Raw genomic sequence first — 57,671 nt, forward strand, 5'->3', positions numbered from 1 at the left:
CCTTGATCTCTACCGGGACATCGAGAACCTCCGTCAGTCTCTGACCCGACGCCATGGCGCGCTGCATGACGGAATATTGCAGCGTCAGCGAGCGGATCGGATCGAAGAAACGCTGGATGTAGAAGAGGAAGGCAACGAGCACCCCGACATCGAGAGCCTGGTTCAGGACGCGCGCCCCGCCGACGACGATAACGAGAGCCATTGCTACGCCGGTCAAAGAATCAACGATCGGTACCATCACCTGTGCATAGCGGGCGGCCGTCAGATGCGTCTTGAGGTTCGCGTGCGCCTTGTCGTCATAGAGCGTGAAATTGACGCCCTGGCGATCCATGCTCTGCACGGCGCGGACGCCATGGATTGCCTCGGCAAGCGCACCAGCCGCAACCGAGTTCGTCTCGTGCGCCGCCATGAAGGATTTGCGCGCCAGCGGCAGCCAGAAGAGACGGACGATGAAGAGGACAGGCAAGACGGAGAGCGTCAGCAGGCCAAGCCTGAAGTCGAGATAGAGCATCACGAAAACGATGCCGAAGAGTAGGGCGATATCGCCGACGGAAAGCACTGACGTCTCGAGAAACTCCTGCATGGAGTTCACGTCGCCTTGAAGACGCGACATCAGCCGTCCGACCTCCGTCTTGTCCATGAAGGAAAGCGAGACCCGCTGGAGATGGGAGAACATTGCCTTGCGGATGTCGAAGAGCACCTCCTCGGCGACGTTGCCGACCAGCGTCTCCTGGGCGTAGCTCGCCGCATAATTGATCAGGATCACGATCACAAACGCGATGATCGAATAGAGGAGGGCGGAACGATCCCCGCCCGGCTGCATGCCGTGGTCGATCGCGTAGCGGATGATCAGGGGGATCAACAGCTGCATCGCCGTGAAGGTGAGCACGGCTACGACCGACCACATGACTTGCGTGCGATATGGCTCGACAAAAGCCCAGATGCGCTTGACGATGTTGCCGTCGAAGGCCTTTCCGAACATTTCCTCTTCAATGCGATGCGAGCCGACGACCGCCCGCGGCGGACGGCGTCCGTCCTCGCGAACGTCGGAACGTTCGGTTTCCAGTTCCTCGGCCATGAAGTCCTCCCTGCGCCGGTTTCTTACGCGCTCAAAGCGTCGTCGCCCGGCCGCACCTGCAAGTCGTAAAGTGCCTTGTACCGGCCGCCGGCGGCCAGCAACTCCTCATGCGTGCCGCGCTCGACGATGCAGCCGTCCTCGACGAAGAGGATCTGGTCGGCATGCATCAGCGAACTCAGCCGGTGGGCGACGATGATCGTCACGCGGTCGGCGGCGTATTTGCGCATGGCGGCGCGGATGCGCTGTTCGGTGGCAGCGTCGATCGCCGCCGTCGAGTCGTCAAATACCATCACTGCCGGCCTCAGCATCAGCGCGCGCGCGATCGAAAGGCGCTGGCGCTGGCCGCCGGATAGCGAAATGCCGCGTTCGCCGACCACCGTGCCGTAGCCTGTCGGCAAGCCGAGGACATAGTTGTGCAGCTGCGCGCTTTCGCTCGCGCGCTCGATCCGCGGCTCCTTGGCCCACGGGTCGCCATAGGCGATATTGTTTTCGATGGTTGTCGTGAACAGGAAGGAATCCTGCTGCACGACGGCAACTGCGCGGCGGAGCGATTGCAGTGTCACCTTGCGGATATCCTGCCCGTCGATCGTGATCCTTCCCTTCGTCACGTCATAAAAGCGCGGGATCAAATGGGCAATCGTCGATTTGCCGCTGCCCGGCGGGCCGACGATGCCAACCGTTTCACCACGCCGCGCTTCGAAGGAAACGCCGTGAAGCACCTGATGCATGTCCGAGCTTGGATAAGCGAAGGCGACATTCTCGAAACGAAGCGTGCCTTCTGACACCTTCAATTCCTTTGCATCCGGGGCATTGCGTATGGCGATCTCCAGGTCGAGCAGATTGAAGAGGCGCGTGCCGCATGTCGATGCCCGGGCAAAGGCGTTGACCATCAGGCCGAGTTGACGCACCGGCATTTGCAGGATGGTCATGAACGTCAAGAACGAGGCGAGCGTGCCGACGGTGATGTCGCCGGCCATTACCTTTTCTCCGCCGACCCAGAGCACGAGGCCCATCGCAGCGAAGAAGGAAAAGGTCATGGCGCTGGTATTAGCAACACGGATACCGACACGCTGGTGGGCAAGCGTCAGCGCATTCTTCGATGCCTTTTCGAATTTGGAGAGCTCGTGGTCTTGCGCTGCGAAGGCACGGACGACACGGATGCCGCCGAGATTCTCCTCCATGATACGGGTCAGCACCGAAAGCCGCTCCTGCAGGTCGAGCCACGTGGCACGCAGCCGCAGCTGCGTCACTGAGGAACGCCAGCCGACGAAAGGCACGAAACTCAGCGCCAGGAGGCCAAGAACCACATCGGTCGAAATCAGCATGTACGCACCGATCCCGATCAGCGTCGAAAGCAGGAAGACACGCACAAGCGCTGTCGAAAAATACATTCGCACGCCTTCGAGATCGAGCAGTCCGACAGTGATCAGATCGCCCGAATGAACCGTGTCGTGAAAGCTGAAGGAGAGCCGCTGGATCTTCTCGTAACAGGCAAGCCGCAGCTCGTAGCCCATGTGGTGGCCGACGCTTTCGCTGTAATAGTTCTGAACCATCGTGAAGACGCCGCGGAGCACGCTGGCACCGAGTAAAAGCAGCGCCGTCGTCAGCAGCGCCTCCTGCGCCAGCTGGCCGGCCGCTCCGCCGGTCAATGCAACCTGCGTATGGTCGACCGCCTGGCCGAGCAGGCGCGGAATCAGAAGCTGGAACGCGGATGCTATGAGGGTTGCGCCAATGGCGAAACCCGCTTGCCAAGGGTGACGAAAGGCCATGACGGTGATGCGGACCAGCGTATAAAGGCCCTTGCCCCAGCCTGCCGCATTCACAAGCGCAAGCGAAGCTGAAGGCTTCGTCGCGCGTATCGACGCATCGCTGCTCACGGTATTGATTCCAAATAGATGTATGGTTCGGACGCTGGCCCGAAAAGACGGCAATTCCATGAAGGGATTGATTAGCGCGCTTAGTTTTGCCGATTCTACCTGAGCGTTCAAGTAAAGAATTCACCAGTTGGTTATTTTCTCGTGAGTGAGACGAATCCCTCAGCTCGGTCCCAATTGCGGCGAACGCCGCAGCATTAGAGGTTTCTTCACGATCCTTTCTGCGGACGTGACGAAACAGGACATCAAAAGGACGGCGCAAACCGAAGCGCAGAACAGCAAACCGACAGACACCCGCGAGACTGGCGGCAGCACTGTCGCCAGCGATTGGACGATCAAGCCGCCGAACGTGTAATGATTAAGGTAGAGTGCGTAGCTCAGGCTTCCGAGATATCGGAATATTGTCCGCTGCCGATGGGTGAACCCGGTTTCGAATGCGTCCGCATGCATGATGCAAAAAACCATAAAGGCTGTGGCCGTCAGCCACACCACACAGGCCCCGGTGCCGATGCCCCATAAGAGATCCCTGCCGACGAATATCTCGACAATGCACATCAAACCTGCTGGCAGCAGGGCGCCGATCGCGACTTTGGAGCGATGGCCGCGCAGGTGAGCCCACAGCAACATGCCCAGCGCGAAGAATACGCCGTAGCGCATGAGAAAGACCTTCGAAGGGAAACGCGAAAGCGTCGCAAACAGCTCCTTGTCGAGTAGAAAGGCCGCAGACCATACCACAAGATAGACCGAGCTTCCGGCGCAAATGATCTTCGCCAGGTTTTCCAAAGAAAGACGCGGCGCAAAGACGATCGTGATCCCGACGGTCAGGTAGAACGCAGCCTCGACCACCAGCGACCATACGACGCCATCGATATAAGGCCCGACCGGCGAAAGGACCGAGGAACGGATGAGGGGAGGGACAAGAGACGTAATGTCCTGGCCCGCCAGCGATAAGGCCGCAAAGCCGATCACGCTGGAAATCCACAAAGCCGGCAGGATTCGAAGGGCGCGCAGGTGAATGAAACGGAGAGCGCCGTGCATGCCGCTGGCGCTTTCTGCGCTCATGGAGATCACGAGGCCGGAAATCACGAAAAAAATCTCAACGCCAATGCTGCCAACCCCATCGAATGGCCAGAGGAAGGCGAACACCGGCCCGCTAGTTTGCGGAAGCTGGAAGCTTGAAAAGTGGAATAGCAGAACCAATGCAGCAGCATAAATTCTGACTATATCTACCACGTAATAATGTGTTGCAGGCTTTTGTTCAGGCATAGTCTCATCCAAAAGGAGTATATGTCCCGGATAAGTTTCGAGTATTTGTTTATTTAGCGTATTACTATTAATATAATTCCGTTGTCCACCCATATTGCGCGTGGATTGTAAACTTTTTATCTTGGAACACGTGGCGGACGGCGAGAGGTTGCAGCATGAGTTACGGATTATCGAGGCGTATCACGGCGATGCTGGCTATAGCCGGGCTCGCGTTTTTCTTACTTGCGGCCGGGACTTGCGAGCTTTTGGCCTCGACTGATAGGGACGGTCCTACCTTCAAGGACATCGCCTACGGAAGCGACGCCCGCAACAGGATGGACATCTATAAACCGCCCGGTGCCGGTCCGTTTCCGGCGATCATCTATGTCCATGGCGGCGGATGGTGGAATGGTGACAAGCAGTATCTCGCGGCCAATGCCAGGGACTATATGCTGTCGAAGGGCGTTGCGGTCGTTGCGATCAACTATCGCAATCTGGTCGAGGCAAAACGCGACCGGATATTCCCGCCCGTGCTTGCCGCGCTTGAGGATACCAAATCGGCCTACGGATATCTCCTGAAGAATGGCGGGAGCCTTGGCATTGATAATACACGGCTTGCCATATACGGCGCTTCGGCAGGCGGCTTCAATGCGCTCTGGCTGGCATTGTCGATCAATGAGGACGGTTCGCTGCAGGCGATCAAGGCGGTCGGCGGCATCGATGCGCAAACCACGATCGATCCCTTTGAGATGCGCGATTGGGTCGGTCCATCCATCAATTACGGAGGCCATGCCTTTGGCCTGCCCGAAGCGGATTTCCAATCCTTTCTGGCGCAAAGAGATAAATTCCTGAATTACATCTCGACGCTGTCACCCTCCTATCTGGTTCGCGCAGACTCGCCGCCGATCGTGCTTCTCTATTCGGGGGGGCTGCAGGATCAGTCGAGCGATCACATGGCGCTCGTCCACAGCCCGAAGTTTGGCGCAGAATTTCAAAAGACCGCCGAAAGGAACGGCCATGCCGTGACCCTTCTCGAGGGGGCAGAGCGTATTCCGGCGCGCTACAGCGATTTTTTCAATTTCCTGATCGATCGCGTTGTGAAATAGCCGCCTGGTCCGAAAGGTATCTTAGACAAGGCAGCACAAGGCGCGGTGGAAAGGACAAATCTCTCTTTTGTTTCAGCACTGTGGCTGACTTGTCTGCAGTTATGCCGAACAAAACGCTTGCCACGTTCCCATTTTAGGGCTTTCATACACGACTAGTTTGATAGACTATGACGACGGCAATGTTCCCTCGTTTCTGACGAAGCTCAATGCTTCGATGAGCGGCAAGCTTTCCAGACGGCCGCATGAACCTCACCAACGCAGGCGCATTGTCCTGCGTTGAAAACCTTGATCGAGACACGATGCGGGCTGATCCTGCAAGGGAGTTGAGATGACGGTTCAGGGACTTTTTGCTTCGAAGTTCAAGACGACAGCACGGGTTTCGGCTGTCCCTCGTATCGCAATCGTCGGCCGGGGTTTTTCCGGCATGATGAGCGCAATCGCCTTGATGAAAACGGTGCGAACGCCGTTCCATCTTCAGCTTTTCGATCCGAATTCCTCGGTCAGCGGGGGCCAGGCGCTGTCGTCGGCGCGCGCTTCGACGATCCTCAATACCCGCGTGCGCGACCTTTCGGTGTCGCTCGGCGACGCCGACGATTTCAACGACTGGCTCTGTAGCAACGCGGAATTCCGGGCTGCCGTGCGTGCCGCGATCCCGGGTTTCCGCCAGATTTTCGTTCCAAAGGCACTTTTCAGCGACTACGTCTATCAGCGCTTTTCAGAAGCGCTCGCAGCCCGCAAGGATATCACCGTACAGGTCTGTCACGAGCCGGTCGTCGCAATCCGCAGAAGCGATGCAAACCGCTTTCTGCTCGAAAGCGCCCATCCAGCCAATCCGCTCTTCGATACCGTCGTCCTGGCCACCGGCTACGGGCTTTCCGAGCCCGAGCCGGAGACGGAGGATCGGTCGCCGGTGCGGGCCCAGCGTCTCGTCGCCCGGCCGCATGCTGTTCTCCTTGGAAGCGGCATCCGCGTGGTCGACCAGTTGCTGCAACTGCGCGATAGCGGTTACACTGGCCAGATCACGATTGTCTCGAAGCATGGTTTCCTGCCGCAGAGCCATACACCGAATTCCGCCGATCCGGTTTTCCCGGCCGAGGCGTTGCCGCAAAAGCTGCCCGAGATCGTCCGCTTCATCCGCACTGCCTGCCGTGAGGCAGAAGAAGAGGGCCGTAGCTGGCAATCGGTGATGAACGGTCTGCGCAGACATGCCCGCTCTCTCTGGCGTTCGCTGCCGGCCGATCAGAAACGCCAGTTCAACCGGCATCTGCGCGCCATCTACGACAGCCACCGCAACCGCCTGCCAGAAGCGATGTATCTGCGCTTGAAACGCGAGCTTGCCGAAGGCAATACTATCCTTCGTCGAGGCACGGCCGGCCGCCGGGGGCTCAGCGGCATCTTCTTCACGCCGGCCGGGTCAAATGTCGAGGAAGTCATCTATGCGGAGCGTGTATTCGACTGCCGCTGCAAGGCACCTGATCTGGCGATGCCTTTGATGCAGAGCCTGATCGGCTCCGGCCTTGCCGTGCCCGACGAGCTTTCGCTGGGGCTTGCCGTCGATCAGCGCGGCGACCTCTGCCTCGAGGACGGATCGACGGTGGACGGCCTCTTCGCCGTCGGTCCGCTCGGCCTTGGCAGTCTGCCGGATATCGATCTGGTCCCTGAAATCGTCACCCAGGCCTACGCGGCTGCGGAGAAGGTAGGAGAGCAGTTCTATCCTCGAAGCAGAGCTGTTTGAAATTATTCGGACTTTTGTGGGAACCATTTCGCGGCTCCTTCGGTTTAGGAAACTGGTGTTTCCCACGGGGGCTTATGGAAGTGATGGATCGATTTGGTGCGTCTCTCACGGGCGAGGGCCGCTTGCGGTTACTTGTCGATGCCATCAGCGACTACGCAATCTATATGCTTAGTCCGGAGGGTCACGTCGCCACATGGAACGTCGGTGCTCAGCGCCTCAAAGGATATTCACAGGAAGAAATCATCGGCAGGCACTTCTCGAATTTCTACACCGAGGAGGACCGTGCTGCCGGTGAGCCGGAACGTGCGCTTGAAATTGCCCGCCGCGACGGCCGCTTCGAAAAGGAGGCCTGGCGCATGCGCAAGGACGGCAGCCGCTTTTGGGCGAACGTGGTCCTTGACGCTATCACGGACGATTGCGGGGAAGTAATTGGTTTTGCGAAGATCACCCGCGACATGACCGAGAAGCGCGAAATCCAACGTGCGCTCGATCAGGCACGCGAAGAGCTTTTCCAGGCGCAGAAGATGGAGGCGATCGGCCAGCTCACCGGCGGCATTGCCCACGACTTCAACAATCTTCTGATGGCCGTTCTCGGCAGCCTGGAGATTTTGAAGAAGCGGATGCCTGAACAACCGGAGCTGATGCCCCTCGTCGAAAATGCCATCCAGGGTGCGCAGCGCGGCGCTGCCTTGACGCAGCGCATGCTCGCCTTTTCGAGGCGCCAGGAACTGGCGGTCAAGACGATCGAGATTGCAGCGCTCATGGACGGAATGGCCGACATGCTGCAGCGTTCGCTCGGGCCGCTGACCATGCTGGAAATCGATGTGCTGCCGGGCGTTCCAACAATTGCCACCGATCCCAACCAGCTCGAAACAGCAATCCTCAATCTGATTGTGAACGCGCGTGATGCCATGCCGCGCGGAGGGAAAATCACTGTCAGAGCGCAGGAACGGACGGTAGGTGAAAGGGAAGGGATCCTTACGCCCGGTGCGTATCTTTGTCTTTCGGTCATCGACGGCGGAGAGGGCATGGACGAAGAGACACTTGAACAGGCGACGACACCCTTCTTCACGACGAAGGGTGTCGGGAAAGGCACCGGTCTCGGATTGCCGATGGTTCAAGGGCTCGCCGCGCAGTCAGGCGGCCGGCTCGTCTTGAAGAGCCGCCTCGGCGAAGGCACGGTCGCCGAGCTTTGGTTCCCTGCGGTCCTGGCACAGGACGCACCGGTAGAGCTCCCGGAAAAAGCGGCCGATCATCCCGGCCTTCCGCGCTCGCTGCGCATCCTGGCCGTCGACGACGACAGTCTCGTGCTCATGAACACGGTTTTGATGCTGGAGGACCTAGGCTACGACGTCGTAGAGGCGGCATCGGCCGCCGATGCGCTGGCCATCCTTTCCAGCGAACAGGTCGACCTTGTCATCTCCGACCACGCCATGCCGCGGATGACGGGTGCAGAGCTTGCGGAGGCGATCCGCCGTGATTGGCCGCACATGCCGATCATCCTTGCCACGGGCTATGCCGACATTCCGCCCGGCGGCGGCCTCATCGACCTGCCGCGTCTCGGCAAGCCCTTCTCGCAGGCACAACTTGCCGAGGCAATCGGCCGGACGATTGCCACGGCCGGTGCGTCCGAACCTCGCTTCGGATCACGAATGCCAGCAGGCCCGCCACCATCAGCGCCAAGCCAAACCATGTGATCGCGTAGACGAGGTGGTTGTTCGGAAAGACGATGCGTGTCAGTCCGCCGATCGGAAGGCCACCGGGATTGGGAGTGTTGTCGGCATCGATGAAATACTCGGCAGCGTCTGCCACATGCTTTTCCGCCGCGATTGCAGCTACATCGCGGGAGTACCAGCGGCCCGAGGCCGGGTCGTTCGATTGTAGCAACGAACCCTTCGGTTCCGTGATCCGCATCAGCCCTGTGATCGTGACCTGACTGGAGAGTTGGCCGGACGGCCGGGTTTGCGGATCGCGCCTGTCGGTTGGCACGAAGCCGCGGTTGATCAAGACCGTCTGGCCATCACCAAGCGACAGCGGTGTCATCACCCAAAAGCCTGGACCCAGTTCGGTTGAGGCATAGACCAGCGTCTCCTTGTCGTTCTGCAATGTGCCGGTCGCCGTTACACGGCGGTATTCGTCGTCTGCGGCATGGACTGCCCTTCCTGTCGGGGCCGGGGCCGGCTCGGCGTGGACCCGTTGATCGACCCGAGCAATGAGGTCACGTTTCCAGGACAGCCGCTCCACCTGCCAGAGGCCGAGAGCGACGAAACCTGCCGTCGAAAGAAGCATCAGGCTGCACAGCATTGCCAGCCGGATTGATGGTCGGCGCCGGTCTTTCGGTAAAGGAAAGCTGTCTGGCATGGCGGAAAACCTGCACGGGCGGCCTTGCCGCCGCCCGCTCGACACCCCTAGGGCATGTTCTTCATCATTTCAGGGCTCATCGGCATCATATTGGTATTCAGATGATGCATGACCCAAAGCGAGCCGGAAAGCGCGATCGCCACGATCACGATCGTGAAGATCAGCGCCATCATCGTCCAGCCTCCTTCCGAGCGGGTGTTCATATGCAGGAAGCAGATCATGTGAACGACGATCTGGATCGCGCCGAGCGCCATCACAAGAAAAGCAGTCACCCCCGGGCTCTCGAAGACACCGGCCATGACAAGCCAGAAGGGTATGGCGGTCAAGATGACCGAGAGGGCGAAACCGATCGTATAGCTCTTCATCGAGCCATGGCCTGCCCCGTGTCCGTGGCTATGGCCATGATGGGCTTCGTGTGCGTCCTCATGTGCGGGTGCTTGCGAACTCATCCGAGAACTCCCATCAGGTAGACAAAGGAAAAGACGCCGATCCAGACGACGTCGAGGAAGTGCCAGAACATCGAAAGGCACATGAGGCGGCGCCGGTTGGCCTCGATCAGGCCGTACATCGAAACCTGCACCATCAGCGTTGCCATCCAGATGATGCCGGACGTGACGTGCAGCCCATGGGTTCCGACCAGCGTAAAGAAGGCCGAAAGGAAAGCGCTGCGCGATGGACCTGCACCCTCGTGGATCAAATGAATGAACTCATAAAGTTCAAGACCGATGAACGCCGCCCCGAACAGGCCGGTCACCGCCAGCCACATCAGCGTGCCCGATTTGCTGTTCTTTTCCATCTGGAGCATGGCGAAGCCGTAGGTGATGGAAGAAAAGAGCAGCATCGACGTGTTGACTGCCACGAGCGGCAGATCGAACAGGTCCTTCGGCGAAGGCCCTGCCGCATAATTGCGGCCAACAACGCCATAGGTCGCAAACAGCACCGCAAAGATCAGGCAGTCGCTCATGAGGTAGAGCCAGAAGCCGAGATTTGTGCTGCCTTCGGGATGATGTTCTTCGGTGAGATAGAACTCAGGCTTTTCGGCCGTGTCGATAGTATGATCGCTCATGGTCATTATACCTGTGTCGCAAGCAGTTCGGTCCGCTTGCCTTCCGTTTTACTGACCTCTTCGGCCGGGATATAGAAGTCGCGCCTATAGTTGAAGGTATGGACAATGGTGACGACGAGCAGCGCCGCGGCGGAGGCAGCGACGAGCCACCACATGTACCAGATCAGGCCGAAGGCGAGAGCCACGCTGATGGCCGAAAGGATTGCCCCGGTGCCGGTGTTCTTCGGCATGTGGATCGGCTTGAAGCCTTCGAGGGGTCGTTCGTAACCGCGGTTCTTCATGTCGTACCAGCTGTCATGATCGTGCACCACGGGCGTGAAGGCGAAGTTGTAGTCGGGCGGCGGCGACGACGTCGACCATTCAAGTGTGCGGGCATCCCATGGATCGCCTGTATGGTCGGCAAGTTCCTCGCGCCTCATGAAGCTGACGACAAGCTGGACGAGGAACGACAGTATGCCGAGCGCGATCAGGAAAGCACCGAAGGCTGCGATGATGAACCAGATCTGCAGCGACGGGTCCTCGAACTGCGACACGCGGCGGGTGACGCCCATCAGGCCGAGCACATAGAGCGGCATGAAGGCGAAATAGAAGCCGGTCAGCCAGAACCAGAAGCTCACCTTGCCCCAGAAAGGATCGAGCTTGAAGCCGAAGGCCTTCGGGAACCAGTAGTTGACGCCTGCAAGCAGGCCGAACAGCACGCCACCGATGATCACATTGTGGAAGTGGGCGATCAGGAACAGCGAGTTGTGCAGCACGAAGTCTGCAGGCGGAACGGCAAGCAGCACCCCGGTCATGCCGCCGATGACGAAGGTCACCATGAAGCCGACGGTCCAAAGCATCGGCACTTCATAGCGGATGCGGCCGCGATACATGGTGAAGAGCCAGTTGAACATCTTCGCTCCCGTGGGGATCGAGATGATCATGGTCGTGATTCCGAAGAAGGAGTTGACGCTGGCGCCGGAACCCATGGTGAAGAAGTGATGGAGCCAGACGATATAGGAAAGGATGGTGATGACCACTGTCGCATAGACCATCGAGGCGTAGCCGAACAGGCGCTTGCCGCAGAAGGTCGCGACCACTTCCGAGAAGATGCCGAAGGCCGGCAGCACGAGGATATAGACCTCCGGATGGCCCCAGATCCAGATGAGGTTGACATACATCATCGGATTGCCGCCGAGGTCGTTCGTGAAGAAGTTCGTGCCGGCGTAGCGGTCGAGCGCCAGCAGCGCAAGCGTTGCCGTCAGGATCGGAAAGGTGGCGACGATCAAGACGTTGGTGCAAAGCGAGGTCCAGGTGAAGACGGGGAGCTTCATCATGGTCATGCCAGGCGCGCGCATCTTCACGATGGTGGCGATCAGGTTGATGCCCGAAAGTGTCGTCCCAACACCTGCAACCTGCAGGCCCCAGATGTAGTAGTCGACGCCGACCCCCGGACTGTAGTCGGCGCCTGAAAGCGGCGGGTAGGCAAGCCAGCCGGTGCGCGCGAACTCGCCGATGAAGAGCGACAGCATGATGATGATGGCGCCGGCCGTCGTCATCCAGAAGGAGAAGTTGTTGAGGAAGGGAAAGGAGACGTCACGAGCACCGATCTGCATCGGTACCACGAAGTTCATGAGGCCCGTGACGAAGGGCATGGCCACGAAGAAGATCATGATAACGCCGTGGGCGGTAAAGATCTGGTCGTAGTGGTGCGGCGGCAGATAGCCTTCCGATCCGTTGAAGGCGATCGCTTGCTGGATCCGCATCATGATCGCGTCCGAAAAGCCGCGCAGCAGCATGATGACGGCGAGGATCACGTACATGATCCCGATTTTCTTGTGATCGACGCTGGTGATCCAGTCGCGCCACAACGGACCCCAAAATCTGTAATGAGTAATGAGGCCGACCAGGGCGAGACCACCGATGACCACGGCTATGAAGGTCGCGACGAGGATCGGCTCGTGATAGGGGATCGCCTCAAGGGTCAACCGGCCGAAGATGAACTTCAGGAGGTCAGGATTGGAAAACATGGATTAACCCGTTCATTGGTGTCTTAGCGACGCAAAGCGCCAGGTTTTAATTGTTGCTGCCCCGTTGAGCCGGACTGCCGCTGCCGTGATCCATGCCGGGCATCGAATGACCGTCATGCTGCATCCCGGGCATGGTCTGCCCGCCCTGCTGCGGCTGGGCGTCAGGCTGCTGGCTGTTGCTGTCGGTGCCCTCGGGCTCTTGCCCGCTGCGTGCCGGCGTGCCGGTTGCAGGGAAGGTCGGGGCATTGGTGCGCTCACCCTGTTCGGCATGGCGGTTGTCATATTCCAGCCGCTCCCGGTTTTCGGCGCTCTCCTTGCCTGCGCCGCCCATCATGTCGATGTGCATCATCTCGTTCATGCACATCTTACCGGGCGTCGCGCACAGGTTGAGGATGGCCTCGTAGAGGCCGGCCTCGGCGCTGGCGTAGTAGCGCACGGGCTCTCGTTCGCTCGGCCTTTCGAGTTTCAGGTAGGCATCGCGGTTAAGCGCCGTACCTTGCGCTTTGACACGGGCGATCCAATCGTCGAAGCCCTGCTGGTTTAGGCCGTGAAACTTGAAGCGCATGTGCGAGAAGCCGTCGCCGCTGTAATTGGCAGAAAAGCCTTCGTACTCGCCTTCCTTGTTGATGACGGCGTGCAACTTCGTCTGCATGCCGGGCATGGCGTAGATCTGGCCGGCGAGCGCCGGAATGTAGAAGGAGTTCATTACCGAAGACGCGGTGATTTTGAAATTGATCGGAACGTCGACCGGGGCTGCCAGTTCGTTGACGGTCGCAATGCCGAGGTCAGGATAAAAGAACAGCCATTTCCAATCGAGCGCCACGACTTCGACGGAGAGCGGCTTCGCACCAGCAGGAATCGCGCGTTCTGCATCCAGCCGGTCAAGCGCGCGGTAGGGGTCGAGCTTGTGTGTGCTGATCCAAGTGATTGCGCCGAGCGCAATGATGATGGCAAGCGGCGCTGACCAGATCACGAATTCAAGGCGGGTGGAGTGATGCCATTCCGGATCATAGGTCGCCGCTGTGTTCGAGCGCCTGTATCGCCAGGCGAAGAACAGTGTGAGGAACAAGACCGGCACGATGATCAAAAGCATCAAGAAGGTCGAGACCAGGATAAGGTCTGCCTGTTGATTGGCGATATCGCCCGAGGGCGACATCACCACCAGATTGCACCCTGCCAGCATGAATAGCGGCAACACGGATAGAAGGCGGGAAAACTTCATCAGTTTTTGCACGTCTCTAAGCTCTTGTTGTTTCGTCCGAACCGCGACTAAAGCACGAAACGGCATGGTGACATGAGGTGTTTGGTCGCAGTGCAGCAAATATGCCGCGATGCGGCAGAATGTCATTTTACGGCTTTCTGAAAAATCCTGATCAATTCACGAAGGATTGTGCCGGGATCAAATGTTTTCCCGGCCTATATATCCGCAAATGCGCAGTTGGCCAGTTTCGCAAGCCGCCCCGTGCGCATTTTGCGATCTACATGCAATTTTGAAATGGATGATGAACTATTTGCGCCGTCCGGACTTGATAACCCGGCGGGTTTGATCAAGATCGTCTTGAGGCGCTTCGTAAAAGCACCTCAACGAGGGAGGCGTTAAATGGCTGAAACACAGGTACACTACGGACCGTCATCGCGCACGCTGGAACGCGACGCACGCAGAATTCACGATGACAAGCCGGTCTCGCCGGGCAGCATCGCGATCGGCGTCGTCATCGGACGCATGTCGGAATTTTTCGATTTCTTCGTTTACGGCCTGGCCTCGGTTCTCGTCTTTCCGCAGCTTGTCTTTCCCTTCGCGCCGGACCGGCTGACGGCGACGCTTTATTCTTTCGCGATCTTTTCGCTGGCTTTCCTTGCCCGCCCTGTCGGCTCCGTTGTGTTCATGACCATCGACCGCTTCTACGGCCGCGGCACAAAGCTGACGATTGCGCTCTTCCTGCTCGGTGGCTCGACGGCCTCGATTGCCTTCCTGCCCGGCTACAACGTAATCGGCTACTGGTCGATCGCCTTGCTTGCGCTTTTCCGCCTTGGGCAAGGCTTTGCCCTCGGAGGCGCATGGGACGGGCTTGCTTCGTTGCTGGCGCTGAATGCGCCGGAGCGGCACCGCGGCTGGTATGCGATGATCCCGCAGCTCGGTGCGCCGATCGGTTTTGCGCTGGCGAGCACCCTGTTCGGCTTCTTCATCGCCAATCTCTCAAACGATGATTTCCTCTCCTGGGGCTGGCGCTACCCGTTCTTCGTCGCATTCGCCATTAACGTCGTGGCCCTCTTTGCCCGCCTGCGTCTCGTCATGACGAATGAATTCGGCACGCTCCTGGAGCAGCATGAACTGGAAGCGGCGCCAATTGTCGATGTCCTTCGCATCCACGGTCGCGATATCCTGATCGGCGCCTTCGTCCCTCTCGCAAGCTTTGCAATGTTCCATCTCGTCACCATTTTTCCGCTTGGTTGGATGAGCCTTTACGGCAGCCAACCGCTCGGCACTTTCATGGTTGTGCAGATCATCGGTGCCATGGTCGGCATCGTCGCCATCATCGCCTCTGGCCTGATCGCCGATCGCATCGGCCGCCGCGGTCAGCTCGCCGTCTGTGCCGTGCTGATCGCGATCTTCTCCTTCATCGGTCCGATGCTGATTGCCGCCGGCGACACCGGTCAGGACGCATTCGTCATCATTGGCTTCGGCGTGCTTGGCCTTTCGTTCGGTCAGGCTACCGGTTCGATCTCTTCGCGGTTCGGCCGCGGCTATCGCTATACGGGCGCAGCCTTCACGTCGGATCTCGCCTGGCTGGTGGGTGCGGGTTTTGCGCCCCTCGTTGCACTTAGTCTGTCCAGCCGCTTCGGCCTGCCTTTTGTCGGCTATTACCTGCTTTCGGGCGCCATCTGCACGCTTGCCGCACTTGCCTTCAGCAAGGCGCTGGAACAGCGCGAGTAGCGACCACTGAAGCATGAAGCCCGCCGGCCTCGGTGAACTGACCCCCGAAAGTTGGACAACAGCCTTCGGGGGGGTTTCATGTCCGGAACTTGCCGAAGATTACTGAAGCGCCGCCTGCGGCTGCTTTGCAGCGCGTGCGGCCGTCAATTCCGCCGTCGTATGGTTCAGGCGGTCGGCAAGGACGCGCATGATCTCGACGGCAATTTCGGGAAAATCGCTGAGAAGCTTCAGGAAATGCTCCTTGCTGATGCGCAGCACTTCCAGTGGAGAGGTAGCACGGACAGTCGCGGTGCGCGACACGTCACAGAGGATGGCGATTTCGCCGACGATGGAATTAACGTCGACGTCGGCGACTTTTATGTCGCCTGCAGGCGAATTCACGAGAATATCGGCGGTGCCGGAAAGCACCACATAGGCCGCGTCGCCCGGATCGCCCTGGTGGAAAAGATCCTGACCGGCCTTGTAGGTCATCCGATCGGAGGTGAAGGCCAAAAGCTTGAGTTTCGCCGGGGCGATCCTTGCGAAGATCGGCACCCGCCGCAGCATTTCGACTTCATCTCTCAACAGCATGAGCGTCTCACCCCCTGCCGCTTCTCCTCGCCGAAGGAGAACGCGCTTTAAAAAACTCTACTGACATTCCCTCGCAAGAATGCCGTCTCAGCCGCTGCAATAGAATATTACGATAACAGCTCCTTGAACATCCCGTTTTTCTCGGAAAGTTCCGGATAGTTTCCCGCTTCCACTAAATCTCCGCGATTAAAAAGTAAAATCCTGTCGAAGATTTCTGCAAGTCTTGCGTTTGAAAGCACCCAGATGATCGCTGGGCGTTTACCCTCCTCGTGCAGGTCTTGGACGACGTTGCGGATGATCTGATCCTGCACACGCTGATCGAGCGCGGGAAGCGGCCGGTTGAAGATGAAATAATCCGAGCGCTTCAAAAGCGCGCGGGCGAGGTTGAGTTTCTGGCGCTGAACCATCGTCAATCGCTTGCCGCCGGAACCGACGTCAAACTCAAGGCCGATCGACAACACGTCGTCGTAAAGATCAAGCGCATCGAAGAGTTCGCTCATGATGGTGCGAATACGATCGGAAGCGTCCGCCTGCTGATAGGCGATACGGCCGAACAGCACGTTGTCCATCAGCGTTGCGGAGGAGGTGAAGCGCTCGGGATCGTGCCGCTCGATGAGAACGGCCAGATCATCCGGTATATGCTCGTGAAACTGCTTGCGGGCGCTCACGATCTTGGCCATCAGTTCATCGCTCAGCAAGCCGAAGCGATGGCGCGGCTCGATATAGGCAAAGCTCAGCCGGATGATCATCGAGCGCTCATCGATGCTCGCATCCTCGAACCGGCGGCTCTGCAATTTCTGCAGCAAGGCCTGATAGGTCGGAATATCATCCGCCGTCATGAAGGTCAGCTGCTGGAAAAAAGGGTGGTCGGGCGGTAGATCGTGGAAGAGTTCGACGGCGTTTTCGGCGATTTCCAGGCCCATCGCATAGAGGTCGTTGCTGAGGCCGGTATCGCGGAAAAGCTGCTGGAAATAGGGGTGTGCCGCAAGCTTGCGGTTGTTCATCATCGGTCGTTTCATCGTGCCGAAGAGCAGGTTTTCGCCGACCGTTGCCTGGGAATTGTAGTTATCGAAATCAAAAGGCACGACGATGGCATCGAGGCTCTCGTCCTTCATACGCCCTCGCAGCGACTGACGCAGATCGACGATGCGATCCGCAAGCGCCACATGCACTGTTGTATCAACCGTCGAGCGGAGGGCAAGGTCGAGAATGTCCTGCGAAATCAACACGGCATCGAGCACCGGTCGGATCGCCGTCAGCAGATCGTCCGGTCCGGTTGCCCCGGCGGCGTTGTAATCGACCCAGTCGCTGTTGAGATCAAGCGTCGGGTTGCCGGCCTTCAGCGCCTCGGCGGCATGCCATTTGAATTCCTGTGCTGCCTCGTCCTCGTAGTTGGGATCGGTCAGCGGTGCATGCTTGAGACCGTAAAGCAGGTTGTCGCGCAGCGTGCCGTGAAAAAAATAGCTATCGGCGGAAGCGTAGGAAATGCGACGGCCGGTAATCGATTCCGGCAGTTCCAGAAGGTCGCGGCCGTCGATGCTGATACGGCCTGAGTCCGGCCAGACGATGCGGCCGAGCGCTTCGGCGAAAGCCTCCGCACCGCTGCCGTTCGGCCCGACAATCGCCACTGTCTCGTTCGGCCTGATCTCGACCGAGACGTGGTCGACCAGGCGCGCGCCGCTATCGTCGCTGAGGGTGAGGTTGCTGACGACGAGGGCTGCCGTCAGCGGGCCGATTGCTTCTGCCGGGATTTCCTGGATGCGGCTGTCAATGAGCGGCTCGACATTGAACTGTTCATAGACCTGCTGATACTTGACCTGAACGTCCTGGCGCATCTGATCCCAGTCGATCAGTTCCTTCAACGGCCCCGGAAGATCCTTGTAGGCGCTGATGACGGCAACGAGCTGGCCGATGTCAAGGCGCCCCTGCAACGCGAGATAGCCGCCGATCGCGTAGAATAGGAACGGCGTCACCTGCGCCAGGAAGTTGTTCAGGAACTTCACCAGGAACTTCCACTGGTAAAGGTCGTAGCGGATCGAGAAGATGAGGCCGAGACGCGTGGCAATGTCGGCGCGTTCCAGGTTCGAGGTGTCATTGCCGTGAATCGTGCCGATACCCTCGACAATCTCGCCAACGCGGCCGGAAAGCTCGCGGGCTGTCAGCTGCCGCTGGCGGCCGAGCTCGAGCAGTCGTTTTCTCATGCGCGGAATGACGACCGCCTGCACGCCGACGATTGCGGCCGCAATCATGCCGAGCCAGAAGTTCTGGACAATGATGAAGGCAAGCGCCGTCAGCGCCTGGCCGCCGAGAAGGGCAGGCGAGACGAAGGCATCACCGGTGAAGCCGCCCATTGGCTCCACCTCGTCCTTAATCATCGTGGCAATTTCAGCCGATTTCACCCGCTTGAAATGGACGGGCGGGAAACGCAGCACCCGGTCGATGAGTTGGAACCGAATACGCCTTAACATCCGCTCGCCGAGGCGGCCTTTGTAGGTATTGATGTAGAATTTGAAGAGGCCGTTCAGTACGACGAGCGCCAGGAAGACGAGGCTCAGCGCCATCAGCATCTGAAGGCGGTTGAGCTGGAACCCCTCGAAGAACTCGACATGCCCGATCAGCGGGATGTCATAGGCAAGATGCATGAAGGTCTGGGTCGCATTCGCATTCTCGAAGCCATCACCTTGAATCGGGCCGTTGACGATCTGTTTCGGCAAATCGAAGGACAAGAAATAGGGGACCATCGAGACGGCAACGACAGCCAAAATCCAAAGCTGCTGTCGCCGCGTGTTCGACCAGATATAGCGGGCGAGGCTTTTTTCCATGCTAACCGTCAGCCTGATTGGAAAGGGCGGGCCGGGATAGGGGGCCATTCGTAAGGGGAGATGCCGAAAACAGATTCATGCAACCGGACCGCCGGGTATTGTAGGGAAATCAAGGCGAAGCGGATTGCTGTCGAATGCCGATTCTCGCCGGAGCTTCAGTTATATCACAGGATTTTCATAATAGGCGAGCGATTCAACCAAGCATCGAACGGATGATCGAAGCAGTTGTCTCGGCTCCCGTCAGATCGAGCGTGACGTCCTTTCTGGCGGGTGCTGCAAGCACGCTTTCGACTGCCGCTGCCACATGCTCTGCGGTCAGTCCTTGCTCTGGAAGAACTGCGGCAAGACCCAGTGCCTGCAAACGCTCGGCCCGCACCGTCTGCTCCGTTTCGCCGCCGGCGACAAAGGGGATAAGGATCGAACGACAATTTGTTCGCAGCAGGTCTCCGACCGTGTTGTAGCCTGCCTGCGAGATCGAGATTTTCGCGCCGCGCAGCAGCGAGGGGAAGTCCTTGCGGAAGCGCGCAAGCGTGATGTTGGCAGGTGCGGCCCGGCTCAGCCCGATAAAGTCCGTCTCCGGCAGATTGGGACCGGTGACGAGCAGCCAGCGATGACTTGCGGGCAGCATGGCTGCCGCATCGCGCGCCGCGCGGATGAGCTTCAGGCCGACGGCCCCGCCGCCAGCGGAGGCAATGATGTCGAAGACGTCGGTCGGAGCGGCGGCCGGTGGGGGTGCAACGAGACCGGTATATCGTACCTTGTCTGCGATTTCGGCCGTCAGCGGAAAGGTATCTTCAAGTCGCACAAAATCCGAATCACCGTGAACGAGCACGGCGTCGAAGTGACGTTTCACCAGGTCGACGGTTTCCTCGTCCCGGCCGGGCTTGCGGTTTTCTTGAAGGATGTCGCGCACCGAACTGAAGAGTTTTGGCTTTGGATCCGTCCTGCCGATCATATCGAGCAGCGGCAGCAGTTCGAAGCGCATCTGACGCCTGCCGAAGGGGAAGGCCTCGGTGATGACGGCATGCGGCCGCACCTCCTGAAATGCGGCAAGCAGCAGGTCGCGCCGTCTTGACAGAAAGGCGTCGCCGGCGACATTGCCGTGGGCGTCCGCCAGACCCGAAAAGCCGGCATTGCTGGCAACGACCGGCGGCAAGGCTATGGTCTTTATGCCTGCGCTGGGAAAGCCTGGAACTGGTAAGCCGCCTGTTGCGACCGTCACGTCAAAACCGTCCTTGACCAATGCGTCGGCAATGCGGCTTGCGCGCGCGATGTGGCCGATGCCGAGCAGGTGCTGGACGTAAAAGAGGATGCGTTTTGCGCTCATGAGGGTTGTTGCCATTCCTCTTCGAAGAGGTGTATCAGCTGCTTTATGCTGGAATGATAGTCGAAATGCTCACGCACGCGTTTTTCCGCCGCATCGCCCAGCCGTCTTCGCAGCGCCGGATCGCGGATCGCTGCCTCAAGCGCGCCAGCGAGCGCCATCGGATCTTCCGGTGGAACGACGAGACCGTTCTCGCCGTTTGTCAGCAGTTCCGGCACACCTGAAACATCGGTCGAAAGGCACATGAGCCGCTGGCTCGACGCCTCGACCAGCACATTTGGCAATCCATCCCTGTCGCCGTTGGCTGCAATACGGCAGGCAAGCGCAAACAGGTCGGCGCTGCGATAATGAGCGAGCACATCCTTCTGCGCCATCGCGCCTTTCCAGGCAATGTTGCCGGCAAGTCCGAGCTCCGCGGCGAGCGCCTTCAATCTGGCCAGTTCGTCACCGCCGCCGATGTGTTCGAAACGCCAGTTGAGGCTTTTTGGAAGCAGGGCAAGGGCGCGCAGCAGCACGTCGTAGCCCTTCTTTTCGACCGCCCGGCCGACGCTCAATAGAAAAACCGGGTCGGACGGATCGGTGCCATCCCGGTTGGAGTGCTGGCCTTCGAAACGGCCGAAGCGGGCCAGATCGAGGCCGTGATAGCTGAGGTGTATTGCATCCGGCCGCCCGGTCAGGCTTCGCATATGCTCCCAGCCGCTCCTCGTGCACGTTACCGCCCAGCGGGCGGTGCCAAGCTTGGTGTTCAGCTCCCAGTCGGGTGACGTCCAAATGTCTTTCGCATGGGCCGAGACGGTCCAGGGCACGCCTGTCAGGATGCTTGCATAATCGGTGACAGAAGCAGGTGTATGGATGAAGTGTGCGTGCAGCCATTGGCCGTTATCGGGCCACTCGCGGGCAAGCACCAGCGCCTGGCCGAGGCGGCGGAAGCGGTTGCGCGACATATCGCGTGGCAGATCGGTCAGAAAGCGTTTCATCAAGGCCTTGAAACCCGGCTTTCCAAAGCCGGCAAAAAGCCCCTTCAGGACGCGCAGCGGCTCTTCGTGCAGGTATTCCGGCAGGTAGACGACGCGCGCCTTGATCTCGTCATGCACCGGGTGGCGTTTCGTGTCGGTCGGCCGCCTCATCGAAATCAGCGTCAGATGGAAGCCCGCTTTTTCCAGGCCGAGCAGCTCTTGGGCAATGAAGGTTTCGGAAAGGCGCGGATAGCCTTTCAGCACGACAAGAATCTTGCGGCGCTCCGGCAAGGCTTTGATCTTATTCTGCGCCGACGACGGCAAGATGGCTGCCGCGATTGTCGAGCCAGTGGCCGACGGTCTGCGAAATATGGTCGAGCCCTTGAAGTTGCATATCGCGTCCGCTCTTTGATGGTGGCAGGCGTTGCGGCAGCCGTTTCAGTGCCTCTGCCATGATGGCCGGATCAGCCGACTGATCGGGCAGAAGCACGTCCACAAGGCCGAGTTCGCTGGCGCGCTGGGCACGCAGCAACTGCTCTTCCCGGGGCTTGACCCGCGGCACGACGAGGGCCGGCTTGTCGAAGGACAGAATCTCGCAATAGGTGTTGTAGCCGCCCATGGCAACGACGCCCGTGGCGCCGACCATGAGTTCTTCCATGTGGTTGTCGAACTCGATCACTTCGATATAGGGGATCTTTTCGCCTTTCCTGACGAGTTTCGCGCGCTCGACTGCCGGCATGTAGGGTCCGAGCACGACCAGCGCTTTCTGCTCAAGCGTCGCATCATGCTCATAGGCGTTCATCACGTCATGTACGAGGTCGGAACCATCTCCGCCGCCGCCGGTGGTGACGAGGATGTAATCGTCCTTGCGCGCGTTGACCGATGTCTTGCCGACCGAAACGCTGCGTTGCAGGAAGCCGACGAAGTCCATCTTCCGGCGCACGCTGTGGGGAACGTCGAGGCCGATCAGCGGATCGTAAAAATCAGGCGGCCCGTAGACCCAGACGCTGTCGTAATACTGGTCGATCTTCTGCATGATACCGTTCCTCTTCCACTCGGCATCGAGCAGATGCGGCGCATCCATGATCTCGCGCAGACCGAGCACCAATGTCGTGCCCCGTGCCTTCAGATAAGCAAGCGTGTCCTCGATTTCGCCTTTGAGGCCCATCGGCTCCTTGTCGACGATGAAGATGTCCGGCTGAAAGGTCTCTGCCGTATGGCGGATGCTCGATTCGCGCATCTTCAGCGTTTCGTGAAGATCGATATGGCTCGCCATGGACGTATATTCGCCGTTGTGAAGCTTGATCACGCTGGGGATCTTCACGAAGTCGACGCGCGCCCGGTAGTCGAACGCACCGGCAATCGTTGCGCCGGAAATGATCAGCACATTGAGACCACGATAATCCTCGACCAGCGCATGTGCAATTGTCCGACAGCGGCGCAGGTGGCCGAGGCCGAACGTATCGTGGCTGTACATCAGAATGCGAGCATCTTCCACGCGTCTGGCCATGGGTATTTCCTTCGGGGCGAACAACATAGTTAGGCCCCCAGTCTTCCGGAGGGCGAGACACGGCAGAGCGGCAAATCTCCACCAAGCCTGCTGCTATTTGTAGGGATCTGCTGCATCGCGCAACCCATCTCCCAGAAAGTTGAAGGCCAAAATGACAAGAACCACTGGAATAATCGGGAAAAGCAGCCACGGATAAAAGGCAATGACGCTGACGCTCTTGGCCTCGGTGAGCAAGATACCCCAGCTGGTGATCGGCGGCCGAAGGCCAAGCCCGAGAAAGGAAAGCGCCGTTTCGCCGAGGATCATGCCCGGGATCGAAATCGTCGCCGAGGCAATCAGATGCGACATGAAGCCGGGAACAAGATGCCGCGCGATGATGCGGGGCGTGCTTGCCCCCATCAGCTGGGCAGCCTGCACGTAATCCTCTTCGCGCAGCGCCAGAAGCTTGGAACGCACAGCACGCGCAAGCCCGGTCCAATCGATGATGCCGAGGATTACAGTAATACCGAAATAGATGACGATCGGGCTCCACGTCACCGGCATGATGGCTGCAAGAGCCATCCAGAGCGGCAGGCTCGGCAGCGACTGCAGCACCTCGATCACCCGCTGGACGATCAGGTCGAAGACGCCGCCCCAATAGCCGGCAAGGCCGCCGATGACGATGCCGAGCACGAAGCTGATTGCGATGCCGATCAGGCCGATTGTCAACGAAATCCGGGCGCCGTAGAGGATACGGGAGAGCACGTCGCGGCCGAGGCGATCGGTGCCGAGCAGGTACATCTGGCCGCCTTGTGCCGGGCAGACAAGATGCAGATCGGACTGAACGAGGCCCCAAAACTTATAGGAATCGCCACGGCAGAAGAAGCGGATCGGCTGAACGTCGTTCGGATTGTCGGTGTAGACCCGGCGCAGCGTGTCAAGGTCAAGTTGCATCGTGCGGCCATAGACGAAGGGACCGACGAATTCGCCCTTGTCGAAGAGGTGCACGCGCTGGGGCGGGGAATGGATGTAGTCGACATTGCGCGTGTGCAGGCCGTAAGGCGCCAGAAACTCAACGACCAGTATCATCAGATAGACGACAAGCAAAAAGATGCCGGAAGCCAGCGCTAGACGGTGCTGCTTGAACTTCCACCACATCAGTTGCTTTTGGGAAGCAAGGTGAATACGCGAACTGGCAGCCGCCATCGTTTCCGTGGCGATGGGATCGAACGGTGCGGTCGAGACATAGTGCTGCAAGGGAGCGCCGGGCGGTGGCAAGGGCGACATTATTTGGTGCTCCTGCCTTGCAGACGGATGCGCGGATCGAGGAAGCCGAGGGCGATATCGGAAACCAACACGCCGATGACGTTCAGGAAGGCAAGGAACATCAGGAAGGAGCCGGCAAGGTACATGTCCTGGCTCTGCAGTGCCTTTATCAGCATCGGGCCAGTCGTTTCGAGCGACAGCACGATGGCGACGATCTCGGCGCCGGAGATGATCGACGGCAGGATCGAACCGATGTCGGCGACAAAGAAGTTGAGCGCCATGCGCAGCGGATATTTGATGAGCGCACGGGTCGGATGAAGACCTTTGGCGCGCGCAGTCGTCACATATTGCTTCTGCATCTCATCCAGCAGATTGGCACGAAGGCGGCGGATCATGCCGGCCGTACCCGCCGTGCCGACGATGATGACAGGGATCCACAGGTGGGACAGGATCGATCGCGCCTTCTCCCAGCTCATAGGCTCGGAGAGATATTTCTGGTCCATCAGATGACCGATCGAGATGCCGAACCAGATATTGGCGAAATACATCAGGATGAGTGCCAGCATGAAGTTCGGAATGGCAATGCCGAGCAGCCCGAGAAACGTCAGTCCGTAGTCGCTCCAGCTATATTGATGGGTAGCGGAATAGATGCCGATCGGAAAGGCGATCAGCCACGTCACCAGGATGGTCGTGAAGGAAACGAGGATCGTCAGCCACAGACGGTCGCCGACCACTGCGGAAACCGGCAACTGGTATTCGAACGAATAGCCGAAATCGCCGTGCAGCATGCCGCCGACCCAATAGAAGTAGCGGATGATCGTCGGTTTGTCGAAACCGTATTGCTGCCGCAGCTCTTCGATTTCTTGCAGGTTCGCGCTCTCGCCCTGTGCGCGCAGCTCGGCAATCTGGCTTTCGAAGAAATCGCCCGGCGGCAACTCGATGATGGTAAAGACGAGCGCCGAAATCACGAGCAGTGTGGGGACCATGGCGGCAATCCGCCAGAGAATATATCTCAGCACGTCACGCCTCCTTCAGCCAGAAAGCATCCGGCATGTAAATGCCGAGATAAGACGTTGGATCGAAGCCGTAGAGCGCCCGCTCCGGCACGTTCTGCATCTTGGCAGAACGCAGGATCGGCTGCAGCGCGCCATTGATGAGCCCGATCGAAAACACCTGCTGCGTATAGATCGACAGCATCTTGTGCCAGATCGCTTCGCGCTTGCGGAAGTCGGCAGTGGCACCCCACTGTTTCAGGAGGTCGACGAGCTCGACCGCCTCAGGCAGGTCGGGGGCGCTGCCCTCCTGGCCGGCAGACAAATAGTACATGCCCCAGATCGGCCATTGCAGCTGATCGTCGACGGTCGGCGCCAGCTGGCTTGGCGCCATGTCGGCGGTCGGAACGCCGTTTTCAATGCCGAACCACGTCGACATCATGATCGTGCCGCTCATGGCGCGGCTCTGAAAGACGTCACGCTGCGACGTTCGCGTGTAGAGCGCAAGCCCGATATTCTTCCAATGATCGCGGACGAGTTCGAGCACGTCGGTATCGAGTGTGCTTTCGCCGGAAGTTTCGACGGTGATTTCCGCTCGCCGTCCGTCCGGCAGCAGGCGGAAACCTTCGCCGTCACGCGCTTTGAGACCCAGTTCGTCAAGCAGGCGGTTGGCTTCATCCGGATCGAACTGAATGAAGGCGTCGGCGTATTCTTGCTTATAAAGCGGGCTGTCCTGCAAAACGGTGTCGGCGCTCGGCTTGCCGAGGCCGTAGAAGGCGACCATGTTGATTTCGTGCCGGTCGATCGAAAGTGACAGCGCCCGGCGGAAGCGAACGTCGCGGAAGAGCTTGCGCCAGGTTTCGTCGGCGCAATTGAGGTTCGGGAGCAGCGCGATGCGCGATCCGCGCGCCTGTTTCCAGAGATTGACTTTGACCGGGAAGCGCTTCTCGGCCTCTTTGAGGAAGGTATAGTCGTTGAAGTCGATGCCGGTCGCCTGCAGGTCGGATTCCCCCGCACCCGCTTTGGCCGCGATGATCGACGACGAGCTGACGTTCAGGATGAAGCGGTCGATATAGGGCAATTGCATGCCGTTTTCATCGACGCGATGGAAGAACGGATTGCGCACGAAAACGAATTGTTCGGCTGGCGGCGCTGTCGTGTTGCGCCATGGATCGAGCGTCGGCAGCTCCGGATTTTCCGGACGCGAGGCGCGCGACATCTTGATGTGCAGATCAACCCACTTCTTCACCCGGTTTTCCCGCATGAGTGCGGAAAGCCGGAAGTCATCCTGGTATTTTTTGTGGAACTGCTTGAGGTAATGGGCGGGACCGAAGATGACGAGCGGCAACGGGCCGGCGAGCGCCGGCAGGAAATTCGGGTTGGGATTGTCCCAACTATAGCGGACGGTGAATTCGTCGAGCACCTCGAAATGCGGAAGCACGCCCTGCGGACGCAGCTCCAGCGCCCCGCCGCCGGGCGTCAGGGATTTGTTGGAAATGACGTCTTCCCACCAGTAACGGAAATCGTCGGCCGTGAAGGGATGCCCATCGGACCACTTGTGGCCTTCGCGTAGGTGGAAGGTGAAGATGCTATCGTTTTCCGATGTATAGCCGCCGAGAATGTCGGCCTGGAACCGCAGGTGCTTGTCATACCCGACAAGACGCGAATAGCCGTAAACGGTCATGTAGCGGATGTCGCGGGCGGCGCCGATGATGGTGCGCACAGAACCGCCGTAGACGCCGGGCGTCAGGCCGGCCTCTTTCATGTTGATGATGCGCGGATGCTTCGGCAATCGCTCGGGCATTGGCGGAATGCGATCTGCTGTCAAAAGGTCACGCAGGAATTCCGGCTCAATATCGCGGTCGCCCATATCACGTGCAGCAGCCGGTCCGACGGCTGCGCCAAGAAGGCCGCCGAGAAAGGTTCGGCGGGTTACCATGCACGCAGTTCCTTTGCATCTGCACCCTTGCGGGCGCGCACCAGATGACCGTTGCCGAGATCGGCATAGGCAAGTTCGGACGCATCGTCATGTTCGGCGGTGAAGGTGATGCCCCAGTTCTGTTTGTCGGCGGCGCCATTTTTGCGCAACGCTTCGAAATCGAGCGGCCGGTCGAGATCGGGGAAGGGGACGGCGGCAAGCAGCGATTTCGTGTAGGGATGCACCGGATCCCGCAAGATGATCTCGCGCGGGGCGATTTCGACGATGCGGCCCTTGCACATCACGGCGATGCGATCGGCCATGTAGTCGACGACGGCGAGATTGTGCGAAATGAAGAGGTAGGTCAGGCCGAGCTCTTTTTGCAGATCCTTGAGCAGATTGAGAATTTGCGCCTGCACGGAAACGTCGAGGGCGGAGACCGGCTCGTCCAGGATGATGAGTTTGGGACCAAGAGCCAGGGCTCGAGCAATGCCGATGCGCTGGCGCTGGCCACCCGAGAAGCTGTGCGGATAGCGGCTCAGGTAACGCCGGTCGAGGCCGATAGCGCCCATCAGCGCTTCGACCTTCTGCTTGCGTTCGGCGCTGTCCCCGCGATCGTGGATTTCCAGCGGCTCGCTCAGGATGTTGCGCACCGTCATGCGCGGCGACAGCGACGAGACCGGATCCTGAAACACCATCTGGATCTTGGTTCGCAGCGCCTGCAAATCGTCGCCCTTGACGGAAAGGACGTCGATCACGTCCTTGCCGTCATTGAAGATCACGGAGCCGCCATCGGGCGTGATTGCGCGCATCAGGATCTTGCTGACGGTGGTCTTGCCGCAGCCCGACTCGCCCACGAGCCCCAGACATTCGCCGCGCCTAATATCGAAACTGACGTCGTCGACGGCCCGCACGACTGCCGCTTGACCTCTGCCGAAAAGACTGCGCTTGCGCGTCGCAAACGTCTTGGAGAGATTGTTGACCGAAAGCAAAAGCTTCGGCCCTTTCGCACCCACCATTCGCTTTTTGCCGAGGAACGATTCCAGATTGACCGGAACATCACGCAGCGCTTTCAGCCGCTCGCCCGGCTTCATGTCAAAATGCGGCACGGCAGCCATCAGGCCCTTGAGATATGGATGCTGCGGATCACGAAATATCGCATTGACGGGTCCAGCTTCCATGATTTCGCCGTGATAGATCACGACGACCTCGTCTGCCATGTTGGCGACGACACCGAGATCGTGTGTGATAAGCAGCATCGCCATGCCGAGCTTATGCTGGAGGTCGCGCAGCAGCTCGAGAATTTGCGCCTGGATCGTCACGTCGAGCGCCGTGGTCGGTTCGTCGGCGATCAGCAGAGCGGGTTTGCAGATCAGCGCCATTGCGATCATCGCGCGCTGGCGCATGCCACCTGAAAGCTCGAACGGATACATGTCGTAGGTGCGCTGCGGATTGGTAAATCCGACCAGGCCAAGCATCTCCTCGGTTCTTTTGCGTGCCTCGATCTTGTCGGCATCGGTGTGGATCAGCAGCACCTCGCTGATCTGGTTGCCGATGGTGTGGAGCGGCGAGAGCGACGTCATCGGCTCCTGGAAGATCGTCGCCATGCGCTTGCCGCGCAAATCCCGCATTTCCTCGCTGTCGCGGCCGAACTGCAGGATATCGGTGGTCTCGCCGTTGAGCGGATCGGTGAAGAGAATGCGGCCGGTCGCCTTTGCGGCGTTCGGCAGGATGCCCATGATCGACTGGCTGATGACCGATTTGCCGGAGCCGGATTCCCCGACAAGTGCGGTCACCTTGCCCGGAAGAATGCGCAGTTCAGCATTCTTTACAACGCGCAGCTTGTCTCCGAACACTGAGAATGAGACGTCGAGATTCTCGATGCGCAATAAGTCGGACGCGGACGCCATACCAACGATATTCCCCAGTCTCTTTTGTGTTCCCGTTAAGGCACACTATCGTACCGCAATCGGGGTGTCCAGTTGATGACAGGGCATGGGGAACCGACACGTTTCGTCTGATTTACAAAAGCAAAAACAAGCATTTCAGCCGCAGCTTACTGAACGAATCCCTCGGCCGTCGCGCGATTGGCCTGCTTCTTGGCATCGCGGTGGAGGAGGATGACCTGTTCGGCTTCGGAAAGGCCATTTGGCGCGACTTCGCGGAAATCCCCGTCGATGGCGCGTGCCGGTGCGGGCGCGCGCGGCTGAAGGATCGTCACCTTTTGGCGGATGCCGCGCAGCTTCTCTTCACCAAGCGTCGTCCATTCACCGCCGCAGTAACCGGCAAACGCCTGGCTTGCGACGACCTCGCGATTGTACTTCTTCGTCAGCGCCTGCAGACGCTGGACTTCGTTGACGGCCGAACCGAAGGCCGAAAACGTCAGGCGGTCCTTGAGGCCGACATTACCGAGCATCACGTTGCCGATATGCAGTCCGATGCCATAATTGATCGCGCCAAGACCTTTTTCGGCGCGTTCGTTGTTGAGCTCGGCAACGCGGGCCTGCGCCTGATGGACGGCAGAAAGGGCCGCCTGCGAGGCGATCTTCGACGGATCCTTATGACGGCCGCAGGGGTAGACGGCGAGAAAGCCGTCACCGAGGAAGCTTAAGATCTCGCCGCCGTTGCGGTTGAAAGGTGCTGCTATCGCGTCGAAGAACTCGTTCAGCGTGTCGATATAGGCCTGCCGGCCTTCCTTTTCGGCATACATCGTCGACTGGCGCATGTCGCCCATGACAAGGGCGGCCCGAATCGTTTCTCCGTCGCCGCGGCGGATCTGGCCGTTCAGCACGCGCTTGCCTGCGTCGCCGCCGAGATAGGTCGTCAACATGTTGTTAGCGAGCTTGCCAAGCACGGCCATCTTGGCGGCGACGGCCAGATGGTTCTGCATGCGCAGCAGCGCATCGATCATGTCGTCGGAAAAGCCAAAATGATTGTCCGTCGACCACGAGCCCATCATGCCCTGGACGGAACCGTCGCCGAAGGGCTGCACGAAGGCGAGATAGTCGGTGATCTTCTCGGCGCGCAGGTCCTCGAAAATCGGGAATTCCGCAGTGCCATCAAGCGAGATGCGGCGGCGGATATGCTGTAGATTGTTGTCGAGAAGATAGTAATACGGGCTTTGGAGAAAGCGGTCGGGCTTTGCGCCCACCGAATGGCGGTAGCCTTCGATCGTGACGCCGCTCGCACGCCGCCAGGTGAAGCCCAAAGCGTCATAGAGCGGATGAAGCATCGAAAAGGTCAGGTGCACGCGCGCGATCGGGAGACCGGCGGCAGCAATCCGCTCGCAGAACCCGCGAACGATGTTTTCGAGATCATCACCGGCAAGCGAGGAATTTGTCAGCCATTCGGCGACGCGGTCCAGAAGGATGGAGGACACGCTGGATTCGATCGTGCTCATTCTTGGTATTATCCTCATAAAGCACGTCCGTTCCTGAAGACGATAGAAAACCGGCCCGCGGCACTGTCGTGCGCAGGGCGGAAATTCAAGATGGACGAGCGGTATTATCGTGTCAACGATCTGCCGAGGAACCGGCAGACGTACCTGTCAAACCCACAAAAACCGGGAGGACGGGCAGCCCTTTCCGTCATTCACTTATTCGATTTAAATAGGCGCGCCGGGAATGCGAAACAATGGCATCGGCGCATTTTTCTCCGCTTGGACAATCATCTCGAGCAGCTTGCGAGTCTTTTCGGTCACACCGGAAAGACCTGCCCTGGCAGATGCGGGGCCGATGCGGGCAAGGCGATCACGCCGGCTTCACATCGCCGTTGGAAGACGGCGGGTTTCAATCTCGGCGATCTTGCATTATCTCACGGCCTAACTTCCTCTTATTGAAGAGATCTGTCTTGGCCAGCCCATCCTCCTTCGCCGACCTTTCCGCAAAGATTAAAGACCGCTCGGCCCGTGCGGGCGTCATCGGGCTCGGCTATGTCGGCCTGCCGCTGGCGATTGCAATTGCGCGAAGCGGTTTTGAAGTGACTGGCTTCGACATCGATCCGAAGAAGATCGTAGCGCTCGATGCCTGCAAATCCTATATCGACGCGGTGGCAGACGAGGCATTGACCGCCGAGAGGGAGGCGGGCCGCTTTTCGGCGACGACGGACTTTGCTGGCCTTGCAGCCTGCGACGTCATCGTCATCTGCGTGCCGACACCACTTACGAAGCATCGCGATCCGGATCTTTCCTATGTCGAAGCGACGTCACGCTCGATCGCAGCGCATCTTCGTGCCGGTCAGCTCGTCGTTCTGGAATCGACGACCTATCCCGGCACCACGGACGACGTCGTGAAGGTCATCCTGGAAAAGACGGGCCTGAAATCGGGCGTGGATTTCTTCGTCGGCTTTTCTCCAGAGCGCGAGGATCCCGGCAACCAGCACTATCACACCGCGACCATTCCGAAGGTGGTCGCTGGCGACGGCGCGGAAGCGCTAGACCTGATGAAAGCCTTTTATGGCGCGGCGGTGAAAACCGTGGTTCCGGTTTCTTCCAACGCGACGGCCGAAGCGGTGAAGCTTACGGAGAACATCTTTCGCTCGGTCAATATTGCACTCGTCAACGAGCTGAAGACCGTTTATGCGGCGATGGGCATCGATGTCTGGGAAGTGATCGACGCGGCCAAGACCAAGCCGTTCGGCTATATGCCGTTCTATCCTGGGCCCGGACTCGGCGGCCACTGCATTCCGATCGATCCGTTCTATCTGACATGGAAATCCCGCGAGTACGAACTGCCGACGCGCTTCATCGAACTTGCAGGCGAGATCAATTCGGCGATGCCGCGCTATGTCGTCGGCAAACTTGCAGAAGCACTGGATATCCGTTGCGGGAAGGCACTGAGCCGCAGCAAGGTTCTGGTCCTCGGTCTTGCCTACAAGAAGAATGTCGCAGATATCCGCGAGAGCCCGTCGCTACGCCTGATCGAGATCATTGAGGAGCGCGGCGCCAAGGCGGATTATCACGATCCGTTTGTGGCTGAAATTCCGCCGACCCGCGAACATCAGGCCTTGAAAGGACGCAAATCCGTGGCGCTGGCGCCGGAGGTCTTGGTAGATTACGACGCTGTGCTGGTCGCAACCGATCACGATGAGGTCGATTACGCCACGCTTGTCAAAAACGCGCCGCTGATTGTCGACACGCGAAACGTCTTCAAACGGCTCGGCCTTTCGGCAGGTCACGTCATCAAGGCGTGACGCTTGCCGCCGAAACAGCCTTGCCGGTGATCTTGGCGGCGGCAACGGCATAGCCGCCGTTTGCGCCATCTATGAAATGCATGTGGTCGCGTGAGAGCGGCGTCGGCACGAAACACGTCATCAGCGCTGATTTCTGCCGATGCAGGCCGTAGCGGGCAATGCCGCCGGCTTGCGCTTGATCGAGCAGCTTTTCGATCCGCCTCAGACGTGCGGCATCTACATCGATCGTCATCTTCAGCCCGTCGTCGAATTTGCGGAAATCCGAGTTTCCGGCAACGTCCTCCTTGTAGCGCTGGGCGTCGAATTTGCCGAGCGGCATCCCGATTTTATAGAGCGCGGAAAGGAGGGCGAGCTGAAGCACGATGAAGAGCTTTGTCAGGAAGCGTTTTCCCTTCGGTGCAGTCACCTTGACTTCGCGATCGATGCCTTTCATCGAAAAGGACAGCTTGGGACCTTCCGGGGGTATCGGATGGCCGCCTCGGCCCTGCTCGGCGGCAATCGCGACGATTGCCGTGACCAGTTGCTGAAACTGCGCGCCTGCACCCATTGCGCCGGCAACGGCAATGATGGAGACGATTTCTCCATGTCGCGATTCAATCGGGTTCCAGCGGCAGGAGAGGCCGGCGAGGTCCGGCCGGGTGCCTGGCGCGGCGCGCGCAACGGCGTAGTTGCCGTCTTTCATCTGCCGTTCGGCCCAGCTGTTGCCGCCTCCTGAAAACATCGCGTAGCTGACGTAGGGGCTCGCGGAATAACGTGCGATCATGACATCGAGACCTTCGCGGCGGATATCGGCGAGCGGCACGACGGCGGCGCGCAAGATGAAGCCGAGCTCTTCTTCGGCCCAGATCTGTACGGCTGCGAGAGCATCGCGCGCAATCATTTCGAGTGATCCCGGCAGAGCGATGAGTGCCCCGTCGCCACCGAAGACGAAGGGATAATCGCCCTTGCTGACGGCATTCAAGACGGCGGAGATAACAGAGGCGCCCGCCATGTTGACGTCCTTGTAGCGTCCGGCTTCGATCGCCTGCGTCGACCCGACGATATCAGCAAGCGCCAAAATCCAGCCGTCCGGCAGTGGCCGGTAGTTTCCAGCATCGGTCACGTCCTCGAAATCGGTGAAGACCGGCACTGTCGCGAAGAATTGTTGATCCGGAACGGCATTCATGATCCGACCTTATCACAGACGCGTGTCGCCGCGGCAACGGCATTTTGATTTACGGTGGTCGACTTTGCGCGGTTTCATGTGATAGCACCGGATTGCAAAAATGAATGACGGACAAGGACATAGATGAGCCGCCTCGACAGCTTCATCCGCCGTTTGACGGCTCAGCGCGACATCCTCAATTCCATCTGTGATCTGGTGAAGGAGACAGAAGGTCCGGTTTTGGAGTTCGGCCTTGGAAACGGCCGGACCTATGATCATTTGCGCGAGCACTTCCCGACCCGCCGCATAATCGCATTCGATCGCGAGGTGCATTCCTATTCGGCCTCGACCCCGCCTGCCAACGACATGGTGACGGGCGATATCCGCGAAAGCGGCCAAGCCTTCATCGGTATCGGTGCAGCACTTGCCCATGCCGATATCGGGACGGGCCATGACGAGATCGATGCAATAACGCTGACCTGGCTGCCGCAGCTGGTGGCCGGCGTTCTTACAAGGGGCGGCGTCGCCGTCAGCGGTCTGCCGCTCGATTGGCCGGAGCTTGAGCCGCTGCCGCTGCCTGACGGCATCAAGGAAGGACGGTATTTTCTCTACCGGAGGAAATAAGCCTGCTTAGGTGCGCAGGTTTCCCGTGCCGTAGGCCAAGAGCCCACTTCCTGCGCAGCTCGGTTGTGCATTCGATGAGGCGCCTTCGGTCCGGTCATCCGCACCGATGACAAGCAGGAGACGACGGTCAAAGACGTCATTGCCGCCAGCGATGCGGCAAGCGGACGCATAACGCCACGCTTGCGTCGGCTTCGGCCGTCCTTGCTGGCGTCAACTGCCATCTATCCCTTGCCATGCATGTGCACGCCGGGGGGCCGCAAGCGAGGGATCAGGGCAGCAAGAGGACGTCGTACTGATCAATGCCGCCTGGCAGGTCGCGGACCTTCATTTCCTGCTCGCCCTCCTCGAAGAAGACGACGCAATCCTCATAGCAGCCGGCAAGCATCGTTACGAAATCGCGGGTCTGTTCAAGGCCGTAGAAAATGGGTGTGAATTCCATGTAGAGCGGCACGCGCCGCGACATCAGCGGAGCCATGGAGCGGCAGGCGACAGGCTCGTAGCCTTCGATGTCCATCCAGACGAGGCTGACGTCGTCCGGATTGAGACCTGCCTCGCGGAGGATGTCGCTCACCGGCTTTACCGGGACGCTCACCTTCATATCCGATGAACTCCGTCGAATGGCGCTGCTCTTTCCATGGTTCGTTGCGTTGAGAAAGAAGTCGATCTCCCCTGCAGTCTCGCCTGCGGCGCAGTTGACGAGCGTGACCGTCTGCTCCAGCCGGTTCTGGCCAATGTTGGTTTGCAGCAACCGGAAATTGCGAGGATCAGGTTCGACGCTGACGATGCGCGAACAAGCGTTGCTCAGCGCGAAATAAACCGTCTGCGTGCCGATATTGCCGCCAAGCTCGAGCAGCACGCCGTCCTTTCGCAAAAGGCCGCGCTCGCGCAGCACCGCCAGGAGCCGATCGACGTTCCCGCGCTCGAAATGCCCCTTCCGGAAGACTTTGCGGCCGATATAGTCGGATGGCGAAAAGGTCATCAGATGATCGCCGGCATCAACGGTCATGGAAACGACCCGCGGGCCGATGTTCTCGATGAGCAACCGCCGGCCGAAGCGCGTGTCGAAGAAGCGGCTTGCCACGGCGTTCCGCGCTCTGCGCAGGCGCTTTCGCCAGTATTTTTTTGATCCCAACGCGTCAACGGCCATCAGGCTTTCCCATTGAGCGGCCCACCCGCCCGTTCCTTGTGGATCACATAGACTTTCAAAGGCAGCGCCCGGCCGCGCACACTGATGTCGCGGCTTTCGATGCCGCGCATATCGGCGCCCGACAGATCGGCCACAGGCTCGGAAATGACGAGCGCTGCACCGAACTCCTTGGCGGCGTTTTCAAGGCGGCTGGCAACGTTTACCGTGTCGCCGACGGCGGTGAGATTTCGCACCCTGCCGTACCCCATCGTCCCGACGACGGCCGGTCCAAAATGAATGCCGATCGCGATCTGAAGCGGTATCGTCAGTTCATCGGCGAGTTCGGCGCCGAGTTTTTCAATTTCCGACGTGATCGTTTCGGCTGCTTTCAGCGCCTGGCGGCAGGCCTCGCCGGGCGAAGTGCCGATGCCAAAAAGGGCCATGGCGCCGTCGCCGATGAACTTGTCTATCCGTCCGCCGGCTTGTTCCACTGCCTTGCCGACGAGGGCGAAGTAGCGGTTGAGCAGGAAAACGATGTCGAAAGGCAATCGGGTTTCCGTCAGACTCGTGAAATTGCGAATATCGCAGAAAAGCACGGCAATTTCACGCTCCCGGCCAGGACTTGTTTCCTGCGTGTTGGCAGGAAGGGCCGTTTCGGTCGCCGGGATCAGAAGTGGCGCGACGGTGATGTCATGGTCCGGGCGCAGCTGACAGGCGAGACGCACGTCCGGCGCCGCATTGATGCGCTCGAGCGTCTTCTGCTCCAGTTGATCAGGTTGCGGCAGGCGTTGGTAATCGCCGAGGATCTGAACCCGGCAGGTGGAGCACTGTCCCTTGCCGCCGCAGACCGAGTAATGGGGCAGCCCGCCGAGACGGCTCGCCTCCAGCACCGTAAAACCGCGTGGCACCTTGATCGTCTCACCCCCCGGATAGCGCACGGCAATCTGGTCAGTGCGCTCCTTCCACTTGCGGCGGGTGCGCGCGGCGACGACGGACAGAAGCGCCAGCGAGAAGCTGCCATAGAGCCCGGCGCGTATCATCGCGATCTGCCGCTGGGCGTGCGGGTCGGAATAATAGCGGGTATTCAGGTTTTCCTGATAGCGCCCGGTGTCGACAAGACCCTCATAGTCCGGCTCGGCGATCGTGCGGCCCATCTCGATAAAGCCGAGCAGCGAAAGCACGGGCAGCAGGATGGCAAGCGCCAGAAGCAGCGGTGCAAGACCGTCGTACCAAGGCCGGTAGCGCAGCCAGAAATGCAGGCCGATGCAGCCGTGGATCCAGACGACGATAAGCGCGACTGCCTGCCGGATGCCGTTGCCGAAGGAGAGGATCCACAGCTGGCGAACGACCGTTTCGTAGTTGTCGGCATATCTGTAAAGTTCATGGACGATACGGGTTCCGATCACATGATCGATCAAGAGCAGCGGGATGGCGAGGCCGAGCACGATCTGGGCCATTTCACCGTTTGGCATGACCAGGCTGCGACGCATGTATAGCGAGCGAAGCACCAGCGCGATGTGAATGAAGATCGCGCTGTAGAAGATCAGCGTGCCGAGCGGATTTCGCCAGAGGGCGACAAACAGCCGGCGGCCGTCATCGGCAGCAGCGACGGAAATGAGGCCGAGTGCATGGTTCGACAGGTGGAGGACCACGAAAGTGAACATGACAAGGCCTGAGCCGAGCCGGGCGCGCCGGATGTTGCGCTCCGAAAAAATGCCTGTGTCCGCGATGGTTGCCATTCATTTCCGTTCTTGACGTTCACCTGCATATGCCGAAAGTCGGTTAACTTTAGATCGTCTTTTCCTAAATCTGAATCCGCCACCAGTTCGAGACGCTGGAGCGTGACCTGCGGAAAACCGTTTCACAGCTTCGAGGATCATGCTCTAGAGATGTTGAGGTGAAAGCGAAATGCCATCTTCTCCAGCCACGATCACATTGCATATGTTTATCAGTAACTTTTAAGGAAACGGACAATAGCGGTAATTTTTGCGATAGGCTGGATGGGCGGCGCAATAAAGCGCTTTCTCAATGGAGCGTCCTGATGCGGATTGCATTTTACGCGCCGCTGAAATCCCCAAACCATCCGACACCATCCGGCGACCGCCTGATGGCACGGCTGCTTGTCGAGGCGCTGCATCGTTCCGGTCATTCGGTCGAGATCGCCTCCGAGTTCCGCAATTTTGCGCCAACTCCCGAGGCGGCAACTATGCTTGAAGGCGAGCGGCAGGCGGAGCTTTTCCGGCTAAAAAGCACGTGGCGCCGTGGACCAAAACCGCATCTGTGGTTCTGCTATCACCCGTACTACAAATCGCCGGATCCTTTCGGACCCGTGCTTGCGGCCGAATTCGGCATTCCCTACGTCACTGCCGAGGCGTCCTATTCCCGCAAACGCGACGCCACCGGCTGGGCATCGGCGCAGGCGACGGTTGCAGCGGCAATCCGGCAGGCGGCGGTCAACATCGTGCTCACGGAACGCGACGGGGCAGGGATCGGGCAGGCTGTTCCCGAGGCCCGTCTTGCTTCAATCAAGCCGTTCATCGACACGGCATCGATCAAAAACATCGATCTGCGGCCGGATTCGAAACGGCTCGTGACGGTCGCCATGATGCGCGCCGGCGACAAGATGGCGAGCTATAAGGTGCTGGCTGCGGCACTGCGCGTGATCGAAGACAAGGCCTGGACGCTCGGCATCATCGGCGATGGCCCGATGCGGGCGCAAGTCGAGGCGCTGTTTTCGGATTTCGCGCCCGCCCGCATCGATTGGCTGGGCGAACGAAGTGCGTCAGACGTCGCAAGTCTGCTCGCTCGATCGGGAATCTATGTCTGGCCCGGTTGCGGTGAAGCCTATGGCCTTGCCTATCTCGAGGGGCAGGCGGCCGGCCTGCCTGTGGTGGCGCAGCGAACAGCGGGCGTGCCAGCGGTCATTGAAGATGGGGTGACAGGCATATTGACGGCAGATGGCGATATCGACGCCTTTGCCGCCGCCACCGGCCGCCTGCTGGACGATCCGGCGCGACGCCAGGAAATGGGCGCGGCGGCGCGGCACTTCGTGCTGGAGGAGCGATCGCTGGAGATCGCTGCCCTGGACCTCGACAGAATACTGAAACGATACGCAGGAGTTGAACCATGAGCGGCAGTTCGACCTGGAAATCCCTCCGTGAGGAACTCGCGCGCTGGCGGGAGGCTGGAAGGGTGGCCCGCTTCTGGTGGCGCGATGACGATGCGATCGAGCCGACGGCGGCGCTCGACAGATTGCTCGGCCTTTCAAGCGCGCATAAGATCCCGGTGACCGTTGCCGTCATCCCGGCAACGACCGGTCCAGCACTTTCTCAACGGCTTTCGGCTGCGAGCGGGGTCAGCGTTGCCGTGCATGGCTGGTCGCACGAGAATTATGCGCCGCCGCAAGAAAAAAAGCAGGAACTTGGCGGACACCGGCCGGCGGAGGCCGTGCTTGGCGAACTTTATGATGGCTTCCTGACGCTGCACCGGCTGCATCCGGCCAGGTTCATTCCCATGCTGGTGCCGCCATGGAACCGCATCGACGGCAGCCTTGTTCCCAAGCTCCCGGCACTTGGTTTCGAATGCATGTCGACGTTCGGCCGGGCGACTGCGGGGGCGGCGATCCCGCTCCTCAACACCCATATCGATATCATGGGACGGCGAGCGGACGGAAAGGGGCCGCGCGTCGGCCGACCGCATGACGAAATTGTAAGCGAACTTGTGGGAGAACTGCAGGACCGCTTCGAAGGTCGAAACGAGCCGGTCGGTTTGCTGACCCATCACCTCGCGCATGACGAGACGGCGTGGAAATTTACCGAGGCATTTCTCTCGGAGGCCAACAGTCATCAGGCGATTTTATGGAAACCGGCAGCTGAGCTGCTGAAAGATCAGATGTCGACGACCTGATTGTCACGCGCGGCGAAGGCGCCGGGGAATGCTGCCTGGGCATTCTTTTCCATCTGGCCAAGCTGCTCGTCCGTGCGCGAAGGCGCGTGATGGAAGAGCGCGAAGCGTTTCGTTCCTGCCATTTTGGCCAATTCGATGCCGTGCTGCCAGGTCGAATGGCCAAAGCCCTTGAAGCGCTGCATCTCGTCTTCGTTGTAGGTGCAGTCGTAGATCGCCAGATCCGCATCCTTCATCAATTCCAGAGACACCGGGTCATAAATGCCGGGGATATGCTCGACGTCGAATACAAGCGCGACGATCCGGCCGCCCCACTCGATGCGATAGCCGATCGCCCCGCCTGGATGGTTCAGTTTGTAGGTCTTAATGCGCACACCCTCGCGCGGAGAAAGCATGTCGCCGGCATGGAAATCGCGGAAGTTCATCGTTGCCTGGCAGATATCGGTCTTTACCGGAAACCAGGGCGGGCTGATGAACTGATCGACCATATCCTTGGTGCTCATCTTGCCGTCGAGATGGCCGGACCAGATGTTGACATTGATCGAGGGATAGTAAATCGCCTTGAAGAAGGGCAATCCAATGATGTGGTCGTAGTGACAGTGGCTGAAGAACAGATCGACCTGCGTGACGCCTTCGTTGAGCATCGCAAGCCCGGCCTCGCGCAGCCCGGAGCCTGCGTCGAAGATCAACCGGTGGCCGCCGCAGCGCAGTTCGATGCAGGTGGTGTTGCCGCCGTAGTGATCGAATTCGGGGCCCGATACCGGGATGCTGCCGCGAACGCCCCAAAATTTTACCTGAAACTGATCGTTACTCATGGTTCTTCAAAATCGGGCTCCCGCACAGCGCTATCGTAATCATAGTTTAACCCTGATGCGAAGTGCGGAATTCCTCGGGGGTGCCTCTATCTTGCCTATTCTCCCAATCGCTAGCAGCAGAAGGAGTAGATTTTCCTAAGGCAGCAGGAGTTGGTCCGAAAGCAGCCGGATATGGTTTGCTTTGCGTAAACGGAAATGCCGGAGTCTGAAAGCCGGCGGACATCTCCTGTTCTATTAGGTGGCTCTTCCGGGGCGAAAATACAATTCTCCGCTTTTTCTAGCCCATCTTCGTCGGATTGAATGTCACAAGATTGAGATCAAACAATTGCAAGGCCGTCCTATTGGCAGATCCACGGAATCTTGCCGGTTGCGTTCGCGCAGCCGGCAATACTAGAGGCTGGCGGCGATGCCGCCATCGACCATCAGCATATGGCCGTTGACGAAAGAGGAAGCGTCCGAAGCGAGAAAGACCGCCGCGCCGACCAGTTCCTCGACATTGCCCCATCGGCCTGCAGGTGTGCGCGTCTCCAGCCAGGCCGAGAATTTCGGATCGTCCACCAGCGCCTGGTTGAGCGGCGTTTTGAAATAGCCGGGGGCGATCGCATTCACCTGCAGGCCGTACTTTGCCCAGTCGGTCGCCATGCCGCGGGTGAGATTTCTGACTGCACCCTTCGTCGCCGTATAAGGAGCAATGCCCGGCCGGGCGAGTTCAGCCTGGACAGAGGCGATGTTGATGATCTTGCCCCTGCCGCGCCCAATCATCGCCTGCGCCACAGGCTGGCTGACATAGAAAATGCTTGAGACATTGGTCTTAAGCAGTTCATCCCACTTTTCGATCGGGAAAGATTCCAACGGCGTTCGAAACTGCATTCCGGCATTGTTGACGAGGATGTCGACCGGGCCGATCTCGCTTTCGATATAGGCGACGCCATCGCGCGCGGCGGCAGCATCGGTCACGTCGAAGGCGGCACTCAGCGCATGCAATCCCCTTGCCCTGATCGTCTCTGCTGCAGCTGCCGCCTTCTCGGCATTGCGGCCATTGATGACCAGGGAAGCGCCGTGTTCTGCAAGGCCAAGGGCCAGCGCATGACCGATGCCCTGGCTGGAGCCGGTAACAAGCGCTCGGCGGCCGGTGAGGTCGAATAAGGGGAAAGACAAGCGGGGCGCTCCTTTATTGCGGTGCCCGATTGAAGAGGAGTCCTTGGGTCGATGCAAGCATCGTTTTGACGCAAGGCGCTCCGGTCTGTTATGTGCGGCACTGCAATGGAGGTTCATCATGCGCATCCGCAACGAGACAAAAGCCGATATCCCGGCGATCCGCGCGCTGGTCAGCACGGCGTTTGCCGGCAAGGCCTACAGCAGCCAGACGGAAGCGGCAATTGTCGATGCCTTGCGCGGGAACAGAGCGCTTTCCGCCACGCTCGTTACCGAAGATGAAGGCCGTATCGTCGGCCATATCGCGTTCTCACCGGTGATGATCAATGGCAGGGATTTGGGCTGGTACGGCCTCGGACCAATCGCGGTAACACCCGAAAGGCAAGGCGAGGGGATCGGTACTGGTCTGGTGAAGGATGGACTTGCAGCCATCCGCAAACTCGGCGCCCAGGGATGCGTCCTGCTTGGCGATCCCAAATATTACGGCCGGTTCGGCTTCAAGGCGGATGCTCGCCTCAGGCTTGCAGGTGTTCCGGCCGAATATTTTCAGGCGTTGTGCTTCAGCGGTGAAATGCCGTCCGGCACGGTCACCTATGACGCGGCTTTCGACATAACGAATGGCGAGGCGCCACGCCACGTGACCTAGTGCAGCCCGCCGACCCCGAGCAAACGTTCCACGGCGGCGTGATCCGTCGAAAGCGCTTCGGGCGTGCCGGTCCAGGCAAGGCGCCCCCGTTCTAGGATGATGACCTGATCGGCGAAGTCGAGCGCACTCTGGATGCGTTGTTCGACAAGCAGGATCGTCATGTCGCCAGTCTTGGCGAGTTCGGAAAACGCGGCCATCAACTCTTCGCAGATGATGGGTGCGAGACCTTCCAGGGGTTCGTCAAGCAGCAGAACGGAGGGGCGGCCGAGAATCGTGCGGGCAGTCGACAACATCTGCTGCTCGCCGCCGGAGAGTTGGCCGCCGAGATTGCGGCGGCGCTCCTTCAGACGTGGAAACATCGCGTACGCCTCTTCGAGCGCCGTCTTCGGCCGTCCTTTGAGGCCGACGAAGAGGTTTTCCTCAACCGTCAGCGTCGGGAAGATGCAGCGCGCCTGCGGCACATAACCGAGCCCTTGACGGGCGCGAGCTGAGCTGGCCATGGCGGTGAGGTCTGCGGAGCCGAGGCGGATGCGGCCGTCATAACGCCTGGTCTGTCCGGCAAGCGTCGCAAGCAAGGTTGTCTTGCCCATTCCGTTGCGGCCAAGGATGGCAAGGCGGGCGCCTGCGGGCACGGCGAATGAAACGTTTTCGAGAACCCGCGTCGGTCCATAGCCAGCGGAGAGATTGTCGACCTCAAGCGGCGTGGCTGGCATTGGCATAGCTCCCGAGATAAGCCTCGCGCACGCGGGCATCCTTGGTGACCTCGACCGGCGAGCCGTCGAAAATGATGGTGCCCGCCGCAAGCACGATGACACGCCTGGCGAAGCGGAACACGAGGTCCATATCGTGCTCGATCATCAACACCGCGAGATCGGCCGGCAGATCGGCGAGCGCCTGCTCGATCCGGGCGGTATCGCTTTGCGGCACGCCGGCAGCAGGTTCATCAAGCAACAGCACCGTCGGTTTCAGTGCCATGGCGACGGCAATCTCGAGGAGACGCTGCTGTCCATAAGCAATTTCACTGACCCTGCGGCACATGAGATCGCCAAGGCCGAGTGTGCCGAGCAGATCGGTGACTTCTGCCATGAGATCCGGCATCGCGAGAAAGTTGCCGAACATCCGGCCAGTGAGTCCGTCACGCTGCAGGATCGCGAGCGCGACGTGTTCGGCCGGCGTCATTTCCTGGAAGAGCCGTGTGACCTGGAAGGAACGGACGAGGCCGCGCCTGACGCGGCCCGCCGCACCAATTCTCGTCACGGTCTCGCCACCGAGGCGGACATCGCCGGCGTCCGGCGAAAGGTTGCCAGTGACGAGATTGACGAAAGTGGTCTTGCCAGCGCCGTTCGGGCCGATGAGCGCGACGCGGTCACCTGCTGCCACCGAGATCGATACATCGTTGGTCACCACGAGGCCACCGAAGGATTTCCTGAGATTGACGACTTCGAAGACGGGGCTCATTGCGCAGTCTCCTTCCGGCGGACGAAAAAGGCAGTTGCGGTCCCATAAAGGCCCTTCGGTGCGAAGAGGACGACAGCGACCAGTAACGCGCCGACCATCGTCAGCCAGTGGAACGGGTTTGCAGCCGAGACATAATCTTCAAAGAGCATGAAGATGACGGTGCCGGAGAGCGCACCGAAGAGCGAGCCGGTGCCGCCGAGAACGAGCATCACGAGGCTTTCGGCCGAAAGCGTGAAGGAGAGGCTGTCTAGACCGACCACCTGTGTGGAGATGGCATTGAGGGCTCCACCGACACCGGCGACGGCGCCTGAAATCACATACATCTTCATCAGCGCCGCTTTCGGCGAGGCGCCCATGGCCCGGATGCGCAAGGCATCTTCCTTGATCCCGCGGCAGAGCATGCCAAAGGGCGAACGCACCACAAGGCGGAGCAGAATGAAAACGACAAGCAGCAGGATCACCCCGAAAACATAGGCGGAATGGCCGTAAAGGTCGAACTCGAAGGTGCCGAAGATTGGATCGGCCGAGATGCCGGATAGGCCATCGCTGCCGCCGGTCCAGGATGATGCCTTGTTGGCGAATTCGTGGAAGAGGTTGATGAGCGCGATCGAAAGGACAAGCTGCGGCAGTCCGTGGGCACGCAGGATGACGATGCCGCAGACGAGGCCTGCAGCAGCGCCACCGGTGATACCGGCAAGCGTCATCAAAAGAGGATCGGTGATGCCGTAATGGGCCGAGACGATGCCCGCCGCATAGGCGCCGGAGCCGAAGAGTGCTGCATGGCCGAGCGTCGCCACGCCGCAATACCCGGTGACGAGATCAAGCGAGAGAACGAGCAATGCGATTGCGATGACGCGCGTCAGCAGCGCAAGGTTATCCGGAAAGAGTAAATAGCCGATGCTGGCGAGCGCGACGATTGCGGCAATGCCGGCTGTATCGCGGACGAAAAAGCGATTGCGCCGGATGGGTACTGCTGTCGTGGTTTGCGTGTTCATGGCGAGCGTCATCCTACTTCACCCTTCCGGCAAAGCCGCGCGGAAAAACGCAGATGATTGCAATGACGGCGAGATAGAAGAAGAATTCCCCGTATTCCGGCATCAGGTAGCGGCCCGTGGTGTCGATGCCGCCAAGAACCAGGCAGGCGATCAGTGCGCCGGGAATCGAGCCTGCGCCGCCGACCGAGACAACGACGAGGAAAGTCACCATGTAGCGCAGCGCATAATAGGGCTCGACCGGCAAGAGCTCCGCGCCGACCACGCCGCCAAAGGCGGCCAGGCCGACGGCGACTGCGAAGCTCAGTGCATAGATGATCTCCGTGCGCACCCCAAGCGCGGCGGCCATGGCGGCATTATCAACGGATGCGCGCAGTTTTACACCGAAACTTGTCTTTTCGATCGTGTACCAAAGGGCGCCCGCTACCGCGAGGCCGCAGAAGATGGCAAAAAGCCGGTGCACCGGAATGGTGCGAAAGCCTAGATCGGCGGAGCCTTGCAGGCCGTCTGGCAATGGGATTGTCTTCAGCGTCGGCCCCATGACGTAGTTGGCTATGCCGATGATGCAGAAGGTGATGCCGATCGTCATCAGAACCTGGGTCAGTTCCGGCGCGCCGTAGATGCGCCGGTAGAGGAAGCGTTCGACCGGAATGGCGATGACGATGGTTCCAGTGACGGCGACAAGAACTGCGATGCCGTAGCCAAGGCCAAGATCGCGCGTTGCATAGGAGGCAATGTACCCGCCGATCATGGCGAAGGCACCGTGGGCAAGGTTGACGACCCGCATCAGGCCCATGGTGACCGAAAGGCCGATCGAGATCACGAACAGCACCATGCCATAGGCAAGCGCGTCGACGGCAATGCTGAAGACAGTCTGCATGAGGCTCGTGTGTTCCTTATCTCAGCAGGTGCTGAAGCCCGCTCTGCGTCGTTGAGGGCGCCGTCTCGCCCCATCCACCTGCCGGAACCTTCTCCCCTGCCGGGAGAAGAGACTTGCGGTTTGCGCCATATGCCCTTTCGTCGACAACGGGATGGGCTGATGGGTGGTCCGGGCGATCGCCTTTTAAGAAAGCCTTGCTCCTTACTTTGTCGCCGCCAGACCTGGATCCCCCTGCTTTTCAAATGTCTGGATTTCCTTGTTGATGTATTTGCCGTCCGCATCCCTGGCGACTTCGCGCAGATAGATATTTTCTGTGATGTGGCGGCTTTCGGGATCGATGGAAACGGGGCCGCGCGGGCTCATCCAGGAAAGGCCCTTTACGGCTTCGACAGCTTTTTCAGCATCCTGCTTGCCGCCAGTTGCCTCGATCATCTTGTAGATGACGTGCATGCCGTCATAGGCCCCGACGGCCGGGAAGGTGAGTTCGGCCGGATTGCCGAGTGCCTTTCCGGCGGCTGCAACGAAGGCCTTGTTTTCGGGCGAGTCATGCGAAACCGCGTAGTGGTATGTCGTCAATATGCCGAGAGCGGCGTCGCCGAGCGCCGGAAGGTCGGATTCCTGCGTCAGGTCGCCGGTTGCAAAGAGTTGGATGCCGGCGGCTTTCAGGCCATTCTCGCTATAGGATTTCACGAAGCCAAGCGTCGGCGGACCGGACGGCAGGAATGCAAAGACGCCCTCAGCACCCGAATCCTTAATGCGCTGCATGATCGGGCTGAAATCGTTGGTGGCAAGTGGCATACGGATCGCTTCGACGATTTCCCCGCCTTGCTTTTCGAAGCCCGCCTTGAAGGCGTTTTCAGCGTCGACCCCCGGACCGTAGTCGCTGACAACCGAGATGACCTTCTTAATGCCTTTGTCGAACGCGACCTTGGCGATTGGCATGGAAGTTTGCCAAAGGGTGAAGGATGTACGAACGACCAGAGGGCTCTTGGTGACGATGGCAGAGGTTGCGGCGTTCATGATCACGAGCGGCGTATTGGCCTGTTTCAGGATGGGCGTGACGGCCATTGCGTCAGGCGTGAAATAGAACCCGGCCAGATACTGGACTTTCTCCTTGACGACGAGTTCCTGGGCAAGCGCCTTTGACTTGGCCGGATCGGCGGCCGGCAGGTCGCGATAGATGACTTCGACGGTATTGTCGCCGATCTTGGCGCCATTCGTTGCCATATAGGCGTCGATCCCGGCCTTGAAGTTCTTGCCTTGCAGCGCGAACGGACCCGAAAACGGCCCAACGACCCCGACCTTGATGGTGTCGGCATAGGCGGCGGTACCCATGACGATTGCCGCCGCAGCGGCCAGAACCAGCTGTCTCATCTTTCCTCTCCCTTTATACCCGGCGGACTCCACCGCCAGGTTAGCGCGCAGCTAAATTTCACGTCAGTGTGTCATGCGAAACGGTAATGTAAAAATGAAATAAATACGGTAATTCATAACTGATGCATTATGTTAAGCATCTGCCTGAGGCTGACATGAAGGGTGAGGAAGGAAGCTTGTCTACGAGCCCCCGAGGCGGAGGATATTGCCGGTCAGCTCGCGCGCGAGCCGCAGGGCGCCGGCGGTCGCCATGACCATCTGCGGCAGCACGAGCCATTCAAGTGTCCAGGCGGCACCCGAACGTTCCTGTTCGTGAACAAGCGCTTGGTGGATGGCCGAAAGTTGGGCGGCGTTGAAGCGGGAAAATGCGACAAGCGTTTCGGCACCGACCGGGTTCTGCTTGTGCACCATGGCTGACGATCTTCCGCCGCCAGCAAGTTCGATCTCTCCACCCGCCTGCGCCAGAAGGGCGATGTCCTGGCCCATCTTCCCCAGGCTGCCGGTGATCAGCGAAAAGAGGTTGGCAAGGTCGGCGATTGGTGCGCGCTGGTTTTGCCAATGAGGCTCGTCGGTCAGTCCAAGTTCCTGGGCGAGTGACGCGCGGATGTCGGCAGCCTTGCCGCCCAGCCTGTCCAGCGTCCCGGCCGCGCCACCGAACTGGATGGGAAACTTCTGTACCCCTAGCCGGTCGTGATAACTTTCAAGCGGGGCTCGCCATGTCCGCAGACGATCCGAAACGGCAATCGGGATTGCCGCCTGCATGCGGGTATGGCCCATCAGACTGTTCTGGCCGAACTGGCGATCGAGCGCGTCGAGAGCGCGAACAATGGCATCGAGCCGGCCGGAAAAAAGAAAGATGATCGCCTTTAGCCTGATCATCAGGCTGGTATCGATGGCGTCCTGGCTGGTCGCCCCGAAATGGACATACTGGGCCGCCTCGCCGCCCACTGACCTGCGCAGTTGCGTGACGAGATCGGGAACGACGACGCCGTCTGTGGCGGTCGCAACCTTGAGGCCCGCGATGTCGGCAGTGAAACCTCGACAAGCTTCGGCAATGCGGCTTGCTGCCCTTTGTGGGATCAGGCCATGGGCGCCTTCGGCCTTGGCAAGTGCAGCCTCGAAGGAGAGCATAGCGCGGATGTCGGCATCCGCCGAAAGATGGGCCGAAATCTCATCGTCTCCGAAAAGGCCGCTGAGGAATGGGTGGTCGAAGGCGGATGCGGTCACGTGACCTCTCATTGATTTTGCCTACTTCTGCCGCCAGCTTGCCGTTGCAGAACCGCACCGGCTGTAAAGATGCCGGCAGAGATGGCGCGGAATGTCCGCACCTTTGCCAACTATGCCTTTACCGGTTTCTCGACGGGCAGGATCTTTATATCCGCATTCTCGTCGACACCTCGCGCCTTTGCAACGAACGAGAATTTCTTTCGCATGCCCAAGATCGGCTTCTCGATCATATGCCAGGAAAAGACAGCGATGCCCATCGCGGCGCAGATGCCGATAGCATAGAGCGCGAGCGCGCCGGTTTTCGGGATCAGGAACAGGCCCGGCGCCAGACTGATCAAAATCTGAAGAAAGGGGTCGTGATAAAGATAGACGCCATAAGAATAGTCGCCCTTGTGAAAGACGGAGGGCAGGGGCACCGGCGTCAGACCGACAAATACCGTGATATAGACGAGCGCTGGGATTACGAGCAGTCTGTTTGGCACGCTCTCGATGGAGGGGCTGCTCAAGATCAGCATCGCCAGGACGCAAACCGCCATGCTGGCCAAGAACAGTGATTTTTTATGCGGAATGAAATCCCGCAATTGATAGGCCAAGATGCCGAGCAGAAACGCAAATACCAGCTGTGCGCCGCGGCTGACGAACAGCGTGCTCAAAACCAGGTTTACGCGATCGGGCAGCAGATGTCCGAAGGACTGGACGATAAGCCCGCTCAGGATAAAGCCACCGGTCAAAAGTGCCAGCTTCTGCCATGACTTGATGATCGAGGTGATCATGAGCGCAGACATGATGATGTAGCAGAAGATTTCCCATGGCACGGTCCACAGAGCTCCGTTGACCCGATGCGTCGGGTTTTGCTCAAATACACCCGGCAGGCTGTAATGAATCCAGCCGATGATGTTGAGAAAATACTTGAAGAAGTCGGCGCCGAGAAAATAGTCACGCAAAGCGACGGTCGTCACCAGCGGGCCGATGATGAGCGCGCAGACGACGATATCGACCGCAAGAGCAGGAACGATGCGCAGTCCGCGGTTCAAGAGAAAGTTCTTCAGGCTGAGGCGCTGAGCGCTGCCGGCGATCAGAAACCCGCTGAGAGCGAAGAACATCGGAACCAGTGCGTATTCGGCAAACCACAACGGGCTCGAACGGAAAAAAGCGTCATTTCCGGTCAGCAAAAATGAATGTGCCAATACGATTGAAAAAGCCAGGGCAATTCTGAGAAAATCAAAACCTGGACCAAGACCCTTGTGTGCCGTCAGGACGTGCCCGAATGTTTTCTGCATGTTTCCACCATCAAGGTTCAGCCCGTCAAAAGTCTTACTGCGGTGCAGCATTTTTAACAACCCGCCTATCGTCGTTTCGACACGCGCGCAGCTCTCTATGATTGTAAACGGGGTGCCGGCGGCATCGGCTTCCAGCAGGAAGCGCCCTGCATTGAAGGGAAAAGCGCCTTATCTTACCTGCTGATCAAATGTCGAGAAATACCGTTTCCTTCTCCCCCTGAAGGCGGATATCAAACGTATAGGTTGCGCCGTCCCGGGTCGCGATCATTGTTGCAATGCGCTCGCCGAGTTCGACACGGGCAAGCAGCGGATCGGCGTTGTTGGCGTCTGCTTCCTCCGGAAAGTACATGCGGGTGTGGAGCCCGATATTGATACCGCGCGCAACGATCCAGAAAGAGATGTGCGGCGCCATCGTGCGGCCGTCCTTGAAGGGCACGCAGCCAGGCTTGACGGTTTCGAATCTATAGACGCCATCTTCGGCGCTGGTCGGGCAGCGGCCCCAACCGGCAAAATTCTGGTCGGCCGCGCCGCGCATTTCCGATGGGCTGTTGTAAAGCCCGGCGCTGTCGGCCTGCCAGATTTCGACGACCGCGTCACGCACGGGCGCGCCTGTTCCATCATAGATGTGGCCCGTCACGGTGATGCGCTCGCCGAGGGTCTTTTCGTTGACCATCGCGCTGCCGAGGTCTTGTGCGTAAACGCCGCCGATATCACAGAAATTCGGCGTCAAGCCGATATGGACATAGGGACCTGCCGTTTGCGACGGGGTTTCCTTGAGATAGCCGAGTTCCTGCATGATCAGTTGCCCTCCAGCCGGTTTTCGAACAGGGTCGAGCGGCGGCCGCGCAGAACGATATCGAACTTGTAGGCGCGCGCGTCCATGGGGATGGTGTTGCCCCAGTCGAGCGCTGCAATCAGCTGCTCGATTGCAGCCTTGTGCGGGATCGTGCCGACGATCGGACATTTCCAGATCATCGGGTCGCCCTCGAAATACATCTGCGTGATCAGCCGCTGAGCAAAGCCGTGGCCGAAGATCGAGAAGTGGATGTGCGCCGGGCGCCAGTCGTTGACGCCGTTCGGCCACGGATAGGCGCCGGGGCGAATGGTGCGGAAGGAGTATTGCCCATATTCGTCGGTGATGCAGCGCCCGCAGCCGCCGAAATTCGGATCGATGGCCGCGAGATAGGATTCTTTCTTGTGGCGATAACGCCCGCCGGCGTTGGCCTGCCAGAATTCGACCAGCGCGCCCGAGACTGGCCGGTTACGCTCGTCAAGCACCCGTCCGTGAACGACAATGCGCTCGCCGATGGCGCTCTCGCCGGGGCGGGCGAAGTTGTGGATCAGGTCATTGTCGAGTTCACCGATGATCGAATGGCCAAAGACCGGCCCGGTAATCTCTGAAATCGTGCCGTCGAGCGACAGTAACGCGCGTTGTGGGGAACGCAGCACCGAGGTCTTGTAGCCGGGCGCATAGGCCGGTGGATGCCAGGCGCGGTCGCGGGCGAAGAAGGCGCCGGTTTCCGGCTTGCGGTTCGAAATATCGGACATCTCTTCCTCTCAGGCTGTCTTTTCGGCGTCCATCTGCTCGAAAACCTGTTTGGCGATTTTGATCGCGTGATTGGCGGCCGGAACACCCGCATAGATCGCCACGTGCAAAAGCGCTTCGCAAACATCCTCGCGGCTGGCGCCGGTATTGGCCGTAGCGCGAACATGCATCGCAGTCTCGTCATCCTGCCCCAGGGCTGCCAGAAGCGCGATCGTTACGATCGAGCGCTCGCGTTTCGTGAAGGTTGCGCGCGACCAGACATGTCCCCAGGCAGCCTCCGTAATCAGGTCCTGAAACGGCTTGTCGAAAGCCGTCGAGCCTGCTTCGGCGCGATCGACGTGGTCGTGGCCGAGGATCGCGCGGCGGGTCGCCATGCCCTGCCGGTATCGTTCGGACGGGATTGAGGCTTCATTCATGGGCTTAGTTCTCCATGCAAGGCGAAATCGATGAAGGCGCGGATGACGGCGGTAAGCGCCTCCGGTTGTTCGACGCAGGGGATGTGACCGGCATCGCGGATCGTTTCAAACCGGGCGTTCGGGATCAGCTGCGCGGTGGACCTCACCAGGTCCGGTGGCGTCGAACCGTCCTGATCGCCGACAATGCAGATGGTGGGAACCGCAATCTTGCCTGCGGCCTTTGTGAAATCGGCATCGCGGATGGCGCCGCAGGTTGCCGCATAGCCTTCGACGTTCTGGCGGGCAAGCATGTTGCAGTAGCCTGCATAGGCCGGATTTTCCGGGCGGCGGAAGGCAGGCGTGAACCAACGCTCCATCACCGCATCGACGATGCTGCCGATCCCGTTATTTTCGACCGCCTCGATGCGGGCGTTCCATGTTTCGGCTGTGCCGATCTTATGTGCCGTATCGCAAAGGATGAGGCCGCGCACGAGATCCGGGCGCTGCTGGTAAAGCGACTGCGCGATGAGCCCGCCGACCGAAAGGCCGCAGATGAAGGCCCGCTCGACCTCAAGCGTCGCCAGGAGGCCGATCAGGTCTGAGGCATGATCGTCGATCGAATACGGCAACTGGCCGACATCCGAAAGACCATGCCCGCGCTCGTCGTAAAGCACGATTGCAAAATCACCTGCCAGCCGCACGATCACATCGCGCCAGATTCTGAAATCCGTGCCGAGCGAATTGGCAAAGACAATGACCGGCTTGTCGGCAGGGCCACCAATGATTTGATAGTGGATCGTGACATCGTTGACGCGGGCAAATTGCACGGAACTTCCTCCTGACACGAAATTGAATGTTTAATTCGGTTAGGTAAAATGATATTTCGTGGCTTTCCGATAACTTGTGGGTTATGTGACCAATGATCGACAGCCGTATCAAGTTTCGCCATCTACAGACCTTTGTCGAGGTTGCGCGACAGAAAAGCGTCATGAAGACGGCTGAACTCCTGCGTGTCAGCCAGCCTGCGGTGACAAAGACGATCCGCGAACTGGAAGAGGTGCTTGGCGTTGCGGTTTTCGAGCGCGACGGGCGCGGCATCAAGATCACACGGTACGGTGAGGTGTTCCTGAAGCATGCGGGCGCGGCGCTGACGGCGCTCCGCCACGGGCTCGATTCCGTCACCCAGGAGCGGGTGGGCGATGCTCCGCCGATCCGCATCGGCGCGCTTCCGACGGTTTCGACGCGCGTCATGCCGCAGGCGATGGAGCTATTCCTCAAAGAAAATACCTGGAGCCGCATCAAGATCGTGACCGGGGAAAATGCGGTGCTTTTGGAGCAGCTTCGGGTCGGCGACCTCGATCTTGTCGTCGGACGCCTTGCAGGAGCGGAAAAGATGGCAGGCTTTTCCTTTGAGCATCTCTATTCCGAGCAGGTGGTGTTTGCCGTCCGGGCTGGCCACCCGCTGCTGAAAACCAAACAGTCGCCCTTTGGCGCGCTTGCGGATTACACAGTGCTGATGCCGACGCGGGCCTCGATCATCCGTCCTTTCGTGGAAAGTTTCCTAATCGCCAATGGCGCACCGAACCTGCCGAACCAGATCGAGACGGTTTCCGATTCTTTCGGCCGCGCCTTCCTGCGGTCAAGCGACGCAATCTGGATCATCTCGACTGGCGTTGTGGCAGCCGACATCGAGGACGGCGTGCTTGCGGTACTGCCGATCGACACGAGCGAAACGAAAGGGCCTGTGGGTCTGACGATGCGCACGGATGCCATCCCCTCATTGCCGCTATCTATTCTGATGCAGACGATCCGGGAGGCCGCGCGCGAGACTTCCGCAAGATGAAGTGCCAAGGATGTCGGCCGACACTGATCGGGCCGCCGCCCACGCACGGACTGGTTAGCCGCGAGCGTGTTCTTCAATCGAGCCCTCGGCTGTTCTTGTGGCGACGAGGGGCCATGTTGCGGTCGACGCTATGCAATCTGCTTGACACGACGGAGACGGAGAGGCCGACGGTGGGGCTACCTCTGCTTGAAGCCCTTTCAATGACGTGCATTTATGAACGCACCAGAGATCGCGCGATGTCCGGCATCGCTCGGATGGATTTGATCAGCTGAGGCCAAGACGCCGTCGCCATGAGCTTTCATGCTCTCGTAAACAGGTGCATAGAAGAGTGAGAAGCGTCGCGCCAGCATGCGCACGACCTCGACATAACCTTCGAAACCGGTTCGCGTCTGGCCCATGAAGCCGGCGCTACCGACCAAAAACCCGGCATCGGGGATGTAAGGCGGGCTGCCGATTGCGAGCCGCTCACCGTGGCCGGCTTCGATCAGCTTTTCCAGCATCCGCGCATAGTCGCGCGTGAAATTCCGCACATTCATGGTCTCCGGCGCCGCCGTATAGCGGGCGTCGTTGTAGCCGTAGAGGATCAGGATCGCATCGCGATGCGGCCCAGCCAGAAGAGCCCGTTTGAAGCGGCCGAGCCCATTGTCCGGCCGCGGCTTGCCATCCGCAAGGCGTGAGCCCTGCAACACGGTACCTGGAACCGCGTGGTTTTGGATCGGCAAGCCGTCGACCTCGGCTGCGAACAGAGGAGGCCAGGCAAGATGCGGCTGGCTGGCGTTCAAGCCGGCCGTGATGCTGTCGCCGAACACGCGGATGTTGGAAATTCCCAGCGATTTCAAGTGGTCCCCGAATTGCATCGACGCTCCCTCGTTTTCCCGCTTGACAGCAGGCCATCCAATCTTGTTTATACGTATTAGCAGCTAATACGTATTAGCAGTCAAGAGGGGACGGGAGGGATTGGTGTGACAGGCAGTAAGCGCTTGACTCAGCACGATATTGCGAAACTAGCCGGCGTCAGCCAGGCGACCGTCTCGCTTGTGCTGAATGGCGCTCCCGCAGCAATGGCGCGCATCCCGCAGGACACCCGCGAACGTGTGCAGCATGTCATCCGCACGACGGGTTATGTGGCCGACCCGATCGCCCGGCGCATGGCCAAGGGCCTCAATCGCATTCTCGGCGTCTTCACCTACGAACCAGCCTTCCCGAGCGAGCAGGCGGACTTCTTCGCGCCCTTCCTGCTCGGCATCGAGGAAGAAGCGCAGGCGCAGAACTACGATCTCCTGCTTTTGACCGGCGCCGGTGTCGGCCGGGAACGGAAGATCTTTGCCGACGGCAACCGGCTGAGGATCGCCGACGGCTGCCTTGTGCTCGGCCGCGAATTCGATCGCGCCGAACTCAAGCGGCTGGTTTCTGGCAATTATCCCTTCGTGGCGATCGGCCGACGTGAGGACGCTGGCGGACCCGTTCCTTACGTCGGCGGCGATTACACGAACGGCACGCGGACACTGGTCGAGAAGGCGAGGGCGTTGGGACACGAGAAGCTGGCTTACGTCGGCCCCAGTGGATCGGCCGAATCGGTCGCGGACCGCTGGCGCGGCTTTGCAGACGCGAGCACCGCGGGCGCCGAGCTGGTTTTGCATGTCGACGAGGTCGGTCGGCCGGCCGGCGAGACCCTCGATGTCATCGTCGCGAGCGGCGCGACTGCCGTCTTCTTCATCGAACTGGCGGATGCGGTGCGCGTCGAGGCGGCGGCTCGCAAGCGCGGCCTTACCGTCCCCGAAGATTTCTCGGCAATCGTACTCGGCAGCCATGTGCGCGCCGAGCGCAGCCATGTGCAGTTCACCGCCTTCGACATTCCTCGCGAAGAAATGGGGCGGCAGGCGACCGCCATGCTGGTGCGCCGAATAGAGGGTGCGGCCCCGATCGAACAAATTCTTCTGACCTGTGAACCGGTCGAAGGCGAGACGCTTGGTCCCGCCCCTTTCGGCTCTGCAAAGAAACGGATGTGAGAACGTGACATACATGCCTGCGAAAGAGATGCGAGCGGATATTCTGGTGGTGGGCGGCGGCCTCGGCGGTGTAGCGGCGGCACTTGGTGCATGCCGGGCGGGCAAGAGCGTCATTATGACCGAGGAATTCGACTGGATCGGCGGTCAGTCGACCAGCCAGGCCGTGCCCTCCGACGAGCATACTTGGGTCGAGCAGTTCGGCATCACGCGCTCCTATCGAAAGCTGCGCAATGGCATTCGCCAGTATTACCGCGACAACTACCCGCTGACCGAAGCGGCTCGGGGCTGGGGCGATCTCAATCCGGGCGGCGGCTGGGTGAGTCGCATCTGCGCCGAGCCGCGGGTGAGCCTCGCGGTGATGGAAGCGATGCTGATGCCCTATCGTGGCGCTGGTCGTCTCAAGGTGCTGCAGCCCTATAGACCGGTCACGGCTGATGTCGATGGCGATAGGGTTCGCTCCATCACCGTCCGCCATCGCGATACGGGCAGGGAGATCGTCATCGCTGCCAATTACATCCTTGATGCGACCGAACTTGGCGATCTGCTGCCGATGACCGGCACCGAGTATGTGAAGGGTTTCGAGGCCCAGTCCGATACGGGCGAGCCTAATGCACCGGCAAAAGCCCAGCCGGACAACGTCCAGGCGGTGTCGGTCTGCTTCGCCGTCGATTGCGTGGATGGCGACCAGACGATCGACAAGCCGGAGCACTACGACTACTGGTGCAAGTATCAGCCGCATTTCTGGGGCGGCCCGCTGCTTGGTTTCACTGCGCCGCATCCGCGCACGCTGGAATTCACGACCCGCTCGTTCACGCCGAATGTTGACGACAATCCGCTGCTGGTCGATGCCGACCAGCGCAAGGGCGGTGGCGACGAAAACCTCTGGCTTTTCCGCCGCATCGCGGCACGCCGCAATTTCGTGCCCGGCTTCTACGAATCCGACATCTGCTTCGTGAACTGGCCGATGATCGACTACATGGACGGCACGATCATCGACGTTTCCGAGGAGGAGAAGGCGAAGCACCTGAAGTCGGCCGCCGATCTTTCTTACTCGGTCTTCTACTGGCTGCAGACGCAAGCGCCGCGCGTCGACGGCGGGCAGGGCTATCGCGGCCTACGGCTCCGCGGCGACATCACGGGCACCGAACATGGCCTCGCCATGGCCCCTTATGTCCGCGAAAGCCGCCGCATCAAGCCGGTAACGCGCGTCGTCGAACAGGATCTTTCTTATGCTGTACGCGGAGGAAAAGGTGCCGTGAGCTATCGCGACAGCGTCGGCATCGGCATGTATCGCATCGACCTTCATCCCTCGACCGGCGGCGATAACTATATCGATGTGGCGTCCTGTCCGTTCGAGATCCCGCTCGGCGCGCTGCTGCCTGAGCGGATGAAGAACCTCATTCCGGCCAGTAAGAACATCGGCACCACCCACATCACCAACGGCTGCTACCGTCTTCATCCAGTCGAATGGAATATCGGCGAAGTGGCCGGCATGCTCGCGGCCTATTGCCTGGAGAAAGGACTGAAACCTCACCAGGTCCAGGAAAACGACGAGCATCTCCGTGACTTCCAGCGAGAGCTCACCCGTGAGGGCATTGAAATCCGCTGGCCGGACATCGCGGCCTACTGACCAAGCAAACCGATCTTAGGAGGAGGAACGGGAATGAATTATCACAGGACACTGAAATCGCAGGTGGCGGCGCTTGCCGTTGCCGTGCCGCTTGCCATAATGCTCCCTTGGGGCGGCATCGCCAACGCACAGGATGCGGTCAACCTGCGAATGACCATCTGGAGCGCCAACGAGGCGCATCTGAAGCTCTTCAACGAGATCGCTGCCGGGTTTAAGAAGGACCATCCGAACGTCACGGTGACCTTTGAGTCGCTGCCGTTCGACACCTACACCACGGCGCTGACCACCCAGATCGCCGGCGGCAATGCGCCGGACATGGCCTGGATCTTCGAGACTTCGGCCTATGACTTCGTCAATTCGGGCGCGCTCTATCCGCTCACCGATACACTCAAGGCGACGCAGGGCTACAATCTCGACGAAGTGAGCGCCACTGCGACCGAACGCTGGGCGAAGGACGGCAAGTTCTACGCCTATCCTTTCTCCACCTCGCCGTTCGCGATGTTCGTCAACAACGACGTCATCAAGGCTGCCGGTGCGAAGACGCCTGCCGAGCTCATCGCCGCCGGCCAATGGACCTGGGACAACGCGATCGCCACAGCTTCAGCCGTGGGCCAGAATGGCAAGGGCGGCCTGATCGTCCGCGACTTCAACTACCAGATCTGGCAGAATCTCGCCTCCATCTGGAACGGCTGGGGCGCTTCCCCCTGGAGCGCCGACGGCAAGACCTGCACGATGACGGAAAAGCCGATGGTCGACGCGCTGACCTTCATCCATGAGGCGATCTTCAAGAAGAAGGCGATCCCGGGTCCCGGCGAAAACGTCGATTTCTTCGCCGGCAATGCGGCGATGACGATCACGCAGATCAGTCGCGCCTCGCTGCTGCCGAAGGACAAGCCCTTCTCCTGGGATCTGGTGCCGCTGCCGAAGGGACCTGCCGGTGACTATGCGCTGATCGGCCAGGCCGGTATCGGCGTCATGCAGACCGGCAAAAACGCCAAGACGGCCGCCGAATTCGTCGCTTACATGACGAGCCCGGAAAACTCGGCCAAGCTCAGCCAGTTCTTCCCGTCGGCCCGCAAGTCGCTGCTCAATGCTGAAGTGCTGAAGAAGACCAATCCGCTTCTGAGCCAGGAGCAGATCGACAAGGTCGTCATCTCCGGAATTGTAACGGGCAAGGTCATCCCCGGACACACCGGCTTTGCGCAGATCCAGCAGGCCGTTCGTTCCGGCCTCGATGCCGTCTGGCGTCCGGATGCGGATATCCCGGGCGCGCTCCAGAAGATCTGCGGCCAGATCGGCCCACTCTTGAAGCGCTAAGGGAGTGTAAGATGGCTGTCGCGCAAGATCGCGCAATTGCGGAAGACCGCTCCTCATCGCCGTTCTGGACGGTTGCGCGGCGCGACAGTCTCGCTGGTTTTCTCTTCATCGCCCCGCAGCTGATCGGCATCGTCGTCTTCGTGCTGATCCCGCTTGGGCTCGTCTTCTGGTATTCGCTGCACGAGTGGAACGTGCTTGCCAATACCTTCACCTATACGGGCGCACAGAACTACTGGATGCTGATCGAGGATACGAACCTCCTGGAAGTCCTGGGGGCGACCGCGATCTTTTCCGCCGGGCTCGTCGTTTTCAACCTCTCCCTGGCGCTCCTGCTTGCGGTTCTCCTCAACCAGAAGCTCGCAGGCATCGCC

The 57,671-nt window shown here is 59.7% G+C and carries 49 protein-coding genes and 2 pseudogenes (2 of these 51 cut by a window edge); 16 read left to right on the forward strand and 35 right to left on the reverse strand.

Going from position 1 to position 57,671, the window contains the following annotated elements; translation table 11 throughout:
- The 3 genes from QA644_RS25040 to QA644_RS25050 all read right to left on the reverse strand — a co-directional run.
- Positions 1–1,078: the 5' portion of an ABC transporter ATP-binding protein gene (locus tag QA644_RS25040; RefSeq protein ID WP_283073734.1), read on the reverse strand. The gene continues 815 nt to the left of window position 1, outside the view; only the first 1,078 of its 1,893 coding nucleotides appear in the window; the start codon lies at positions 1,076–1,078; its stop codon lies beyond the left edge, outside the window.
- Positions 1,079–1,101: 23 nt separating this feature from the next.
- Positions 1,102–2,955 (reverse strand): ABC transporter ATP-binding protein, encoded by a 1,854-nt coding sequence (locus QA644_RS25045; protein ID WP_283073735.1) that lies wholly within the window; start codon positions 2,953–2,955, stop codon positions 1,102–1,104.
- Between the two features lie 159 nt (positions 2,956–3,114).
- Positions 3,115–4,311: an acyltransferase gene (locus tag QA644_RS25050; RefSeq protein ID WP_283073736.1), complete on the reverse strand. Its 1,197-nt coding sequence runs from the start codon at positions 4,309–4,311 to the stop codon at positions 3,115–3,117.
- A 62-nt stretch (positions 4,312–4,373) separates the two neighbouring features.
- Here QA644_RS25050 and QA644_RS25055 point away from each other — a divergent pair, with 62 nt between their 5' ends.
- The 3 genes and pseudogenes from QA644_RS25055 to QA644_RS25065 all read left to right on the forward strand — a co-directional run.
- On the forward strand, positions 4,374–5,303 hold the full coding sequence (locus QA644_RS25055; RefSeq protein WP_283073737.1) for an alpha/beta hydrolase: 930 nt from the start codon (positions 4,374–4,376) through the stop codon (positions 5,301–5,303).
- A gap of 328 nt (positions 5,304–5,631) precedes the next feature.
- The gene (locus QA644_RS25060) at positions 5,632–7,038 is read left to right on the forward strand and encodes an FAD/NAD(P)-binding protein (RefSeq protein ID WP_283073738.1); all 1,407 of its coding nucleotides are present in this window, start codon (positions 5,632–5,634) and stop codon (positions 7,036–7,038) included.
- Positions 7,039–7,151: 113 nt separating this feature from the next.
- Positions 7,152–8,654, forward strand: a pseudogene (locus QA644_RS25065) (response regulator); the annotation flags it as partial.
- On the opposite strand, the gene QA644_RS25070 reads toward QA644_RS25065, so the two are convergent.
- The 5 genes from QA644_RS25070 to cyoA form a co-directional block, all read right to left on the reverse strand.
- Complete coding sequence (locus QA644_RS25070) at positions 8,581–9,342, reverse strand: SURF1 family protein (RefSeq protein ID WP_283074021.1); 762 nt, start codon at positions 9,340–9,342, stop codon at positions 8,581–8,583. The pseudogene QA644_RS25065 and the gene QA644_RS25070 overlap by 74 nt on opposite strands.
- Before the next feature lie 104 nt (positions 9,343–9,446).
- Positions 9,447–9,848 carry a cytochrome o ubiquinol oxidase subunit IV gene (gene cyoD / locus QA644_RS25075; RefSeq protein ID WP_074071569.1) on the reverse strand — a complete coding sequence of 134 codons (402 nt, stop codon included), beginning with the start codon at positions 9,846–9,848 and terminating at the stop codon, positions 9,447–9,449.
- Entirely contained in the window at positions 9,845–10,465 is a 621-nt protein-coding gene (gene cyoC, locus QA644_RS25080; protein ID WP_074073032.1) for a cytochrome o ubiquinol oxidase subunit III, read from the reverse strand. Before cyoC ends, cyoD begins: the two co-directional genes overlap by 4 nt.
- A 5-nt stretch (positions 10,466–10,470) precedes the next feature.
- A complete protein-coding gene (gene cyoB / locus QA644_RS25085) occupies positions 10,471–12,474 on the reverse strand; it encodes a cytochrome o ubiquinol oxidase subunit I (RefSeq protein ID WP_239601057.1) in 2,004 nt (667 codons plus the stop codon).
- A 46-nt stretch (positions 12,475–12,520) separates the two neighbouring features.
- Positions 12,521–13,708 (reverse strand): ubiquinol oxidase subunit II, encoded by a 1,188-nt coding sequence (gene cyoA, locus QA644_RS25090; RefSeq protein ID WP_283073739.1) that lies wholly within the window; start codon positions 13,706–13,708, stop codon positions 12,521–12,523.
- A gap of 366 nt (positions 13,709–14,074) precedes the next feature.
- Between cyoA and QA644_RS25095 the strand changes: the two genes are divergently transcribed.
- Entirely contained in the window at positions 14,075–15,409 is a 1,335-nt protein-coding gene (locus QA644_RS25095; protein WP_239601055.1) for an MFS transporter, read from the forward strand.
- A gap of 99 nt (positions 15,410–15,508) precedes the next feature.
- Here QA644_RS25095 and QA644_RS25100 read toward each other — a convergent pair whose 3' ends face one another.
- The 10 genes from QA644_RS25100 to QA644_RS25145 all read right to left on the reverse strand — a co-directional run bounded on the left by QA644_RS25100 (position 15,509) and on the right by QA644_RS25145 (position 30,146).
- Entirely contained in the window at positions 15,509–15,979 is a 471-nt protein-coding gene (locus QA644_RS25100) for a Crp/Fnr family transcriptional regulator (protein ID WP_239601053.1), read from the reverse strand.
- 107 nt (positions 15,980–16,086) lie between these two features.
- Positions 16,087–18,801: an ABC transporter transmembrane domain-containing protein gene (locus QA644_RS25105; protein ID WP_283073740.1), complete on the reverse strand. Its 2,715-nt coding sequence runs from the start codon at positions 18,799–18,801 to the stop codon at positions 16,087–16,089.
- 193 nt (positions 18,802–18,994) lie between these two features.
- Entirely contained in the window at positions 18,995–20,128 is a 1,134-nt protein-coding gene (locus tag QA644_RS25110) for a glycosyltransferase (RefSeq protein WP_283073741.1), read from the reverse strand.
- The gene (locus QA644_RS25115; protein ID WP_283073742.1) at positions 20,125–21,372 is read right to left on the reverse strand and encodes a glycosyltransferase; all 1,248 of its coding nucleotides are present in this window, start codon (positions 21,370–21,372) and stop codon (positions 20,125–20,127) included. Before QA644_RS25115 ends, QA644_RS25110 begins: the two co-directional genes overlap by 4 nt.
- 10 nt (positions 21,373–21,382) lie before the next feature.
- Positions 21,383–22,591 (reverse strand): glycosyltransferase family protein, encoded by a 1,209-nt coding sequence (locus QA644_RS25120; RefSeq protein ID WP_074073034.1) that lies wholly within the window; start codon positions 22,589–22,591, stop codon positions 21,383–21,385.
- A 93-nt stretch (positions 22,592–22,684) separates the two neighbouring features.
- Positions 22,685–23,857, reverse strand: coding sequence for an ABC transporter permease (locus tag QA644_RS25125; protein ID WP_074071575.1), 1,173 nt, complete (start codon positions 23,855–23,857; stop codon positions 22,685–22,687).
- Complete coding sequence (locus QA644_RS25130) at positions 23,857–24,855, reverse strand: ABC transporter permease (protein WP_074071576.1); 999 nt, start codon at positions 24,853–24,855, stop codon at positions 23,857–23,859. Before QA644_RS25130 ends, QA644_RS25125 begins: the two co-directional genes overlap by 1 nt.
- Before the next feature lies 1 nt (position 24,856).
- Complete coding sequence (locus QA644_RS25135) at positions 24,857–26,767, reverse strand: ABC transporter substrate-binding protein (RefSeq protein ID WP_283073743.1); 1,911 nt, start codon at positions 26,765–26,767, stop codon at positions 24,857–24,859.
- Positions 26,761–28,656: an ABC transporter ATP-binding protein gene (locus QA644_RS25140; protein ID WP_283073744.1), complete on the reverse strand. Its 1,896-nt coding sequence runs from the start codon at positions 28,654–28,656 to the stop codon at positions 26,761–26,763. The genes QA644_RS25135 and QA644_RS25140 overlap by 7 nt, the downstream gene beginning before the upstream one ends.
- A 146-nt stretch (positions 28,657–28,802) precedes the next feature.
- Positions 28,803–30,146 (reverse strand): adenylate/guanylate cyclase domain-containing protein, encoded by a 1,344-nt coding sequence (locus QA644_RS25145; protein WP_239601046.1) that lies wholly within the window; start codon positions 30,144–30,146, stop codon positions 28,803–28,805.
- Positions 30,147–30,236: 90 nt separating this feature from the next.
- Here QA644_RS25145 and QA644_RS25150 point away from each other — a divergent pair, with 90 nt between their 5' ends.
- Together QA644_RS25150 and QA644_RS25155 are read left to right on the forward strand one after the other, a co-directional pair.
- Positions 30,237–30,584 (forward strand): hypothetical protein, encoded by a 348-nt coding sequence (locus QA644_RS25150; protein WP_283073745.1) that lies wholly within the window; start codon positions 30,237–30,239, stop codon positions 30,582–30,584.
- An 11-nt stretch (positions 30,585–30,595) separates the two neighbouring features.
- A complete protein-coding gene (locus QA644_RS25155) occupies positions 30,596–31,936 on the forward strand; it encodes a nucleotide sugar dehydrogenase (RefSeq protein WP_283073746.1) in 1,341 nt (446 codons plus the stop codon).
- On the opposite strand, the gene QA644_RS25160 is transcribed toward QA644_RS25155, so the two are convergent.
- Complete coding sequence (locus QA644_RS25160) at positions 31,926–33,101, reverse strand: DUF3095 domain-containing protein (protein WP_283073747.1); 1,176 nt, start codon at positions 33,099–33,101, stop codon at positions 31,926–31,928. The two genes, QA644_RS25155 and QA644_RS25160, sit on opposite strands and share 11 nt — an antisense overlap.
- Before the next feature lie 123 nt (positions 33,102–33,224).
- Between QA644_RS25160 and QA644_RS25165 the strand changes: the two genes are divergently transcribed.
- Together QA644_RS25165 and QA644_RS25170 are read left to right on the forward strand one after the other, a co-directional pair.
- Positions 33,225–33,704 (forward strand): class I SAM-dependent methyltransferase, encoded by a 480-nt coding sequence (locus QA644_RS25165; RefSeq protein WP_283073748.1) that lies wholly within the window; start codon positions 33,225–33,227, stop codon positions 33,702–33,704.
- A 40-nt stretch (positions 33,705–33,744) separates the two neighbouring features.
- Positions 33,745–34,000: pseudogene (locus QA644_RS25170) on the forward strand (hypothetical protein); the annotation flags it as partial.
- On the opposite strand, the gene QA644_RS25175 reads toward QA644_RS25170, so the two are convergent.
- Positions 33,973–34,851: an FkbM family methyltransferase gene (locus tag QA644_RS25175; protein WP_239601043.1), complete on the reverse strand. Its 879-nt coding sequence runs from the start codon at positions 34,849–34,851 to the stop codon at positions 33,973–33,975. The pseudogene QA644_RS25170 and the gene QA644_RS25175 overlap by 28 nt on opposite strands.
- Positions 34,851–36,569: an adenylate/guanylate cyclase domain-containing protein gene (locus QA644_RS25180; protein WP_283073749.1), complete on the reverse strand. Its 1,719-nt coding sequence runs from the start codon at positions 36,567–36,569 to the stop codon at positions 34,851–34,853. Before QA644_RS25180 ends, QA644_RS25175 begins: the two co-directional genes overlap by 1 nt.
- Before the next feature lie 302 nt (positions 36,570–36,871).
- Between QA644_RS25180 and QA644_RS25185 the strand changes: the two genes are divergently transcribed.
- Together QA644_RS25185 and QA644_RS25190 are read left to right on the forward strand one after the other, a co-directional pair.
- The gene (locus tag QA644_RS25185; protein WP_074071586.1) at positions 36,872–37,960 is read left to right on the forward strand and encodes a glycosyltransferase family 4 protein; all 1,089 of its coding nucleotides are present in this window, start codon (positions 36,872–36,874) and stop codon (positions 37,958–37,960) included.
- Positions 37,957–38,736: a polysaccharide deacetylase family protein gene (locus QA644_RS25190; protein ID WP_283073750.1), complete on the forward strand. Its 780-nt coding sequence runs from the start codon at positions 37,957–37,959 to the stop codon at positions 38,734–38,736. The genes QA644_RS25185 and QA644_RS25190 overlap by 4 nt, the downstream gene beginning before the upstream one ends.
- Here QA644_RS25190 and QA644_RS25195 read toward each other — a convergent pair.
- Together QA644_RS25195 and QA644_RS25200 are read right to left on the reverse strand one after the other, a co-directional pair.
- Positions 38,718–39,548: an MBL fold metallo-hydrolase gene (locus QA644_RS25195; RefSeq protein WP_283073751.1), complete on the reverse strand. Its 831-nt coding sequence runs from the start codon at positions 39,546–39,548 to the stop codon at positions 38,718–38,720. The two genes, QA644_RS25190 and QA644_RS25195, sit on opposite strands and share 19 nt — an antisense overlap.
- Before the next feature lie 390 nt (positions 39,549–39,938).
- Positions 39,939–40,706, reverse strand: a complete 768-nt coding sequence (locus QA644_RS25200) for an SDR family oxidoreductase (protein WP_239601038.1) — start codon at positions 40,704–40,706, stop codon at positions 39,939–39,941.
- Between the two features lie 118 nt (positions 40,707–40,824).
- Here QA644_RS25200 and QA644_RS25205 point away from each other — a divergent pair, with 118 nt between their 5' ends.
- On the forward strand, positions 40,825–41,349 hold the full coding sequence (locus tag QA644_RS25205) for an N-acetyltransferase (RefSeq protein ID WP_283073752.1): 525 nt from the start codon (positions 40,825–40,827) through the stop codon (positions 41,347–41,349).
- Here QA644_RS25205 and QA644_RS25210 read toward each other — a convergent pair.
- The 11 genes from QA644_RS25210 to pcaD all read right to left on the reverse strand — a co-directional run bounded on the left by QA644_RS25210 (position 41,346) and on the right by pcaD (position 51,328).
- Complete coding sequence (locus QA644_RS25210) at positions 41,346–42,062, reverse strand: ABC transporter ATP-binding protein (protein WP_194731389.1); 717 nt, start codon at positions 42,060–42,062, stop codon at positions 41,346–41,348. The genes QA644_RS25205 and QA644_RS25210 overlap by 4 nt on opposite strands.
- Positions 42,043–42,807: an ABC transporter ATP-binding protein gene (locus QA644_RS25215; RefSeq protein ID WP_283073753.1), complete on the reverse strand. Its 765-nt coding sequence runs from the start codon at positions 42,805–42,807 to the stop codon at positions 42,043–42,045. The genes QA644_RS25210 and QA644_RS25215 overlap by 20 nt, the downstream gene beginning before the upstream one ends.
- A complete protein-coding gene (locus tag QA644_RS25220) occupies positions 42,804–43,814 on the reverse strand; it encodes a branched-chain amino acid ABC transporter permease (protein WP_283073754.1) in 1,011 nt (336 codons plus the stop codon). The genes QA644_RS25215 and QA644_RS25220 overlap by 4 nt, the downstream gene beginning before the upstream one ends.
- A 1-nt stretch (position 43,815) precedes the next feature.
- Positions 43,816–44,679, reverse strand: a complete 864-nt coding sequence (locus QA644_RS25225) for a branched-chain amino acid ABC transporter permease (RefSeq protein ID WP_239601034.1) — start codon at positions 44,677–44,679, stop codon at positions 43,816–43,818.
- A gap of 201 nt (positions 44,680–44,880) precedes the next feature.
- On the reverse strand, positions 44,881–46,053 hold the full coding sequence (locus tag QA644_RS25230) for an ABC transporter substrate-binding protein (RefSeq protein WP_283073755.1): 1,173 nt from the start codon (positions 46,051–46,053) through the stop codon (positions 44,881–44,883).
- Between the two features lie 180 nt (positions 46,054–46,233).
- Positions 46,234–47,280 (reverse strand): 3-carboxy-cis,cis-muconate cycloisomerase, encoded by a 1,047-nt coding sequence (locus tag QA644_RS25235; protein ID WP_283073756.1) that lies wholly within the window; start codon positions 47,278–47,280, stop codon positions 46,234–46,236.
- Between the two features lie 110 nt (positions 47,281–47,390).
- A complete protein-coding gene (locus QA644_RS25240; RefSeq protein ID WP_283073757.1) occupies positions 47,391–48,560 on the reverse strand; it encodes an acyltransferase in 1,170 nt (389 codons plus the stop codon).
- Between the two features lie 184 nt (positions 48,561–48,744).
- A complete protein-coding gene (gene pcaG / locus QA644_RS25245) occupies positions 48,745–49,356 on the reverse strand; it encodes a protocatechuate 3,4-dioxygenase subunit alpha (RefSeq protein ID WP_074071594.1) in 612 nt (203 codons plus the stop codon).
- 2 nt (positions 49,357–49,358) lie between these two features.
- Complete coding sequence (pcaH, locus tag QA644_RS25250; protein ID WP_283073758.1) at positions 49,359–50,108, reverse strand: protocatechuate 3,4-dioxygenase subunit beta; 750 nt, start codon at positions 50,106–50,108, stop codon at positions 49,359–49,361.
- A gap of 9 nt (positions 50,109–50,117) precedes the next feature.
- On the reverse strand, positions 50,118–50,522 hold the full coding sequence (pcaC, locus tag QA644_RS25255) for a 4-carboxymuconolactone decarboxylase (RefSeq protein ID WP_283073759.1): 405 nt from the start codon (positions 50,520–50,522) through the stop codon (positions 50,118–50,120).
- Positions 50,519–51,328: a 3-oxoadipate enol-lactonase gene (gene pcaD, locus QA644_RS25260; protein WP_283073760.1), complete on the reverse strand. Its 810-nt coding sequence runs from the start codon at positions 51,326–51,328 to the stop codon at positions 50,519–50,521. Before pcaD ends, pcaC begins: the two co-directional genes overlap by 4 nt.
- Positions 51,329–51,420: 92 nt before the next feature.
- Between pcaD and pcaQ the strand changes: the two genes are divergently transcribed.
- On the forward strand, positions 51,421–52,344 hold the full coding sequence (gene pcaQ, locus QA644_RS25265) for a pca operon transcription factor PcaQ (protein WP_283073761.1): 924 nt from the start codon (positions 51,421–51,423) through the stop codon (positions 52,342–52,344).
- A 197-nt stretch (positions 52,345–52,541) separates the two neighbouring features.
- Here pcaQ and QA644_RS25270 read toward each other — a convergent pair whose 3' ends face one another.
- Positions 52,542–53,201: an SGNH/GDSL hydrolase family protein gene (locus QA644_RS25270; RefSeq protein WP_283073762.1), complete on the reverse strand. Its 660-nt coding sequence runs from the start codon at positions 53,199–53,201 to the stop codon at positions 52,542–52,544.
- Between the two features lie 105 nt (positions 53,202–53,306).
- Between QA644_RS25270 and QA644_RS25275 the strand changes: the two genes are divergently transcribed.
- The 4 genes in view from QA644_RS25275 to QA644_RS25290 are tightly spaced (at most 33 nt apart) and all read left to right on the forward strand, a layout consistent with a single transcriptional unit that may run on beyond the window.
- On the forward strand, positions 53,307–54,353 hold the full coding sequence (locus tag QA644_RS25275) for a LacI family DNA-binding transcriptional regulator (protein WP_283073763.1): 1,047 nt from the start codon (positions 53,307–53,309) through the stop codon (positions 54,351–54,353).
- A gap of 28 nt (positions 54,354–54,381) precedes the next feature.
- A complete protein-coding gene (locus QA644_RS25280; protein ID WP_283074022.1) occupies positions 54,382–55,983 on the forward strand; it encodes an FAD-dependent oxidoreductase in 1,602 nt (533 codons plus the stop codon).
- Positions 55,984–56,016: 33 nt separating this feature from the next.
- Positions 56,017–57,300 (forward strand): sugar ABC transporter substrate-binding protein, encoded by a 1,284-nt coding sequence (locus QA644_RS25285; RefSeq protein WP_283073764.1) that lies wholly within the window; start codon positions 56,017–56,019, stop codon positions 57,298–57,300.
- Positions 57,301–57,311: 11 nt separating this feature from the next.
- A protein-coding gene (locus QA644_RS25290; RefSeq protein ID WP_074071602.1) for a sugar ABC transporter permease crosses the window boundary here: on the forward strand, positions 57,312–57,671 show its 5' end (the start). The gene runs 573 nt beyond the window's last position; the window shows 360 of its 933 coding nt (coding positions 1–360); its start codon is at positions 57,312–57,314; its stop codon lies off the right edge, out of view.

It is taken from the genome of Rhizobium sp. CC1099, assembly GCF_029714385.1.
GTDB lineage: Bacteria > Pseudomonadota > Alphaproteobacteria > Rhizobiales > Rhizobiaceae > Rhizobium.

Bases quoted from the DNA above. Each gene is read 5' to 3' on its own strand.
- QA644_RS25050 (WP_283073736.1), bottom strand. From the start codon at position 4,311: ATGGGTGGACAACGGAATTATATTAATAGTAATACGCTAAATAAACAA.
- QA644_RS25055 (WP_283073737.1), top strand. From the start codon at position 4,374: ATGAGTTACGGATTATCGAGGCGTATCACGGCGATGCTGGCTATAGCC.
- QA644_RS25060 (WP_283073738.1), top strand. From the start codon at position 5,632: ATGACGGTTCAGGGACTTTTTGCTTCGAAGTTCAAGACGACAGCACGG.
- QA644_RS25070 (WP_283074021.1), bottom strand. From the start codon at position 9,342: ATGCTGTGCAGCCTGATGCTTCTTTCGACGGCAGGTTTCGTCGCTCTC.
- cyoD (WP_074071569.1), bottom strand. From the start codon at position 9,848: ATGAGTTCGCAAGCACCCGCACATGAGGACGCACACGAAGCCCATCAT.
- cyoC (WP_074073032.1), bottom strand. From the start codon at position 10,465: ATGAGCGATCATACTATCGACACGGCCGAAAAGCCTGAGTTCTATCTC.
- cyoB (WP_239601057.1), bottom strand. From the start codon at position 12,474: ATGTTTTCCAATCCTGACCTCCTGAAGTTCATCTTCGGCCGGTTGACC.
- QA644_RS25095 (WP_239601055.1), top strand. From the start codon at position 14,075: ATGGCTGAAACACAGGTACACTACGGACCGTCATCGCGCACGCTGGAA.
- QA644_RS25100 (WP_239601053.1), bottom strand. From the start codon at position 15,979: ATGCTGTTGAGAGATGAAGTCGAAATGCTGCGGCGGGTGCCGATCTTC.
- QA644_RS25105 (WP_283073740.1), bottom strand. From the start codon at position 18,801: ATGGAAAAAAGCCTCGCCCGCTATATCTGGTCGAACACGCGGCGACAG.
- QA644_RS25110 (WP_283073741.1), bottom strand. From the start codon at position 20,128: ATGAGCGCAAAACGCATCCTCTTTTACGTCCAGCACCTGCTCGGCATC.
- QA644_RS25120 (WP_074073034.1), bottom strand. From the start codon at position 22,591: ATGGCCAGACGCGTGGAAGATGCTCGCATTCTGATGTACAGCCACGAT.
- QA644_RS25125 (WP_074071575.1), bottom strand. From the start codon at position 23,857: ATGTCGCCCTTGCCACCGCCCGGCGCTCCCTTGCAGCACTATGTCTCG.
- QA644_RS25135 (WP_283073743.1), bottom strand. From the start codon at position 26,767: ATGGTAACCCGCCGAACCTTTCTCGGCGGCCTTCTTGGCGCAGCCGTC.
- QA644_RS25140 (WP_283073744.1), bottom strand. From the start codon at position 28,656: ATGGCGTCCGCGTCCGACTTATTGCGCATCGAGAATCTCGACGTCTCA.
- QA644_RS25145 (WP_239601046.1), bottom strand. From the start codon at position 30,146: ATGAGCACGATCGAATCCAGCGTGTCCTCCATCCTTCTGGACCGCGTC.
- QA644_RS25150 (WP_283073745.1), top strand. From the start codon at position 30,237: ATGGACGAGCGGTATTATCGTGTCAACGATCTGCCGAGGAACCGGCAG.
- QA644_RS25160 (WP_283073747.1), bottom strand. From the start codon at position 33,101: ATGAATGCCGTTCCGGATCAACAATTCTTCGCGACAGTGCCGGTCTTC.
- QA644_RS25165 (WP_283073748.1), top strand. From the start codon at position 33,225: ATGAGCCGCCTCGACAGCTTCATCCGCCGTTTGACGGCTCAGCGCGAC.
- QA644_RS25175 (WP_239601043.1), bottom strand. From the start codon at position 34,851: ATGGCCGTTGACGCGTTGGGATCAAAAAAATACTGGCGAAAGCGCCTG.
- QA644_RS25180 (WP_283073749.1), bottom strand. From the start codon at position 36,569: ATGGCAACCATCGCGGACACAGGCATTTTTTCGGAGCGCAACATCCGG.
- QA644_RS25185 (WP_074071586.1), top strand. From the start codon at position 36,872: ATGCGGATTGCATTTTACGCGCCGCTGAAATCCCCAAACCATCCGACA.
- QA644_RS25190 (WP_283073750.1), top strand. From the start codon at position 37,957: ATGAGCGGCAGTTCGACCTGGAAATCCCTCCGTGAGGAACTCGCGCGC.
- QA644_RS25195 (WP_283073751.1), bottom strand. From the start codon at position 39,548: ATGAGTAACGATCAGTTTCAGGTAAAATTTTGGGGCGTTCGCGGCAGC.
- QA644_RS25205 (WP_283073752.1), top strand. From the start codon at position 40,825: ATGCGCATCCGCAACGAGACAAAAGCCGATATCCCGGCGATCCGCGCG.
- QA644_RS25210 (WP_194731389.1), bottom strand. From the start codon at position 42,062: ATGCCAGCCACGCCGCTTGAGGTCGACAATCTCTCCGCTGGCTATGGA.
- QA644_RS25215 (WP_283073753.1), bottom strand. From the start codon at position 42,807: ATGAGCCCCGTCTTCGAAGTCGTCAATCTCAGGAAATCCTTCGGTGGC.
- QA644_RS25220 (WP_283073754.1), bottom strand. From the start codon at position 43,814: ATGACGCTCGCCATGAACACGCAAACCACGACAGCAGTACCCATCCGG.
- QA644_RS25225 (WP_239601034.1), bottom strand. From the start codon at position 44,679: ATGCAGACTGTCTTCAGCATTGCCGTCGACGCGCTTGCCTATGGCATG.
- QA644_RS25230 (WP_283073755.1), bottom strand. From the start codon at position 46,053: ATGAGACAGCTGGTTCTGGCCGCTGCGGCGGCAATCGTCATGGGTACC.
- QA644_RS25240 (WP_283073757.1), bottom strand. From the start codon at position 48,560: ATGCAGAAAACATTCGGGCACGTCCTGACGGCACACAAGGGTCTTGGT.
- pcaG (WP_074071594.1), bottom strand. From the start codon at position 49,356: ATGCAGGAACTCGGCTATCTCAAGGAAACCCCGTCGCAAACGGCAGGT.
- pcaH (WP_283073758.1), bottom strand. From the start codon at position 50,108: ATGTCCGATATTTCGAACCGCAAGCCGGAAACCGGCGCCTTCTTCGCC.
- pcaC (WP_283073759.1), bottom strand. From the start codon at position 50,522: ATGAATGAAGCCTCAATCCCGTCCGAACGATACCGGCAGGGCATGGCG.
- pcaQ (WP_283073761.1), top strand. From the start codon at position 51,421: ATGATCGACAGCCGTATCAAGTTTCGCCATCTACAGACCTTTGTCGAG.
- QA644_RS25270 (WP_283073762.1), bottom strand. From the start codon at position 53,201: ATGCAATTCGGGGACCACTTGAAATCGCTGGGAATTTCCAACATCCGC.
- QA644_RS25280 (WP_283074022.1), top strand. From the start codon at position 54,382: ATGCGAGCGGATATTCTGGTGGTGGGCGGCGGCCTCGGCGGTGTAGCG.
- QA644_RS25285 (WP_283073764.1), top strand. From the start codon at position 56,017: ATGAATTATCACAGGACACTGAAATCGCAGGTGGCGGCGCTTGCCGTT.